This window comes from Streptomyces sp. ISL-36, assembly GCF_018614205.1.
Classification (GTDB): Bacteria; Actinomycetota; Actinomycetes; order Streptomycetales; family Streptomycetaceae; genus Streptomyces.
Map to the genome: position 1 here is coordinate 1 of NZ_JAGGOS010000042.1, position 56,029 is coordinate 56,029.

The following is a 56,029-nucleotide window of genomic DNA, read 5'->3' on the forward strand; positions in this document are numbered from 1 at the left end:
CGCGGCTTCCAGGCCACCGACAAGTGATCCGACATGAGTGAGGGGCGGGCTTGTCCGGGCCCGCCCCTCACTCATGCTCTGGGCATCGCTGTCTCTCAGTGCCGCACCCGAAGCCGCCGGCCGGCAGAGGCCCTCCGCTCGCCGCACGCCAGGCGGCTCATGCGACTGCGATATGTGTCCGCGTCGATACGTCCGCGCAGCCGCAGCCCCACGCACCACCGCTCGGTCGCCGCCAGGGCGGCCCGCCTCCCGCGCAGCCGCGCCAACGGAGGGCATCGCTTCTCCGCCGGGGTGACCAGGCGCGCGATGTCGTACCACACGGCCGCCAGAATCAGCGCGCCGAGGATCACAGCAATCAGGGCTGCCATCTCGCCCTCCTGATACCCCTATCAGGCCCATCCACTACCAGCGTAGGCCGCGCCGGATGCCTGTGCGGAGGGTTATGACACAGGCGCCGTGCCTCGCCCTCTCGTGCGCTGCTCGTACTGTCGGCGTTGTCCGTACGGGGTCATCCCTCGCGGCTTGAACACCGCCAGCACCATGGCCACGCTCAGGACGAGCAGCGCCGGACCGGCGTGCAGGGCCGGCGAGACGTTCCGGACCTCGTCCAGACCAACGCCCGGCCGGGCCGCGACCTCCGCCATGACGCGGAAGGTCTCCAGGTACGTCAGCAGGAAGAGTGTGGCGGCCACGGTGATCCCGAGCTTGATCAGGACCCAGTAGTGCTGCAGGAGCCCCCAGCTCGTTCACAGGGACTGCACCACACCGCTCAGCAATGACGCGAACGCCAGCGGCACCAGCACGTACCAGGCGGCGTCCTCCATCAGCAGCTACACGCTCGCACCGCGTAGTCGTCACGCGCGGTCAGACCGATGACGGCAAGAGCCAGAAACACGAGCACCGCCCCCAGCCAACCGACCGAGCGCGACGGCCCCCGGCAGCCCGGCCGAGCGGCTCGAAGCCGTACTCACGACGTACGCCTTCATCTCCCACCACCGCGGCCACCACGGCGATGAACTCGCGTCCCTCCTCCACCAGGGCGAACCCGTCCGCCAGGCCCAGCAACAGCTCGTCGACCTGGTCCAGGGTCTGCTGGCCGAGGTCGCCGAGACGGGCGCCCTGCGGGACGACGCCAAGCCCGCCGAACTCGCCGTCTACTGCCTCCACGCCCTGACAGCAGCCGGCGCAATGCCCTCCGCGGCCGCGGTCCACCGCCTCGTCCGAGTCATCTTGGACGGGCTGCGGCCGCGAGGCTGACAAGCGGCGCGCGCCGCATCGGAACAACCGGCGTATCGCCGAAGACCGATCGGGTGAGCCCCCTATGCCGTCAGGCGTGGCCGATGGCGGTGGCGCCCAGCGAACGTCATGCTCCCGGCGAAGGAGGTGGCGATGAAACCTGGACGGCGCAGCCGCCACAGATATCCTCTGGCGCGCACCCTCGCAGCAGCGTCTTTGTTGGCGTTGGCGTTGGCGATGGCGGGCTGCGGGGACAACAACGGGAACGGCACCACCACGGTCACGACTCCCGCGACGACCGCCCCGACACAGAGGGCCGCCCAAACGGTGGACGTCGACGAGACCGACTTCGCGCTCAAGCTCTCGGAGACCGCCTTCGCGCCCGGGACCTATACGTTCAACGCACGAAACTCCGGCCGCACTTCGCATGCCCTGGCCATCTCCGGCCCCGGCCTCACCCCCACCCAGACCGGTGGGCTGGCACCCGGCGAAACGGAGAAGATCACCGTCACCCTGCGCGAGGGCGAGTACGAGCTGTGGTGCCCCGTCGGCAATCACAGAGCAATGGGCATGACGACTCGGATCAGAGTAGGAGCCGGAACCCCACCAGCGCGAACGCCAGACGGCGGCTATCCGGCCCCGGCTCCATGAGCGAGCCCAGGCGCGAAGCCGGCCGAGGCTTACGCACACCGACACGACGAGCCGATCTGTGAGCCCGGAGGCGTGGGGCCTCCCACAACGACGGGCGCACCTGGGCGACCGCTGCCCGGCACAGCGTGATCGAAAGGCCCGCGCAAACGAGCTGACCCGCACTCGCGCACAGCCCCGAGCGCAACTGACGGCTTTTCAGTTCATGCGTCATTCACGTCAAGACATCACTGCGCCCCGGCCATGCCGGGGCGCAGATCGCCCCCCAAACCTCCGGAAACCGCAGCTCAGGCAGCGCTCTCCACGCCCACCTGTTGCACCCACCGGAAACAGGTCGAACCGACGGCCGTTTCCCCGAAACCGCACGTCAGACGCCCTATCGGACCGGCTCCAGAATGGCGACGCACTCCACGTGCGACGTCATCGAGAAGATGTGCACCCGGAGGCCGTCCGGAAACATGCAGGTCAGAGCCACCTTCGGCTCCCTCTGGTCGTGATCAGGGGCGCGTGAGCGTCAAACGAGCGTCATGCTCAGGACCATGCGTCAGCGCCCCCGCGAACGACCTGGCCGCGCGACCGGAAGCCGGAACGCACAGCCTGTTCGGGACTCGGACAATCATGTGCGGCACCTCCGCCGGCCGCTAACGCCCGAAGGGAAGACCCACATCGCGTCGGCGCAGGGCGCGCCGGTGGTGGGAGCCGCTGGTGCCGGACCAGCGGCGGCATGGACTACTTCCAGCGCACCGTCATCGCGGCCGTCGCACTCGGTAGCCAACTCTCCTGAAGACGCCGTCTACCCGATCCTGGTGGCCGACGCCGACGGAGACACGCTGTCCGGTGAGCAGGACTACATCCTGCACTTCGATACGAATCAGCTGCGGCCCGTCGACGCGTTCTGGTCGGTGACGATGTATGACGCCGAGGGCTCCAGGTCGCCAACGAGCTCGACCGGTTCGCACTCGGGGACCGCGACCCGGTGGTGTTCAACGCCGACGGCTCCCTCGACATCCTGATCCAGCACGCCGGCCCGGCCCCGAGCGCCAAGCCAACTGGCCCCTCGCTCCGCACGGCCCGCTCGGCGCGCACGACTGTGAGCGCAGGCGCCTGACCGCCTGGCTGGCCAAACCTCGCGGGGCTGCGAGGCGAGCTTTACGATGTGCGCATGATTCGCGCCGCCCAGCTGACGAGGAGCCGCCCTGCCGGGCACGGCTTCGTGGTGCTGGTGCTGGTCGTACTGGCAGGTGTGCTTGGGATGCACGCCCTGACCCCCAGCCCGGTGCCCGCCTCACATGCGGGTTCCGGCCATGCGGCAGCGGCACCTGAGGTGGTCGTCCATCATCCGGTAGTTGCCAGCAGTGTCGGCTTGGAGTGCTCGCACACGGCCAGCGGCTCGGGCCACTTGGACCACGCGGATGCGACGTGTGCGGCGGTTGGTGTCGCCTCGGCGTACGTTCCGCCCCCACTGTTGGGCTCCGCCACGGCGGCGGCGCTTGAGGCGGCGGGCGTGGCGCTCGTTGAGGGTGTCGAGGGCAGGGCTCCGCCGGATCTGTCTGAGTTGCAGCTGCTGCGGATTTAGGGAGACCCGCGCGGGCTTGCCGGTGCCGGTGTCGTCGCCGGGACGGCGGGCTCGTCGACGGGTTCTCTTCATCCGTTCTTCGCGCACGCCCTGACGGGCTGCGCTGCAAGGAGTTGTACCACCATGATCAGCAAGCGTTTCCTCGTCCGCCGTACCGCCGCTGTCGTCGCAGCTGGGGCTGCCGCCGTCGTGCTGGCCGCCTGCGCCAGCGACGACGGCTCGGCCGGCCACAACGGCCACAGCACCTCCTCGCCGGCCGCGTCCGCCTCCGCCTCGCAGGGACAGCACAACGCCGCCGACGTCGCCTTCGCCAAGGGGATGATCCCCCATCACCGCCAGGCCATCGAGATGGCCGATCTCGCGCCGTCGCGCGCCGAGTCTGCGGAGGTGAAGAAGCTCGCCGAGGGCATCAAGAAGGCGCAGGACCCGGAGATCAAGACCCTGTCCGGGTGGCTGACTTCCTGGGGTGAGCAGGTGCCCGCAGAGGGCGCCATGGATCACTCCGCGCACGGCATGGCCGGGATGATGAGCGCGCAGGAGATGGAGAAGCTGAAGAGTGCCTCGGGCAAGGCGTTCGACACCGCCTTCATGGAGCTGATGATCAAGCATCACGAGGGCGCGGTGGAGATGGCGAAGACCGAGCAGGCCCAGGGCGCCTTCCCTGAGGCCAAGACGATGGCGCAGGCGATCATCACCTCCCAGTCTGTCGAGATCGCGCAGATGAACAAGCTCCTCGGCAAGAACTGACCGGACTGCCCCCGGCCCGGGGCGGGTACGTGCGCGGTGCTCGCCCCTCGTCTCCGGTACGGCCCTGTCGATCCTTCGTCCGGCCCCAGGCGGCAGCAGGCCGCAGCTACGGAGAAACACCCTGGAAAATACCCCCTAGGGGTATAATATTTGTGGTGTGGGTCACCGAGAGCGGGGGCCTATGCGGCAGGGAATGGGATGACGGTCATGGATCACAGCGGGCACCACCACACCGACGCTCACGACCATGCCACGCACGGCGCTCAGGAGGGTCACGTCGCGCACGCGGGCGGCGCCCACCACGAGGGGGCGCCCTGGAGGATGGCGTCGAAGGCCACCCTGCACTGCCTGACCGGGTGCGCCATCGGCGAGATTCTCGGCATGGTCATCGGCACTGCCCTGCTGTGGGGCAATGCCGAGACGATGGTTCTGGCGATCGCCCTGGCGTTCCTGTTCGGCTACTCCTTCACGCTGTTCGCCGTCCGCCGCGCCGGCCTGGACCTCAAGTCCGCGATCAAGGTCGCGCTGGCCGCCGACACCGTCTCGATCGCCGTGATGGAGCTGGTCGACAACGGCATCATCGCCCTCACCCCCGGCGCGATGGACGCCCACCTCAGCGACGGGCTGTTCTGGGCCGCGCTCCTGGGCGGCTTCGCCGTCGCGTTCCTGATCACCACTCCGGTCAACAAGTGGATGATCGGCCGCGGCAAGGGCCACGCCGTCGTCCACGCCTACCACTGACCCCGGCGTCGACTCAGAACGGGCCGCCCAATGCGGGCGCCCCGTTCTGCGCGTTCGTAACCGCCGCCTGCTGGTCACACACTGAAAGTGCGGAGGTCGAACGTGTGCGGCCCGCCCGGTCCACCCGGCCTCCGGCCCCGAAATGGAGGCATCGGTCATGGCCACGGTCAAGGACATGCTCGCCACCTACCCGGCGGACCTCGGCGGCATCGACCAGGACAAGCTCACGCGCTGCATCGAGGCATGCATCGCCTGCGCCCAGGCGTGTACCGCGTGCGCGGACGCCTGCCTGTCCGAGGGCATGGTCGGTGATCTGACCAAGTGCATCCGCACCGACATGGACTGCGCCGACATCTGCAACGCCACCGCCTCGGTGCTCTCCCGACACACCGGCTACGACGCCAACATCACCGCCGCGCTGCTGAAGGCGTGCGCGGTCGCCTGCAAGGCGTGCGGCGAAGAATGCGCCTCCCATGCCGACATGCACGACCACTGCCGTCTGTGCGCCGAGGCGTGCCGCTCCTGCGAAGAGGCGTGCAACGAACTCCTGGCAGCGCTGGGCTGACCCCCGCCGGTGGTCTGCACCCGCACCGCAGCCACGGTTAGAGCGACGCATGCTCCGCCCGGCGGCGGCGCAGGCCGTAGCGGGTGATCCCGCGCGGCTTGAACACCGACAAGCCGGCCGCCGTCAGCAGAACCACGATCGCCGCACCGGCGTCGGCCACCAGCTGGAACCGCAGGCCCTGAAGCTCCCCGCCCTCGAGCGCAGCCCGGGCAGCCGCGTCGGCCAGATGGCCGACCGGCTGCATGTGCACCAGCAGCAGCACCAGGGCGAGGACGGTGATCAGCAACTTGGCGATCACCCAGTAGTGGCGGAACAGCCCCCACACCGTCCCGAGCGACTGCACCACACCGCTGACCAGCGTGGCGGCGCCCAGCGGCACGATTGCCGCCCAGCCCACGACGTTCATCGCCACGTACGCCGCTCGCGCCGTCTCCCTTTCGGCAGTGGACAGCCCGGTCACGGCCAGCGCGAGGAAGGCGGCGATCGCGCCGAGCCAGCCCAGCGAGAACGTGACGTGCGCGGTGAGCAGTGATTTGCGTACGGCCGGCGGGAACGGCTTCACGACCCGTGCCCCACCATGCCGCCACCGGCCAGATGCACGGCCAGGAACACCACCACCAGGACGATGACTATCGTGGCGGACACCTTTACCCAGCGCGGCGTGTGGTGTTCCTCCTCCGGCAGCCCGCCGGAAGACCTCGGCGAATCAGACACAGCGCCTCCCGGATCGGTTCCAAGATTTTCCGAGACAACATGTCTCGCTCACAAACGAAGTGTATCGGCCGTGTACGTCCGTATCCTGGATGGGTGCCGAAGCTGTGGAACGAGACCATCGACGCGCACCGTCACGCCGTGCGGGACGCCGTCCTGAACGCGGCCGCCGAACTCGTCGAAGGCGGTGGGCTGCGGGCAGTGACCATGTCCCAGCTCGCCGAACGCGCCGGAATCGGCCGCGCCACCCTCTACAAGTACTTCCCCGACGCCGAGGCCGTCCTCACCGCCTGGCACGAGCGGCAGATCACCGCCCACCTCACGCAGCTCCGTGAAGGGGCGAACCGGCCCGGCCCCGCCATCGAACGGCTCACCGGCGTCCTGACCGCCTACGCGAGCCTGGCCGGGCAGAGCCACGGCGGGGAACTGGCCGCCCACCTCCACCAGAGCGCGCACGTCGGCCACGCCGAGCAGCACCTCACCCACCTGATCGCGGCCCTGATCACCGAAGGCGGCGACGCCGGCGACCTCCGCCGGGACGTGCCGCCCGTCGAACTCGCCGCCTACTGCCTGCACGCCCTGACCGCAGCCACCACTCTCACCACGCCCGACGCACGCGACCGGCTCGTGAACGTCACCCTCCACGGCCTGCGCGCGGCGCCCTGAGCCCCGACCCTCCCAGTCGGGCTCTCCAGAGGCCCAGGTATGTTTCACGCCATGGTCACGGCCCGGCGCGCATCCGGCTCACCGCGGGCCCGCATTAATGCGGGCCCGCTGCGCCTGCTGTGGCTGGCAGCCTTGCTGCTCGGCTTCCTCTACACCCACGCGGCGGGCGCCGAGAGCGCCTCCGCCCACATCACCAGCGTGCCCGCCGCCCAGACGGCCGTCGCCAGTCCAGAGCCGGACGAACACCGCCACGATGGCGTCGTCGGCCGCGAGGGCGGGCATGGTCACGGCGGCCACTCGCACCCCGCCGAGGTCTGCGACACCACCCCCACCCAGGACAGCGGCCTTCCCACCCCCCGGCTCACCCCGCTCGCCGGGCAGACTCCCGCTGCCGGCCCGCGCAAGAGTGCCTGGGCGGCCCGCGACACAGCAGCACTTCCCCCCTTGCGAAGTTCCGTCGGTTCCGTGGTGCAACAGGTATAGATCCGGGCGGCTCATCCCGGTCTATCCGTTTTCTTTGCACCACGTCACCGGCCGCCAATGGGCGGCGCTTGGCGTGGTCCACCACACGCCTTCGCAAGGAACCTGCATGTCCCAGGCCCAGCTCCTCAACCCACGCGCCGCCCACACCGGCGACCTCGCGCCCGGCGGCCGCGCCACCCGCCGCAAGCAGCACACCCGCCAAGCCCGCCGACGCTCCCTGACGGCCCGCTACCTCGGCTACGTCGGCTACTTCGTCGGCGCCGGCCTGATCAGCGGTGCCGTCGTCCACCACCCCTTGGACCCCGACCGCTACACCCGCATAGCCCTCTACGGAGCCGCGGTCTTCCTCGCCGCCACCCTCCTCAACGAGTTCCTCCTCGCCCACGAACGCCCCGGTCTTCGCCGCATGATCGTGGTGATCGGCGCGTCCCTGGCGCTCTCCTTCGGTATCGGCATGCTCTCCGGCGGCCTGCAGCACTTCGAGGACTTCCCGGCCCGCGGCGCCGTCCTCGTCCCGGCCGGCCTTGTCGTCTCGTTCATCGCCTACGTCATCAAGGACCCCGACATCGCGGCACGACGGATCTTCGGCCTCGTCGGCCTCGCCGTCCTGATCACCGCCGCCCTGGCCTTCCTCGGCCTGCGCGAGGTGGCCGCTTCCATGGAGACCTCACCGGGCGGAGGCCACAGCCACGGCACCGCTGACGAATCCGCACATGGCGACGACCACGCCCCAGCGACCACCCAGCCAGCTCCTGCGCCCGCTACGCCGACGAGTCCCGAGGCGGGCCCGACCTCGGCGGAACCGACACAGTCCGCGACCTCCGACGGCCACGGCCACTTTCACTGACGCCCGGCGCCCACAGCCGCCCCTCGCCGCAGTTCCGGAGACCCGAGTGAACGCTTCCCGGGCTGGGCGGCGGCGAGGACGCGGGGTTGGTGGCACGATCGCCGCCCGGCCGTCGCCCAGGGGAACTGCGACGGGATGACACGGCGTACGACCTCCCCCCGTTCGCCCCATCGGCGTTGCCGGGCACCTGCTGGCACCCCACAGCGGGCTTCGACAGCCGTCGGCGCCGCCCCGGGGCCCGACCACGGGCGAGGAGGAGCGGGCGGACGGCAACAGGGGGCAGCAACCGCACGAGGAGCAGGTATGGCACTCGGAGACGGCATTCGCCGCAACCTCGCCACCGTCGACCCCGCAGAGCGCACCCTGCTGCGCGATGCGATCTTGAAGTTGAACAAGACCCGCTGGGACGGAAAGCGTGAGGACCCGGCGCCCGGTGGGGTGACGTGGTGGTTCAAGCAGGACGAGATCCACAAGGCCACCCATGTGCACGGCGGCCCGGAGTTCCTGCCGCGGCACCGGGAGGTCGTCAACCGGTTCGAGGACCAGCTGCGCGTGATCGACCCGCGCGTCTCCCTGCACTACTGGGACTGGACTCAGGACCCGCGCAGCATCCCGAACGCCAACCTCGGCAACGGCCAGTCAGGCTCCTTGAACCTGTTCACCCCGGAGTTCATGGGGTACGGAGGGCAGGCACTCAAGCCCATCGGACAGCCCTTCGAAGGCGCGGGCTTCTACGTACCGAACGCCAACCCGTTCCGCTCGGACAACGCCTTCGACCCGAACAACAACCCCGCCGACCCGCCGAGAGCCGTGAACCGTCAGGTCAACGGCCTGCCCATCGACCCGTCCCGGGACCAGGGCGTGCTTGCCGCCGCGGACTACGCGGAGATGACCGCGGCGCTCGAAGACAGCCACAACGAGATGCACGGCTTCGTCTTCATGGGCAACTCGCACATCTCCTTCCGCGACCCGTTCGTGTTCCTGTTGCACGCGAACGTCGACCGGCTCTTCGCGCTGTGGCAGCTGCAGCAAGGTCATCCCGAACGCCTCGACCCCGACCAGGTGTACGGCACGGTGAGCGGGAATGGGGAGCTCGACGGCAACATCGAACCGTGGTCGACCGGACAAGCCGGCACCGTTCGCCCTTGGGGCGGCACCGAGAACATCGGCATCCCCATGACCTACAAGGACTTGTCCATCGTCATCCCCCGCCGCTACGACACGAACCCGGGCGTGGTCTAACCCCCGGCTACCAGGCGCCGCGGCCGAACCCGCCCACTGGGCCGGCATGCCTCGCACGAGGGCGCCCAGCCCGGTCCAGGCATGCAGACGCTGATCAGGACGGCAGGACCGGGCGCGCGCCGCGGGATGCAACGGGCGGGCGGGGGAAGGGGTATCGCCCGTCGCTCCTCGCGTCTCCAGGCCGACGCCCGGTCCTTGCCGTTCGAACGCTGACTCCCGTGCCGCCGGGACCAACGCCGCGAGCGGCATCCTTCCCCGTGCTGATCGGTCGCGCCAAGACACCAGGGCTGCGTGAACACGCGATGGCGCAACCACGCCGCATGCTCCAGGAAGAGCTGATCTCCGTGGATGACGAGGGGAAGGCCCCTGTCCGGTCGGCGGCCTGTTCGCATTGACGCCGCCAGGCCGGACTCCCGTTACAGTCCACCACGCGCCAAAATGTCAACTATCGGTCGAGTCGCATTCGCCACCATGGGCGCCGTCACGCTACTCGTACGTCATCGCGACGAACTACCGAGGTTTTCGTCTTGTTGTCGGGTGTGACGACCGCACAGGATCCAGGTCGCAGGCTTCTTCGCAGAGCATGCCTCGCGGAAGGAGCAACCGGACTGGTGTGAGGTGGTCGGGGTCGGTGAAGGCGGTGTTCGCCATCGGGCCGCGTCGCAGGAGCGATCGGATGCCTTCGACCGGGTTGAGGGCCGTTGCGAACGAGGGCAGTTGGAAGACGGTGAGCCAGTCGTGCTCGGCCGCGTACGACGGGCTTATGCCCACGCCGACTCCAGGTGCGGGCCTGCAGCGGTGTCATCGCATCCGGCCTCGTCCCCGAAGACGATCCAGGCCCCGAGCGCCGTTTTTTCCGCGGTGCTTTTCCCGCGGCCACACCTTCCGCTTCCACAGCTCCACCGCACGCTCGTCCCGCTCGAGCGCCCCGCCGGCCGGGGCCTGCCAGGACCAGCCGTACCGCTTGAGCAGCCGCCACGCGGTTACGACCGACAACCGCATCCGGAACCGGCGGCCGATCACCGCTTGGACCCGGACCAATGTCCACCCCTGATCCTCGAACCCGCAGGCGACCGGACCTGCCTAACTCCTTCTCCAACGCGGCGAATCGGACCGCCGACAGTTTCGGCGGCGCCGGAGGGCGTAGACGACCGCACCCGCGCTGTGGAGGAGACCGCCGGCCACGATCAGGGTGAGTACGGCCGCTCCGCCGGTGTGCATGAAGGCGGGCAGGTAGCGCACCGGCGCCCACCCCAGGGCCAGGTAGCAGGGCGTGTAGAGCAAGCGGGGTGCCTACACCGTCACCTTGTGGTCCGCGGGGCAGCCCGACTTCGCGGTGTTCTCCACACTCTGAGGCGACGTGGACAGGTTCGACCTCAGCGGCGTCACGGGACGTGGCTTCCCATCCTTCCCCGGACGCCTGGGCGTCACTGGCAATCATGCGCTCATGCGCTCATGCCAGGAGACCTCACAGGACAGCGTTTCGAGAGAACGGTCCGAAAGCCAGGCACACGTCACCGGGCGTGGGCTCTCTCGCCGCCGTGTGGACTCCGGCCCCTTGGTCCCACGCCAATTGGGCCGCCAGAACCCGAGTAGATCGGCTGGTCGTGGGAACGATCAGGGCTTCCGAACGGGCATCTCCGCTCGCCTACCCGCAAGGATCGCCGATGCTTCCCGAGGTCCGCCCCCACGTATCCGCCCCCCTCACAGACCAGTTGAAACACCAACTGGGCCTGGCTTCAGACCTCGAAGCCAGGCATCTCGATGTGGAGCGCGTCGCAGGCATCGCAGTCGTCGCAGCTGCCCACTCCGGTGGCTACGCGGCCATCGGCCATCTCCTGGGACTGCTGGCCGCGCTCCCTGCCCCCACGGAGACAGGCGAGCACTTCTGGTCGGACCTGTGGAGGTCCTCGGGCACCGCCTACCTGCTACCCGCCAACATCCAGGCTGAGGTGCTGCAATCCCTGGCAGGCGAAGGAACCGCCCTGGCCCGACAGATCCTCTCGGCTGTCGATGAGATGACCCCGCCCCAACGCGTCGCAGCCGGGGAGGTAATCGGCCAAGCCCTCGCCGAGTCCGACCATCTTCCCGACCTCAAGACACAGGTCATCGGAGAACTGTGGCTCCGAGATCTCGAACTCACCGCCTGGCGCGTCCTGCACGCCGACCGCAGGTCGGACGATCTCGCCGGGCGAAAAGCCTTCCTCGACGCCTGGACGAGGGTCTAAAGGTCCGCTCGTCCAACTGCACGGCAACCACACAGGGCGGGCGGCGCCCGAGCCCGCCGCGCGGCGCGCAGCCCCGTATCCATAGTCATCCGGCCCGGTGCTCTGTCACTTCCGAGTAACACCATGGTCGCCGGCGACCAGGACCGTAACGTCGTGGCCGCGGCCTGCACATGACAGGCTCATCCGCCGCCGGTAGGAGAGTGGGTCCCGGTCCCCTGTCCGGTGAAATCACGGCCCGGACGGGCGACGGCAGCTGCCGGACGCGGTGTGCACGATCCCTCGGGCAGGGCTGCGAGGTCAGGCGGAGTTGATGTTCTCGGCCTGCGGGCCCTTCTGGCCCTGGGTGACATCGAACGTCACGGCCTGACCCTCCTGAAGCTCACGGAAGCCCGAGGAGTTGATCGCGGAGTAGTGGGCGAACACGTCCGGGCCGCCGCCGTCCTGGGCGATGAAGCCGAAGCCCTTCTCCGCGTTGAACCACTTCACAGTTCCCGTAGCCATGTCTCATGCCTTCCAGTCGATGAACGCCTCCCACACCACGCGGAAGGCGGAGGTGATCGCCCTGGTTCCTGCGGCACAGCACAGCAAAACGCCCACGCCGAGGCGTGGGCAAAGGGAACTTCCGAACCACGACAGCTGACACAGACGCTACACGCCAACACGCCACGTCACCACATGAACGATCACGCCGCACACCGGGACTCTGCGTGCGGTGCCCGCCAATGCCGACGGGCACGCGCATCTCACGCTGCGGCCGGTGGACTGGCTGATTCGGCGGTGCGGCGGTATTCGGCGTTGATGCGCTGGGCTTCCTCGAGCTGGTCTTCGAGGATGACGATGCGGCAGGCGGCCTCGATGGGTGTGCCCTGGTCGACGAGTTCCCGGGCGCGGGCGGCGATGCGCAGCTGGTAGCGGGAGTAGCGTCGGTGACCGCCCGCGGATCGGAGCGGGGTGATGAGGCGGGCTTCTCCGATGGCGCGGAGGAAGCCCTGGGTGGTGCCGAGCATGTCGGCGGCCCGGCCCATGGTGTAGGCGGGGTAGTCGTCGTCATCGAGACGGCCGTACGTGTCGTCTGCGGTCATTGCACCTCTCTTGTGGAACGCGTGGAGGGGCCCTGGTGCCGTATGGCACCAGGGCCCCGAAGGAACTGCTACACCATCTGCCGGCCCTGATGCTGCACCGGCCTTCTGTGTCCGCAGACCCGACCTGGTTGCTGTCGGGGGTGCGGGGATCGCGGTTGCTTGACCGGAGACCACCTCACTATCGATGTCCTGCGGTACCCGGGCTCGAGACGTCTGCCCGGGCGATCCTGATGGTGCTCGGCTCCTCCGTTCTTCCCTCTGGATCAATCACTTACCAAACGGGAACTGCGAACTGCTTGAACTGCTGGTGTTGCGTACTGCTCGTGGCCTCTCACAGCGCCACTTCGGCAGCCAGCCCCGTCGCCCGTCCTGCGTCTGCTCTGGCTTAGAACCCCACTGCCGAACCTCCCGGTGCGCGCGCCCGCAGCCGACGCCTTCACCGAGGTACTGCTCACCAACTTCACTGCTGGGTACCGCGAACTGCACTTATGGGTACTGCCACTGCGTTAACTGCGGTACTGCTCACGGCGGCCCCTGATCACTGCGGGCCACCCGGTCCGGCCGTCAGTCCCGTCGCCGTCCTGCAACAACCCTGGCTTCGAAACTCCACCGCCGCACCGTCCTGCGAACTGCAACTGCGGGTACTGCTGCCCGGCAGTTCATCTCTGCCGGGCCCTGCGGTCTCTCTGGCTACGAGAGAAACCATAACCACGACACCACCCGATGTCTACTCCGGCCAATATAGATTTTCGCGTGTTCGACAGTGAGGTAATCGGCCTCGAACAGTGACGGGCAGGGCGCGGATGATCATCGTCGGGGGCAACCGCCATAGGCCGGGGCACAAGCCCCGTGCATGCAAGGCAGGGCATGGGGCGATCCAGGGACCGGGGGGACCTGAGGGACACGATGAGCGTCAACGTCGCGACCGCCCGCCCCTCGGGGTCCGTCGCCATCGCACGCGAGAGCGCCCGGGAATTCCTCGAAGGTCTCGTCCCGGCGCTAGCAGCCGAGGCCGTCGATGCCGTGGTCCTGGTCGTCTCGGAACTCGTCACCAACGCCCTGCGCCACGGCGGTGGCACCTGCACCCTGGACCTGACCGCACACCCGGACAGCATCGAGGTTGCCGTTCATGACCCCAGCCCGCAGGCGCGGCGCATGCGCACCCGTGACCTGAACGGCGGTACCGGGGGTTTCGGCTGACCCATGGTCAACCGTCTCGCCAGAGGGACCGCGGTCACCCGTCGGGAAGACGGCGACTGCCCTTCTCGCTCGGTAGCGCGACCGGTTGAAGGGGCGGGGCGACAGGTGAAGAGGATCGGCTCATGTCGAAGCCTGCCGGGCTGCTCGTTGATGTCGCTGCCCTGGTGGCGGCCGGGCAGAGCAATCAGTGTTCCTGACCGTGGTCACCGGTGGCGCTGTCATCACCTGCCGGCTGGCTCCCGAAGCCGTGTGGAGGCAACGTGTCGGAGGTCCTGGCTGACTCGTCCAGCCTGGGCGAGTTCTCCGCCGTCTTCACCGCTACGACACGGGGGAAGGGCCGCCCGCTCGCCGGTGCCCCGTTCGGGCTTGATGCCCTTCATCGATTCCAGCACGCCGCTCTTGGTGAGCTCGAAGGGGAAGCGGGCGATGACGCAGCGCATGTGGCTTCACAGGGAGAAGGAGAGAACGGTCCGACCAGGGTGAAGCGGTTCAGCGGGAGAGGGCGAGTACGCCCAGGGCGCTGCCGTGCTCGTCTACCACCGGCAGGGCACCGACCCGGAGGAAGCGCATCTCGTGCTCGGCTTCGGCCGCGGTGGTCACGGGTGAGGTGTAGGACCGGTGGTCGCCGAGGATGTCGCGCAGGCGGACGCGGTCGGTGTAAGCGGAGCTGTCGTGGACGGCGGTGAGTTCGGTCTGGGTCAGGCCGGTGCACTGGCCGTCCTGGCTGCGCAGCTCTGGACAGAGCCGCCGCCACGTCCGACGACAGCCTCGGCGCTGAAAGGCTGCGGGAGTGGTCGCGGCAGCTCCATATCGATCACGGTCGGGCACTCGACGAAGTGGACCTGGCGGCGGTTCCCAGGAAGCGGCAGTGATCCTTTGTCTGCCAAACTTCCCCGCCCGGTTCCTTACTGCCTTGAAGCCTGCAAGGGGCGGGCCAGTGCCTTTTGCGGAACCTTTGCCTGGAGGTAGCCGTTGGTCCGGTGAACGCGCGAGCGGAATCGCGACTGGATGACTCAGCGGAATACCGAGGTGACGTCAATGGCTATGTGGGACCGGCTCAAGGACCAGGCCAAGAATCTGCAGCAGGCCCAGCGCGGGCGCGGTGCAACCCACGGACCGAGCCGTGGCGCAGGGTCCGGCGGTGGTTCGCGCGCCCAGCTGGTGAGCGCGCTGAAGACGCAGCTCGGCTCCCTCAAGACCGAGCTGAAGAGCGGTGCGTACCGCGACGCGAGCATGGCGATGTGCGCACTGGTCGCGGCCGCAGACGGGCACGTGGACCCGGCCGAGCGGCAGCACGTCGAGTCGATGATCCTCAGCAATGAGGTGCTGCAGAATTTCCCGGCGGAGCAGTTGCGCCAGCGCTTCAACAAGCATGTGGACCAGCTGACTCACAACTTCCAGCAGGGCAAGACCGAGGCAATGCAGGACATCGCCAAGACCGCCAAAAAGCCGACCGAGGCGAGGGCGGTGATCCAGACCGGCATCGTCATCGCCGGGGCCGACGGCGACTTCTCCCAGTCCGAGCAGATGATCATCCGGGATGCCTGCACAGTGCTGGGAGTGTCTCCCACCGAGTTCCAGCTCTGACCTGCCCGCGGCCCAGATCCTAGGCGGCTGACGCAGGGCCACATCGGGAGAGCCGGAGACCGTCGGCACGCCGTCCGGTGACCAAAAGCGGCGCTCGAGAGCCGATGGGGATGCCGCGGTCTGGTTATCACCGGACGCCAACAACAACCTCCACGTAGGGACTGCGGCGCCCGTGGGCGGCCAGCCGGGCCCGGCCAGAAGGGCGGTCACCGCCTCAATCACTGTCGACCGTCAAGACTGCCCTGCTGCTCGCAGCGACCGCGATCCCGGCCCAACCTCGCATCACCGGTTCGGGGCCCGTCCTGCGCACAGACCGGGCTGCGGCGAAACACCTGCACACGGCCGCGCACGCTGATATGCGTCACGTGGCGCATCGATGACGCACGCCATGCACACTGCTCAGATCCGCAGGTGAGCGGCCCTTGCGGCGGCCTCAAGGGGTGCCGTGTCCTCCCCCTGATGGGCCATCGCAAGCATGCTCGGCGCCCCGGCAGCGGCGTCTCCGTCTCCCTGCCGCCGGCACCCTGCAAGCGATTCGTGAGCGGGTCGGCAAGCGGGATGTGTCCGCGTACCTGGAGAAGGCCGCGCAGCGGCAGATCGAGCGCGACACATTGGACGAGTTGATCGCCGACTTCGACAAGACCAACGGCCCCGCCGATCCGGAAGCCGTGGCCTCCAAGCGCGCCAAGCTCACCGGCAGCCCCGCGCCCGATGCCGGTGCGGCCGCGTGAGCGGCGCTCTGATCCTCGACAGCGAGGGCCTGGCCAAGGCCGTGCAGCGCGATCGTGAGGTCCACGAGTGGCTCACCGCCGCCCGCGACGCCGACCTTCCCGTGATCACCTCCGCCGCGGTACTCGTCGAGGTGATCCACCCCCGGATCAACGACGCCGCGCTCAAATGGACGCTCTCCCGGCTGCGGGTCGAGCCGGTCACCCAGGCCCTTGCCCAGTCCGCCGCCGCTCTGCTGCGCGCGGCCGGGCTGCACGGTTACAAGTACGCCATCGACGCCACGCTCTGCGCCACCGCCCTCGCCCAGCCGGGCTGAGTCACCATCCTGACGTCCGACGTCGAGGACATCACCATGCTCACCACCGACCACCCACGCGTGATCGCCGAGAAGATGATTCGCAACGCCACGCCGGGCCCGCGCAACGCCTGTCCCCAAGTGCCCGTCCACCTCACGCGAGGTCGGACAACAACAGCTCCAGCTCCCTCTCCTCCTCGACGCGTACGCCGAGTTCCGCGACGGCCGCCGCGAGCGCGGGTTCCCAGGGGGTCTCCGTCGGGGTGCCGACGAGCGGTGACAGCGGGGGTGAGGCGTTGCGGGACACGGCGGCGCGGTAGTCCGCAGCCGTAAAGCGCCAGGGCCGCCACGGGACGACGCGGTGAAGGACGCCGGCTATCCGGAGCCCGCCCCAGTCGAAGTCACCGTGAAGGTGCAGGGCCGCTCCGTGTTCGTGCAGCCCTCGGAGCAGCGTGAGGGCGGCGGCGGAGGGCTGCCCCTGGAGACAGACCAGGGGCGGGCACGCGGGGCCGAGGGCGTCGGCCGCCGCCGCAAGGACGGTCGGGTTCTCGCACATCCACACCATCGGAGGGGCGACGGCCGGCGGTCGGCGGGTGAGCTGGCGAAGGGTGAGCACGAACGGTTCGCCCTCTTCGGCCATCCGGTCCAGCGACGGAGTGCCGCGCAGATTCAGGGTCAGGACGGTCGAGGACAGCTCGTCCCGCAACAGTCCCGCCGAGGCCCACGCCTCGCGTCGCCATTCGGCGCCCTGGCCATCGGGGAAGCCGGTCAGCGCGCGGGCCCCGGACAGCGTGAGCGTGGCCAGCGGTGTGCCGTCGTCCAGGGCGTGGGCCGAGCCGAGGACCCGGGCGGCGAAGGCAGGCAGCGAGACGGCCGGATCGGCGGGAAGTGCCCGCAGAGCGGCGCATGCCCCGGCAAGCAGGCTGCGCGTGGTGTCGGGGGCACGGCCCAGGCGTCGCGCGAGGCCATCGGCCCGTACCCGGGCGGTCCAGTCCGCCAGCGGGGGAACCGCCGCGCTGAGCTCGTCAAGGGGGGCGTGCGCCCGCTCCCATGCGGCCTCCTCCTCGTACCGGGCCTGGGCGAGTGGGGTGACGGGGCCGATGAGCGCTTCGACGGCGACGGCGAGGCCGTCAGGGCTGGCGCCCGAGCGGCGCAGTACGGCGTCGACCGCATCCAGACGTACCGTCAGCGACCTGCCGCCACCGGGGGCTCGTGCGAGAAGTCGTTCGACCGCCGCCCGCTGGGCCGGGGTGGGATCACCCAGAGACACGGAACCGGTCAGGGGTTGTCCGGTCACCAGACGTCGGCGCGCTCGTTCGACGAGCCAGGCGAGGTCCGGTGTGCCGAGCAGTCGGGCGAGTCGCGGGCGGTCGATCGCCCCGGTTTCGGGCTCAGGACCGTGGGTCAGTTCCACAGCGGCTCGGGCTCCTCTACGCCGGGCATGTCCTGGGGCGCGTGCCGTACGGGGTCCTCGCGGCGCTGCCGTCGCGTACCGTCCCACTCCCAGCGGGTGACGAGGACCGCCGCCACCTCGTCGATGCGGGACAGCTGGGCGATGGCGATGCCGGGCACCTGCGCATAACAGGCCCACTCCCGTTCGCTCGTCATGACCACATCGAGGTCGAAGGCGCTCAGCAGACCGAGGCACTTGGCACGGGAGTCGTCGTCCACGCCGGCGAACGCCTCGTCGAGGGTGACCAGACGGGGCGCGTATGGGCTGCCCGCGCTCGCGTAATGCGAGGAGGCGGCGGCGAACAGCGGTACGGACACGGCGAGGACGCGTTCGCCGCCGGAGGCGGGGCCGGTGGCCGTGACCCAGCGCCCGTGCTGGTGGCGTTCGACACCGAACTCGTGCCAGGAGCGGTAGTCGAGCGCTGCGGTGAGGTGTTCGAGCCAGCTGCCCGAGCCGTCGTCGGACTGCTGGCGAGCGATCTGTGCCTGGAGGAACTCGCCGACCGCCGTGCGGTCCTCGGCCGTCCAGGCGTCGGCGGACTGGCGCAGCCGGTCACGGGCCTGGGCGAGTCCAGGCGGAGCCTTGCGCGAGGCCCGCCACACTAGGCGAAGCTTCATGCCGGTGGAGGTGGGGCGGTCCTCCAGTTCGGTGTTCATGTCCCGCACCTGCCGTTCGGCGGCGCCGATGAGTTCCTGGAGGGTGCCGGCGACCTCGGTGATCAGGTGGGTCTCGAGGATCTCGCGTTCGTGCGCGGACAGGATGCGGGTGAGCTCTCCGACCTCCGTGGCGAGCGCGTCGACGAGTTCGGGTACGGCCCGCTCGCGACCCTGGTAGACGATGTCGACGACCATGCCGTCCTCGACCATGCGGGCGGAGGCGCTGTGCCCGTGCCGGGACAGGGTGTCCTGCAGGGTCTTGAGTTCCTCGCTGAGCCGGCGCTGTACGCGTTCCCAGGCGGCATCCGTGTCGTCGGTGGCCGACAAGCCGGAGTCGATGGCGCGGGCGAGCGCGATGGCCGGGGTGGCGGCCCAGGGGCCGTCGTCCGAGGCGGGGGCCGCGAGCTCGGGCAGCGCGACCGCGACAAGGCCGGTGGCCGTGAAGCGCTGGAGCGCGGCGATGGCCTCCGCACGTGCGTCGACGGCTTCGGCAAGGTCCTTCTCCAGCTGCTCGATCCGCCCCTCGGCCCGGCCGGCCTCCCGGTCCGCCTCGGCGTGACGCCGCCGGGCGTTCTTCTGGTCGGTCTCGCAGATCCGCTGGGCCTGGGCGGTCTCGACGAGTCGCCGTTCGAGTTCGGCGACGGCGGCGCCGACGGTGGAACGCAGGGTCCGGTGGCGCTCGTCGGCTGCCGCCGCCTCGCGCGCCGCGCCTTCGGCCCGCTGGGCGAGGTCGATGACCCGCTGCTCCGCCTCGGCCGCCTCGGCACGCTCGTCGTCCACCTGTCGTACGGCCTCGCCTTGTTCGCGTAGCGCGGGCCACAGAGCGGCCAGCGCGGTGGCGAGGAAGCCGAGGGCGTGACGCACCGAGGTGAGTCCGGCCCGGTCGGCGGGCAGCCCCAGATCAGCGGCGACCTCGGCGAGTTCGGCGGCAGCCCTCTCGGCGCGCCCGACTGCCTCGGTGACCTCGGCAGCACGCCCCTCGTACCGGACGCGGGCCTTGCGTACGGTCTCGGCGGCGGCGCTCACGAGCGCGTGACCCCTGGTGAGCGGCGACTCGTCGGGGACGTCGGCGAGCTCGGCGTCGAGCGTGCGACGACGCACCGCGATCATGTCGGACCGAGCCGCGAGCGTCTCCGACTCCTCGCGCAGGGAAGCGAGTTCGATGCCGAGCACAGCGACGCGGGCCCGGCGCGCCGCCTCGCGCGCGCCCTCGCCGATGTACGTGGCGGCGGGCTTGGCCCACGTGCCGGTGAGTACACCGACCCGAAAGCGTCCGTCGGGTGCCACCCAGGTCTCGGCTTCTCCCCCGCCGTCGAGGCCGATGGCGGCGAGCAGTCGGGCCACCGTCGTCTCGTCCAGGGCAGCGACCTGTCCGTCGCCGTGGTCCACGGCCGGGCACAACACGTCTGCCAGTGAGGGACCGCTCACTGGTCCGTTCGACGGGGAGAGCAGGACGTCGTGCCCGTCCACGGCGAGGGCAGAGCCGTCGGGCAGCACCCAGGCATCGAGGAGGCCGGAGGCTTCGAGTGCCGCTTCGAGCCCAGCGCGCTCTGGTTCGGGCAGTTCGTCATGGAAATCGACCACGCGCCAGAGCGGCACGCCCGTCAGCTGTTGGCGAAGGCCGGGGGTACGCGTCGCCGGGGGCTGGGGCTCGCGCCCGCCCCCGGCTTCCAGCGCGGCGAGCTCCCGCCGTGCCTCGTCGATGCGCGCCGCCAGCTCCGAGGTTCTGCGGGCGGCTTCGGCCGTCTGGTCGGCGAGGTCCGCCGAACGGGCGGTGTGCGCCCGGGTGGCATGGACCCGCGCCGGGTAGGGGCCGTCGAGGTGATGGGTCCATTCCTGGAGTTCGTCCAGGAGGCCGGTCTCATCGGAGAAGGCCAGCTCCTTCCAGGCGTGGGCGCGTTCGCGCACGTCGTCCAGGAGGGCCCGGCCTGCCCGCGCCGCACTCTCCTCCGCCTCGCCGTACGTCTCGGCGGCCAGCGCGAGGTCGGTCTCCGCCTCGTCGAGACGGCCCGACGCCCGGCGGTGCGCGTCGGCGGCCCGCTCGGAGGCTTCCAGAAGGCCCTCGGTGTGGGCGAGGGATCGCTGGGCGCGGGCTGCGGCGTCCTCGACGGCGCGCCGCAATTCGGGCTCGGGCAGCAGATCGTCCGCCGGCAGGGCGACACGCGCGGCGGCCGCCTGCTCCCGCGCGTGGGCGAAGGTCTCTTCGACCCGGAGCCGCGTGGCACGCAGCCGGTTCTCGGCGGCGCCGAGTCGCCCGAGCGCCTTGGTGTGGAGGGCGGCCGCCTGCTCCCGGTCAGCCCGCGCCCGGTCCGCCGCCTGCGTCGTTCGCGTCACGGCCAGCGCGGCGTGCTCCAGTTCCCGCGCGTCGCGCATCTCGGGCGCCTCGCGCAGCGCTTTCTCCTGGGCCCGCAGTCGTTCCCCGGTCTCAGCAAGGGAGCCGATCTCCTCTTCAGCTGCCGCTCGCTTCTCCTCGGCGCTGGTTCGCCGCTCCTGAGCCTCGGCCAGGTCCCGTTGGACGCGCTCGTAGCGGGAGTGTTCGGCACGCGGAAGCCGGGCGCGGCGCCGGGTGGCGATCCGGGCATAGCGCCGGTAGTGCTCAAGGAAGGCGGAGGCGGCCCGCTCGGCGGCGGACGCGGCAGCCAGTTCGTCCTTCTCCTCGTCCAAGGAACGGAACGCCTCGGCCACGTCGGCGATGACGGCCTGGTCCATGGGCGGCAACGCCTCGGTGAGGGCGCGGGAGAGGGCCGCCTCGTTGGGCCGCTTGGACAACTGGGGCTGGCGCAGCTGGATGAGCAGGTCCACCAGAGCCGCGTACCGCTGCTCGCCGAAGCCGAAGAGTGCTTCGTCGACCGCTCTGCGGTACGTCTTGGCCTGGTCGTACACCATGCCGTACCCGACGACGGCCTCGGCGAGGCGGTCCCGGGACAGGGCCGTGCCGGCGGCGTCGAGCAGCCGGAAGGTCTCCTCCGTGCGTTCGGTGGACCCGTGGTCGACGCGCTGGCGGGTGACGGCATACCAGTGGCGGGCGATGCCACGCCCGGTGACGGCCTTGAGCCCGCACAGCAGCGTACGGAAGTGCTGCTCGCCGGTCGTGTCGTCGAGCCTGCCGAACTCGATCCAGGTGTAGCCGAGCCGTTCGGAGTGCGGGTGCTCGCCGCCGAGGAGCAGGTTCCACTCCATCCGCTTGCCCGGGTCGCTGTCGGGTTCGACACGGCGCGGGCTGAGGTCGCCGTCGAGCAGGAACGGCAGGGTCAGGGCGAGCACCTTGGACTTGCCAGTGCCGTTGTTGCCACGCAGCAGCAGCCGCCCGTCCCGGAAGTGGAACTCCTCCACGTCGTAGTGGAACAGGTCGACGAGCCCGACGCGCAGGGGCTGCCAGCGGGAACGCCGCGGCGTGGGGAGGCGGGTCACGAGGTGGCCTTTCGCTGCGGAGGCACGGGTGCGGAGCCGGGTTCGCGGATGACGGTCTCGCCGACCGCGTACCGGGCGAGGGCGGGCCGGGCCGCGACCGCGTGCGGGGCACGGGAGACCAGGCCGAGCGCGGTGAGCCGGGCGACGGCCTGTTCGACGAGCTCGGTCTCCATGCCCGGCTCCCGAGCGGACTTCGACCAGAAGCCGCCGTGCTGGGCGGCGAGTTCACGGACTCGGAGGGCAAGCATGTCGAGGGTGACGGGTCCGTCGGCGCCGGCCAGGTGCTCGGCGAGCAGCAGGGTGACGTGGCCGTGGGTGCCCTGTTCGGGCATGCGGAGGTCGGTGAGGTCGTCGTCAGGGTCGACCATGGCGATCCCCTCGGCCCGCACCTCGGCGACCAGTCCGGTCAGCTCGGTGATCCGGGCGGTGAGGAAGCCGCGCTGCCGGGTGAGGTAGCCGAGTTCGGCGTCGGTCAGGTCGTCGTAGTAGAGCACCGGGTCGTCGAGCAGCCTGCGGGTGAGCGAGCGGCGCATCGCGCGGAAGCGCAGTTCGTCGCTGTCCAGAGCGGTTTCGGCGACGAGCTCGGCGAGGCGGTCGTCGAGGGTTTCGGCATGGACGGTGGAGGGGCCGCGGCGGGAGGCCAGGAGTCCGGCGAGGACCCGGCGTTCAACGTCGTACAGGACGTCGCCCGCCCCGCTGACGTACGACTCTTCCTCGCCCGCCACCCGACGCAGTACGCCGAGGTCGAGCAGAAGCCGTACGACGGCGGCGAGGTCGAGGCGCTCGTCGCGGCGTTCCAGGGCGAACTCGATCCCCGTCGCGGTGAGTCGGGGGTCGGCGGCATCGAGGACGATCTGGTCGGCGAGGCGCCCGAGGGCGATCTGGGCCTCGCCGCGTTCGAGGGCGGCGAGCGCGAGGCAGAGCAGAACGTAGCGGCGGCGGGTGAAAGGGGCGGTACCGCGGCTCGCCTCGCGGGCCGGGTGCGTGGGGTCGGTGAGGACGCCGGGGATCTTGCGCAGCCGTGCCGTCTCGGCGTCCACCTGGAGGGACCAGCCGGTGTTGCGGTCGAACCACTCTCGGAGTTCGGGCGCGTGCCGGCGGACGAGGCGGAATTCGTCGGCGTACCGGCCGCGCGCGAGGAGAAGGGGCTGTTTCAGCAGGGCGCGCGCTGCCTTGCGCAGGTCGGCAGCGTGCTGGCCGTCCAGCACTTCGGCGAGGGGGGTGGTCATCGGTCGGCGGCTCCGTCCGTCAGGTCGTCTCCGTCCGTCAGGTCGACGATCTCGATGAGGTGGTCCGGGCCGCTGAAGACTCCGTCGAGCGTACGGACCTCCGCGGTGGTGCCGTCGGCGAGCGCGGTGAGCCGGATCTCCATGGAGCCGTCATTGCTGGTGGCCACGGTGTGTCTTACACCTGGACGCCATGTGGCCAGCGCGTCGCCGAGAAGTTGGAGGAACAGGCCGAAGGAGGCGGGGTCGAGCTCGCCGAGATCGGACAGGCGGGTGACGCCGTCGGTGACGAGCCGGACGCGGGCGGCGGCGGTCTCCGCAGCCTGCTTGGCGGCCGCCTCAGCGAGCGCGCGCCGCCTCGCTTCCCGGTCCTCGACCTTGCGGGGCTTGCCGCGCCGCTCGTAACTCCCGGTGCGGCGCAGTTGGGGGCTGATCCGCAGCGGCTCCGCCCCGGCCCAAGGGGTGGCGGCCGGGACGGGCTTCGCCGCCCGGGCGGCGAGAGTGTCGGCGTCGACGGTGAGGTGCCGGGCCGGATAGAGACCGAAAGCTGTTCGCCACAGCCGGTGCCGGGCGTCATCGTCGTGTGCCTCGGCGAACCAGCGGGCCAGGGTCCGGAAGTCGGCGGACCGGTCCGAGCGCCCGGCACGGCGCTCGTTCAGCGCCCGTACGACCGCCAGGAGCTGCGGAATCGCCCCCAGGGCCCGGCCGCGCAGGAGCCGGGCCTGGGACTCGCGCCCGTCCCTGCTGATGAACCACGCGCCGAGCCCCTCCCAGCGCGCGGCCCACCGCTCGTACACCTCCCGCTCGGCGTCGGCGGCCTCCTCCGGCGAGGCGTCGGCGGCCTCGCGTCGGGCGGCGGCCCTCAGCAGCAGATCCACCCTGCCGCCCTCCTCCAGTTCAAGGATCAGCCGGGCGATCCGCCCGCCCAGCGTGATCAGGTCCTGGATGAACCGCTCCAGATACTGGATGAGCCGGTCCTTGTACGCGAGGAAGACCTCGTCCTCGACGCCGTGCAGGTCCATGGTCCTCTGGAGCGATCCCATGAAGGCCCGGGCGTTGTCGGCGAGCGCGGCGAAGCGGCTGGCCAGGGCGTCGAGCGTCAGGTGTGTCTTGGCCGGGTCGGGCTCGTCCTCGGCGGCCAGGACGAGGAGTGCGCGCAGCTGGGTGACGATGTCGTGCAGCGCGACGGCCTGAAGAGCGCCACGACGGCCGAGCGCCTCGTCGTAGGCGGACAGCGCCGCCTCGGCGGCCTCCCCCTCGCGCGTGAGCTGGTAGATGAACCGCTTCCGGTAGAAGTCCTCGACGGCTGTGACCCGCGCGGTGTCCGGATCGGCCCGCAGATTGCCCCAGACGACGAGCCTGTCGAGCGCGGCGACGACCGCCTCCGGCTCGGCGGGGCGGGTGTCCGCCGGAAGCGCGGCATGCACCTCCTCGGGGCGCAGATGGACCGCGAACCGCTCCTTGGCCACGAGAAACACCCGCATCACCTGGCGGTAGAGCGGGGTGTTCGGCACGGTGAGATGGGCGAAGGGGCCGAATCCGTCCGGCTCGAAAGCTGGATCGGCCGAGGTGGTGACGGTCATCGCCCCCATTCTCCCGCAACCGGGGCAGCTACCGGCAAGGACGAACGCACCTGTCCGATTCCCGCGGGAGTGACCGGATCAATACGGTTCTCATCGTCCGCATCCGCCGGGCCGACCACAAGGCGCGCCCGGCCTCCCGTCGACGACGCCACCCAGCGGGTGGAGGTGGCACAGAAGCCCCTCCGTCACGCGCGACCCGCCTGGCCCAGTACGTGAGCGCCATGCGCACGCGCGTGGCGGTCATGCCACCAAGCGAGGCCAGAGCCGAGGCCGAAGCATGGATCAGTTGGGCGGCAGCCACGGCGAAGGGCCTCGATCCGCTGAACACACCGCCCCGGCTGTCCGACGTTCCCGAACCACGCGCCGAGGAACTGAGCCCTTCCTCGGCGGCTGGAGCCCTACGGGCCCTGACGCGACGCTCGGCCGCAGGGGCCCCGGTCCTACTGAACCGCAGCGCTGTCGACGACCCTTGCACTCGCACCAAGAGACGGCAAAGCGGATCCGTGTGCAGGCGCCGCTCCACCCACCACCACCTGCGCGAAGCCCGACCTGACAATTCATCAGAACGAGCGTCAAAAGAGCGTCACGAGCGTCATTTCAGCGTCAAGATATCGCCCGTAACGCCCACACCGCACATAATGCGCACTGGCGAAACCGCAGGTCAGGCGTCCTTCTTCACCGGCTCCAGGATCGCCACGCACTCCACGTGGTGCGTCATCGGGAAGATGCGCAGCCGCGCCTCTGGTGCCAAATCAACACGTCAGAGGCGGTTTTCGCACAGACCTGACCTGCGGCGGGGAGCGTAGAGCGTCATGTGCGTCTGCACCGACATGGGCCGCGCGACATCCGCACCACAACTGTGGTGGTCCTCTTCCGTGCCACCTTTCAGAACCCAGGTGATCTTCGCGCGGAGCGGGGCAGTGGGAGACGTCCCTCACTGTCCCGCCCGGGCGCCCTCCGGCGACGGCGCGGTGGATGCGGTCAGACGCCCGGACGCGGGCCGCCGACGCCCACCGGTACGCCCTGGCCGATCGTGACCTTCACTGATGTCGTCCTCGGAGCCGTCCGGTTGGACTCGTGCAGGATGCCGAGCGGGTTCGTCGTCATCTCGAGCGTGTACTCCTGCGGCGGGAGGTTCATCAGCGCGCTGACGTCGAAGGACTGCCCGTCCAGCGCCTTGTCGTAGACGTCCGCCCAGCCGATGGAGATTCCCATGGTCAGGCTCGTCGCGTTGGCGTTGTGCGAACAGGAGTTGTAGACAGGGTTGACGGGGCTGCCGGGGAGCGTGGAGTCCGCGACCTCCAGGTCGACCAGGCAGAACGCGACCTTCGGCGACTCACGCACCACCTGACCGCCGGCGTCGAGGAGCCGGTAGCGGGAGATGCCCTCCATGTGGAAGTGCTTGTGCTCGTCGTGGTACTTCATCAGGCCGACGGGCACCTCGTACGAGGAGCCGTCGGAGCGGGAGATCCGCTGGTAGGCGGGCAGCACGTTGTTCCCGGGCGTGGCGGCGGCCGCCTCCTCCTTGGTGCGGCGGCCGGTGACGTGCAGGGCGCCGGAGCCGAGGTTCGCTGGCGCGCCGGTGAAGCGCAGCCAGGTGACGCCGGTTTCGGGATGACGGACCAGATCGTTGTCCGCGAGTTCGCTCCGGAGCGGTTCGAGGGAGGGCAACCGGTCCGTGGGGGCGTCGACGGCCGAGGCCGGGACGGGGCCGGTGGCCAGCAGCGCGCCGATCGCCATCATCGCTGCGGTGATCCAGGTCCGTGTGGTGCGTCCGCGCCGTTGTGTGCGTCTCATGACTGTTCTTCACTGTCCTTCCTGGGGTGGATGATGCGGTGTGCGGGAGCGTCTTCGGCGATGTCCACGCCGAGGACGTCCGCAGGGAGCGGGGCCGCGCGGCCCTCGCCCGGTGCGGCCCCGGGCGTGCTGCCCGTGGCCAGTCCTCCCGTCCGACTCGGGGGGCCGGGGTCACGGCTCGGGCGAGAGGTGTTCATGGACGACGAGCCAGCGCCCGTCCGGGGACCGCCGGAAGACGACGGTCTCCCGCTCACGCAGTTCCTCGCCGTCGGCGCCGTCCTTCGTGGCGAGGCGGGTGTGCACCCGGTGGGTCAGCACCGCCAGGCCGTCGGCGACGACGCGTACCGCGGTGTCGTCCGTACGGCAGCCGAGCACGCGGAACCCGTCCAGCTCCCAGGCGCGCCAGGCGGCCTCGTACGCGGCTCGGGTGGCGAGGAGGCCGGGGTCCGTGGGGAAGAGGAACGTGGCGTCGTCGTCGAAGGCGGCGAAGTAGCGGTCGGTGGCGTGGGCGGCGAAGGCGGCCACCAGTTCGGCTGCGGCGGCCCGCACCTCGGCTTCGGCGTCGTCGGCACTCATCCGTCCACCGCCGGGAGGCCGTCCACGGTCGGGAGCCCGTCCGGCCCGCCCGCCGAAGCGATCGTCCGGCCGCCGGGCGCCGTCGGCTCGCCGGCCCCGTCGGCGGCCTGCGCCGGGACCGGCGCGGCGTCGGCGGATGCCGGTTCCCCTTGAGCGAGTTCACGCTCGCTTGCGGCCACCGCGGGTTCCTCCGCCGACAGGTCCATCCCGCGCGTCAGGGCGTAGTACAGGATCCCGGAGACGGCGAGCCCGATCACGAACGCCACGTCGACCCCGCCGAGCGCCTGGGCAACGGGCCCGGTGAAGGGGCCCACCACCATGAACGGCGCCATCAGAAGCAGGCCCACACCGTAGGCCAGCAGGCCGCGCCACGCCCAAGTGCCGTAGACGCCGTCGGGCCGGAAGAGGTGGGTGATGGCGTAGCGGCCGCGCCGGACGAAGAAGTAGTCGACCAGATTCACCGCGGTCCATGGGATCAGCAGGAACAGCATGAGCAGCAGGGCGTTGCCCAAGGCGGTGGAGAAGTCGGCCGAGACGCTCAGGCCCACGGCGCACCAGACGACGGCGAGGCCGCCGATGGTCAGCACCCGGGCCCTGCGGCCGGGGCGAAGCGGGCGGATCGAGTCGATCCCGGTGAGGACCGTGAGCATGCCGCTGTAGGCGTTGAGTCCCATGGTGGCCACCAGCGCGAGCACCGACAGCACGGTCAGGACGGCGCCCAGGCCGCCCACCATCTGGTCCCCGGCGTCGCGCGTGCCGGCCAGCGGGTCGTTCACACCGAGGGTGGCGGCCATCCAGGCGCCGATGGGAATGAGCCACATCGGCGAACCGGCGGCACCGCCGAAGACGGAGGCCACGATGCGGGACGTCGGGGTGTCGCGCGGCAGATAGCGCGAGTAGTCGGAGACGTAGGGGGCGTACGAGATGTTGTATCCGGCGGCGGCGGTGAACTGCACCATGAAGGCGACCAGGGTGAAGCCACCGGCAATCGGGGCGGCATCGGCCGGGCCGGTCACCCAGCCGCTGAGGATGCCGATCGACAGCAACAGCCAGCACGGGGCCGAGCACCAGAAGAGCACCTGGAACGCCCGGTGGAGCCAGTCGTGTCCGTACACGGCCAGGACCACCGCGAGGATGGTGATGCCGATTCCGACGGTGGTCACGTCCCAGCCGAACACCGCGTTCAGACCGTGGCCGATGATGATCGTGTCTACGACGTTGAAGCCGACGAAGGTGAACAGCGTCGCCGCCAGGGGCACGATCACCCCCCGGTAGCCGAACTGGCCCCGGGACTGGATCATCTGCGGCAGCCCCAACTGCGGGCCCTGGCTTGCGTGGAATGCCATGAAGAAGGTGCCCACCAGAAGCCCGAGTGCGCTGGCCAGTACCGTCCATCCGACGGACAGGCCGAGCCCGGGACCGATGAACCCGAGGGACAGGGTGAAGGGCTGGAAGTTTCCCTGGAACCAGAAGGGGCCCTGCTTCCACAGCTTGCCGTGCCGTTCGGCGAAGGGGACGTGCTGGATGGAGAGGCTTTCGATGACATCCGCGCCGCCGGGTTCGGCTTTCGAGTGCTGGTCAATCCGGACCGCCATGGACCCTCCCGTTTTCGTTCACTCCGGGACACCACAGCCCGGAAACGGAGGCCCTGAGTGTGCGGCCATCGTGAGCCGGGCGGCAATTGTGCATCGCTCAAACTCGACCCCTTTCTTTGTGGGGCGCCACGATGCAGCATGTGCGCGATGACAGAACCGACAGCCGCCCTCCGGGTCCACGACCTCGTGCATTCCCCCGCCCTCCAGCTGTGTGTGCTGGCCGGTCGGGAAGGCCTGCACCGGGCCGTGTCATGGGCGCACGTGAGCGAGCTGGAGGACCCCACCCCGTGGCTCCTCGGCGCGGAGCTGATCATGACGACGGGCATCGCGATTCCCCGGACCGCCGTCCGGCAGCGTGCCTACGTCGAGCGGCTGGCCGAGGCCGGCGTGGCCGCGCTCGTCCTCTCCGCCCACCTGCACGTCCCCCCACTGCGGCAGGAGTTTTTGGCGACGGCGGACGAACGGTCCCTGCCGGTCATGGAGTTGCCGTTGCAGGTTCCCTTCATCGCCGTGGCGCAGGAGGTGGCCGCCGCCCTGCAGGCCGGCGACCGGCGGCGGTGCGGCACGGAGCTGCAGGTCTTCAGCGCCCTGCGCTGGCTCGCCGCCGAGGACCTCACCGCCGAGGAGCTCTTCCGCAGGCTGGAGCGGCTGTCCGGCTATTCGCTCTACCTGTGCACGCCCGCCGGAGGTCCCCTGCTGCCCGGCGTGCCCATACCCCCTGCCCGGCACGCGACGCAGCTGCCGGACTCGGCCGACCCGGCCCCGACCGTCGCCGGCGGCTACGTCCTGCCGGTCCCCGCGCCCGGCAGGACGGCCGGATACCTGCTGGCGCTGGAACGGCAGGGCGAGCGGCGTGGGGAGGGCATGGAACCGGCCGGGCTCGGCGTCGTCCAGCACATTGCGACCGTCGCGGCCCTGCAGGTTTCCATGGTGCGTCACGAGCGCGAGACGCTCCGCCGCCAGGGCGCGGAGACGCTCGCGGAACTCCTCCAGGACGTCCTGGACCCGGACACCGCCCGTAGGCACCTCACCCGGCTGGGGTTCGCCGCCGACACGGCCGTCCTCCTCGCCGTCCTCGACGGCGGCGACGACGGACCGCTCGACGACGCCGCGGTGGTGCAGGTCCTGGACGACTCGGCCGTTCCCCACCTGGTGTTGCGCCGGCACGAAGCGCTGTACGTACTCCTCGCCGATTCCCCGGATGCCCGCGCAGCCCTCACGACCGTGCCGCACGCCCGAGTCGGCGTCTCACGCCCCTTCGTTCCAGGACGCACCCTGGGCCTTGCCCGGCGCGAAGCCGTTCTGGCGCTCCGGCGAGCGGGAGCCTCGGGCGAGTCCATGGCGGTGTTCAGCGACGACATGACGGAACGTTGGCTGCACGACGACCCGTCCGTCCTGCACGGACTGGTGGACCACGTACTCGGCGCGGCACTGCGGTACGACACCCAACACGGCAGCGCCCTGGTCCTCTCTGCTCTGACCTGGCTGGAGCGAGACCGGTCCACGGAGGAGGCGGCGCAGGCGCTCCACATCCACCCCAACACCCTGCTCTACCGCCTGCGCCGGTTCGCCGGCCTCAGCGGCAGAAACCTGTCGTCGACGGCCGACCTCACCGAAGTGTGGCTCGCGCTGCGGGCGGCCCACCGCTGCGGCCGGCTGCCCTGAGAGACCAGCCGCCTCCCAGTTACAGACCACATCCACAGGAAAAGGACTCGCCCACGAGTCGGCTCGAGCAGCCTTCAGCCACCCAGCCCAAGCCAACGGCGAGGCCGTCTCGGCGAGCGAGTCAGGCCCCTGAGTGGTTTCTGGGGCCCGCTTTGGGAGCCGAGTGCGAGATCCTGCTCCGACTCGGGCTCCACATGCCTCCTGATCGGGCGAGTGGGTGCGCTCGCCCAGCCTCAACTCAGCAGCCCACCGATAGCAGTGGCGAGAGCTTCTCCGCTCTGCTGGACAGCGGTCCCGAGGACAAGTGCGGGCAGTGCCTGTGCGATCCCCCTCAGCGTGTTCGCCTGCTCAACCGGAGCCGCGAGTGAGTCGTCCGCGGTGCCCGCCATGGCCCTCAGGGCTTCCATGTGCTGCAGACCCGCCGCGTTGCGCTCCAGATCCACTCGGAACGCGACGAGGAGGGCCCGTACGGAGTCGACGTCGGTGCCCCCGTGAGCCGATGCAGCCTGGTGTACGTGAGAAATGTTCTGTCCGACGACGTTTTGGAGTGGGGCGTTGTTGTTGCCGCCGATGCTGATGCCCGTGCCGTGTCCCGACTCGGGTGTGGGTTCCGGTCGACGTCGTCCGATGGCCATCACTTTCCTCCTTGGCTGGTGGAGCCCTGACCGACGTTGCTGTTGCCGTTACCGACGATGTTCTGGATCGGCGCGTTGTTGTCGCCGTAGACCTGAATGTTGTTGGTCACAGCGGCCACCTGCTGGTCGTAGGCGGCTGTATCGATGCCCAGGTCCCGCAAGTAGGCAGCGACGGTACGGAACACGCAGGTCTCCATGAGGACGACATGGCGCTTGGCGTCATCACTCTGGTGCATGTCCGTGACTTCCTCGGTCGAGTACCGGTCCCGCAGGCTCACGGGGTCCTCCTCCTCGGTTCGGCCTTCGATGCTCTCTCCGAGCGCGATCCGGGCGACCAGGCGCCACAACACCAAGGGGCCGGCAGCGGCGTCCAGAAGGGCTTGGACCGTCACCCACCTGAGCAGCCGCACACCGCGCTTGCCGACGGGGGCCGCCGTCACCTTCAGCTCGTTGTAGAGCGGAGTCATGACGTGCGGCCGCACAGTCAGCCGCAACTCGCCCGCCTCCAAGGCAGCGTGAACGAACACACTGACCACAACCTGGCCATCCCAGGTGATGCACTGCGCGCGCAGATAGAGTCGCGTCGGCTCGCTGGAGGGCGACTTACGGCCCCGGCCAGTCAGGTCCGGCGCTTCCCCGTTCGCCTCCCGGGTCTGTTGTAGCCAGAGGTGGGCCGGCAACCCGAGAACCCGCTCCATGGAGAACCCTGGCAGCGGGTCCGTGATCTCCCGTGCCCCCCGGCCCAGTTCGTCGAGTGCGGCACCCACGCGCCGCAGAAGTTCCGCCTCGCCGAAGGGCTTGACCGACTCCTCGGGGTCCTTCGGTTTCAGAGGGATGTTGATGTGAGCGGCTCCCCAGAGGTCGCGCCCGGCACCGATGAAGTGCTGCGAGGCGTCATAGGGCAGTCGGCGCCCCTCCTGCCCCTCCCCGATCTTCGCGAGCCTCCGGGTGGTCTTCGGCGCCGTCCACGGCAGCGCGTCGTGGGAGACCCGCTTGCGACTCAGCACAGACAGAGCGGCCCTCGCCACCAACCGGTCCCCTACGTACACCACTGCCATCCCTGCAAGTAGGCCGACCGGCACCGCGGCCAGCCCGAGTCTCACCTCCGGTACCGATTCGTGCGGCACCAGGGCCAGCATCCACGGAACGATGAGAGGCAGGTACGCCAACCATGGGCGGCGGGCCAGCCGACTGTTGAGCTTCTTCTTACGCTGCGCTCGAAACGCCGCCCACCTCATGGTGAGGGCGACCACGACGGCGGTCACCCAGATCGCCGTCGCCCACGGAGAGACGTACCCGGCCGCTGCCAGGAGCAACAGGAAGCACAGACGCCGTAGCCGCCGCCTGCGACGTGCACGCAGGCTGTGTGCCACCATCGGGACGAGATCGAACCCATACGATGACACAGGCACTGGCGGCCCGTTCAGCACATGGTCGACAACCCACTGTGCCGTCGGCTCGCCCAGCGGAGGGCAATCGTCATTGCCCTCCAGGTAAATGGGCCTGCGTGTACTACGCCGCTGCTTCTTCGGGGCCGCACTCTTGCCCCGAAACTTGCGCCACCACGCCTTGAGCTCCTTCACTCGATCCGGCCGCGCATAGACCGCCTGGCACAGGTACCTCGTCACCTCGGTGGCAGTCGGATCCACCTCCGCGGGACGAGGCGTGTCGGCCGTCCGAGCAGCCCGTTGCACAGGCACACCCGGCCACCCGTCCGGGCACGCCTCCCCCTGCTTCCTTTCCCGGGCTTTGGTGCCCCAGGCGATCCCCATGCCGCTCCCCCGTTCGCTCGTACGGCGGGCATCTTCACGACGAACAGCAGAAGCCGCCAGATCACAAAGGCGACATTGCGCGCAACAGGCCGTGAGGGAGGTGAATTGGCCGAAACCTGATCAGGGAAGCGGGACGAAGTCGTTCCAGCGAGGCACGTGGCAGCGCCCCAGGCCATCACAACGTCGACGGCCCGCCGTAGGAATCGCCACCAACTTCTCGATCTCCGCGGCAGCAATCACCCGCAGCCCGTCCTCGCCACACCCCTGGACCGATAGCCACCGCGCCGGCCACCCATCCGCCTTGCTGAGCAGTGCGTCCCACGTGGGCCACCTGGGATCCGACCTGCTCCCCGAGCCCCCACGAGACCACGCCCCGCCAACCGCAGAGACGCCCTGACCTGAGCAAACGCCATCCGCGCAGGTGAGATCGACAACCGAACCTCATTCGGGACGAAGAGGTCGTGGGTTCACATCCCACCCCGACAGCGAAGCGCCAGGTCAGGGAGCCGCGCTGCCCTCAGGCCCAAGCGGTCGCGTCGTACACGCCATCGCAGTGAGAGTCGATGGCGCCAGGGACGCGCAGGGCTTCCAGGCTCTCGGGCGCGTCGGGGTTGAGGAGCGCGATGAGCCTGGTGGAGGCCCACCAGCCCACAGGGCGGCTTTCCCCGGACTCCGGGTCGGTCGTACCGACGTCGATGCCGATCGTGCCCCGCTCGGGCAATGCGAGATAGAGGCGGACCACCCCTCGGTCACGCGTGTCGAAGCGGACGAGGTGGTAGAGGTCCGGGGCGACGGTGGCTGCGTAGTCGTGCCAGTACGGGTCGCCGACGAGGTCGGCCACCACGTAGTCCAGGGCGTCGTCCGAGGTGACCTCCACTTCGGCGGGAAGGACACCGGCCGCCGTCAGCGCATCGAGGTCCAGTACGCCCGCCTCGGTGCTGTCGGCCGCCCAGCGGGCCGCGTCGCGCAGCGCGCCCACGTACCACCAGGAGCCGAGCGAGACTGGTGCGGCTCCTGGGTGGTGGGGTAGTTCGATCAGTACGGTCCTGGACATGTCGTCTTTCAGCCGGACACGGATGACTCCGGCGGTCGGCAGGAAGGCTCGAAGCCGCCGGGGAGAGGCGCGGCGATGAACCGACGCAGCGCCAGCAGGATCTCCGTCGCCTCTCGGCCCATGGCCTCGCGTCCTTTCCAGGATCAGAGCTGGTTGACCCAGTCAGGGCAGAGGGTCTGCCCGCGGCAGAACGCGGTGACCGTACCGACGGGACGGCCATCCGGCGTGTTCTGACCGTTGGGACCTCGCTCGCCGCGCTCGGCGACGCTGGTGATGGTCATCCGCACGGTTCCTCCGCTCGCGATGACGCCGTCGTACTCGGCGCGGCTTCCCCGGACACGGTCGGCCTTGCCGTTGTACGGCGCGGTGATCGCCTTCTGCGTGCACATGTTGTGCTTCGAGCAGGTGTGCTCGAGGCCGAAGTCGTCGGTCCCCCGGCGCGTGCGGATGTCGTAGTGGTCCCAGTCCAAGCTCGACCATTAGATGTGGTGCCACGGGATGCTGGGGTCCGCGGCGCCTGGCAGGGCAGCAGTCGGGGTGGTGTCCCGCGGAAGCGGGACCTGCTCTGCGAGTGCCTGGTCGGTGCCGTAACGCGCCACGTAGGCGTCGTTGGACATGACCTCGACGTCGGCCGGAATGGCGCCTGCTCCGCCGCCGGCTTGGGCCGCCTGCACGCTGGTCCTAGCGCCGAGAACGGCAATCACAGCGACGGCAGGAAGCACTGCAAGCGACACCGTCGTTAAACGCATGGGCGGACAGCCTCTCGTGGATGATGGGCCGGAGCCACACAAGAGAAAACCAGGCAGGAGCCCTTCCGCCGGGCAACCTTCACGGGAGTCGACCCAGATGGGGTAGCTCGATGCCGCGGCAGCCCTGCTGTCCCGAGAACGCCGGAAGTTTGGGCCACCCAGTCGTCACCCGACACAAACACGCCGGTCAGAGCCATCCCACTCCCCCATCCACCAGGTGCCTTCTAAGCACTTGACCGCGGGTTTGAGTCCCGACGGGAGCTCACGCTCGATGGCCCTTCCCCAGTGGGTGGTCGTCTTCAGCCGCACCCCGAGGCCGAAAATCGGTGCGATGCCTCCCTCGTCGGATTTCGTTGTCATCGCTGTGCGATAGAACTGTCGTCATACGCCGCCTGCAACGAGATCGCCAAGGCGTGCGACCGCTACGCCGAGCACGTCGAGGCGGCCGAGAAGGCGATCCAACAGCACAAGCTGGACCTCTTCGCGGTGGACATGCCCTGGGACAGCCCTCTGTTCGGGGGCAACGGCTTCGACGGAGGTCTCCTCGATGCCGTCCTGGATGACCCATGGATCCGCCGGCTGGGTGAGGTGGGCCATGCCCTGGACCCGGCGGAGAAGCGCGTCAGGCTCCCCGAGGGCGGAGGCGGGCCGAGCGCGCCGGGTCTGCCTTTCCTGCCTCCACTGATCCCGGTACCGGTACCGGTGCCGCTCGTCCTCGCTTCGTACACCGGCGGGATGCCAGGCATCGTCCCCGCGGTGTACCGGGACCCCGATCCCACTATCCCGTGGCGCGACCCGATCCCCCCGGCCGCCGTCCCACCGCCCCGGCTGCTGGCCCCTGAGGAGCGCAAGGAGTTCGTCACCTGGGTCAACGGCCTGAAGCCGGCCCACTTCGGCGGCAAGTCGGACCCCACGACTCCCGAGAACGTCTACCAACTGCGGATCGCCGGCTACCCCGAGCGCATCATCCCCCTGCCCAAGGACTACGAGAAGCCCGCCATCGGTGCGGACGGCATGCGTCCGGCGGACGGAATGATGGTGGACGCCAAGTACGTACAGGACGCCGACGACGACTGCAGGAAGAACACGTGGCGCCGCCCGTCCACCTTCGAGATCGAGGACGAGTTCAAGCCTGACGGCACGAAGAAGTGGAACCGGAAGGACATCCTGATCGGCAGGGACGAGAGCGAGCTGGAGAAGTACCGGCAGGCGATGAACGAGCACCAACAGATCCGGGGTTTGGAGATCGTCACCAACGACAAGGAAGCCGCCGCGTACTGGCAGACGCTCATGGCCCTCCAGCAGCTTCCCGGTACCGCCCGGTACGTGAAGTGACCCGCCCCAGGAAGGATGCATCCCATGACGCACGATGACGATGACCGGACCACGTTCTTGTTCTACGCCCCGGAGCGGGAGCCGCACGCCTGGGGCCTCGACCTGGCCGGCCTGGGCGAAGCCCTACGGGAATCGTTCCCCGAGGTCCGCTACAAGGTCCGCCAGGACCGCACGCACCAGGGCGAGCCGTACCTCTCCTTCTGGGCGAGCACCGACGACGGCACCGAGTACGACGGCACCGCCACCGTCCACGGGCGGGACTGCGTGATGCTGGCCGACACCACGGCCGGTGAGGCGGCCCCCTTCCTTCTCTGGCTGCGCGACACCTACCTGCCCGCCCCTGACCTCGTCCGCTTCAGCAGCGAGCCGGCCGTGGAACGGGGCATCGAGACCGACTGGCGCCTCCCCGTCAACGGCGACAGGGCACGAGTGGCCGACGAACTCCGCCACCACCTCTCAGTCGTGGAAGGGGCCTGACTCACTCCACCGGAGGGTAAGGCAGTGCACGGTGTTCGTCGGGCCTGGCCGACCTCGAGCTTGACGCCCCATCAGAACGAGCGTCACGAGCTCACTTCAGCGTCAAGACATCGCCCGTAACGCCCACAGTGCACACAACACACACTCAGAAACCCGCAGGTCAGGCGTCCTTCTTCACCGGCTCCAGGATCGCCACGCACTCCACGTGATGCGTCATCGGGAACACGTCACCAGTAGCGGAAGCGGGATGAACGCCAGGTCAGAGCACCTTTCGCGGTTCTTCGGGCGGGCTGTCACAGCCTCGGAGCGTCAAACGAGCGTCACGGCGGAACCCGGGGTGGCGTGCGGACCGGATCGCTGCAAGTCGGCAGGACACCTGAGACCGGCATGGGCGTGCACGGGAATCGCGTACGGGAACCTGTACGTGGCATGGCCGTCACGGCACACGATCTCGGCTCCGGGAGGGTCGCGCCGCCGTGCTTCGCGCGTCCCGGCCTTGCGGTCCGCGAGGACATCGACACGCGGGCCGCCGGCCAGGACCCGGCCGACGAGCCCTCGAGCTCGTCGGGGGACGGGAACCGGCGAAGGCGTCTTCCGCCGGCACATCGCCCGGAGCCCGCGGCCCCCCTCGACGAAGCATCCGATCCGTCCCTGCGGCATGTCGGTCTTGCGTGTGTTCCTGCCGGAGCCAGGACGACCGGGCCGCGGATCTGCAGCCGCTGGGCCCGCGTCTACCGGACCAGGCAGGGCCGCTTGGCGTCGAACTCCCAACCGGGGACCAGGTACTGCATGCCGACGGCGTCGTCGCGGGCTCCCAGAGCCTTCGTCCGGTAGAGCTCGTGAGCCACGAGGAGACGGTCCATGTCGAGCTGGACGCCGAGGCCGGGAGCGTCGGGGACGGCGATCTCACCGTCGACGATGCGGGGCGGGGCGACAGTGAGCCGCTCCAGGCCCTCCTGCCATATCCAGTGGGTGTCCAGGGCGTTGTACGCGCCGGGGGCCGCGGCTCCGCAGTGGGTGACCATCGCGAGCGAGATGTCGAAGTGGTTGTTGGAGTGGCAACCCCAGGTCAGGCCCATCGCGTTGCACAGCTGCGCCACGCGTACGGAGCCCTGCATGGTCCAGAAGTGCGGGTCGGCGAGCGGGATGGAGACCGACTGCAGGGCGAGGGCGTGGGTGAGCTGCCGCCAGTCGGTGGCGATCATGTTGGTCGCGGTGGGCAGGCCGGTCGCGCGGCGGAACTCGGCGAGGACCTCCCGCCCCGAGTAGCCGCCTTCCGCTCCGCAGGGGTCCTCGGCGTAGGCCAGCGTCCCCAGCAGTGGCCCGCAGAGCTCGACGGCCTCCTTGAGCGACCAGGCGCCATTGGGGTCGAGGGTGATCCGGGCCTCGGGGAAGCGGTCTTTCAAGGCGCGTACGGCCTTGACCTCCTCGGCGCCGTCCAGGACGCCGCCCTTCAGCTTGAAGTCGCGGAAACCGTACAGGTCGTACGTGGCCTCGGCCTGGCGGACGATCGCCTCGGGCGTGAGGGCCTCCTCGTGCCGGACGCGGTACCAGTCGGTGTCCGCGTCGTGTTCGCGGACGTACTCCAGGTCGGTGCGGTCGGGGTCGCCGACGTAGAAGAGGTAGCCCAGCACCCGTACGGAGTCCCGCTGTTGGCCGTCCCCGAGAAGCGCCGCGACCGGAACGTCGAGGTGCTGGCCCAGCAAGTCGAGGAGCGCCGACTCGACGGCGGTGACGGCGTGGACGGTGGTCCGCAGGTCGAAGGTCTGGGCGCCGCGTCCGCCGGCGTCGCGGTCGGCAAAGCGGTCGCCGATCTGCCGCAGGACACGCTTGTAGTCACCGACCTTCGCGCCGATCACCAGGGGTTCGGCGTCCCGCAGGGTCTGCGTGATCTTCTCTCCGCCGGGCACCTCGCCGAGGCCCGTGCGGCCCTCGGAGTCCGTCAGGACGACAATGTTGCGGGTGAAGTAGGGGCCGTGCGCGCCGGAGAGGTTCAACTCCATGCAGTCGCGACCCGCTACGGGGTAGACGGAGAACGCGGTGACGGTCGGCTGGGTCGTGCTCATGCTCGCTTCAGGTCCTTCGTGTCGGGGACGGGGCCGGTGGTCACAGGCTGAGGAGGTCGAGGGCCCACTCGGCGGCCAGGACGCCGCCCAGGCCGAGGACCGACAGCACGGTCGTGTACGTGGTACGTACCTTGATCGCTTGGATGACCGAGAGGTTGAAGTACTCCTTGAACAGCCAGAAGCCGGGGTCGTTGACGTGGGAGAAGGCGATGGAGCCGCAGGAGACGGCGAGCACCATCATCTCGGGGTGCGCTCCGCTGCCGGCGAGGAGGGGCAGGACCACACCGGAGGCCGTGACGACGGCCACCGTCGCCGAGCCGAGGGCCACCCGGAGAATGACCGCGATGAGCCAGGCGAGGACGAGGGCGGAGATGGACCAGGAATCGGTGACGTCCCGGATGTAGTCGGAGATGCCTCCTTCGACGAGGACGTTCTTGAAGGCGCCGCCGGCACCGATCACCAGCAGGATCATCGCCATCGCCTGCACCGCCGAGGTACAGGAGGCGCTGACGTCCGCCAGACTGCGGCCGATCCTCGGTCCGAACGCCCAGATCGCCAGCACCAGGGTCAGCAGGAGCGCGGTCGGTGCCGAGCCGATGAACGCGACGGTGTGCAGGAACGGGCTCTCGCCGGAGGTGGCCATGTCGGTCACTGCGGCGCCGGCGATGAGGACGACGGGGAAGAGGGCCACGGACAGCGACCAGCCGAGGCCGGGCATCTCCTCGTCGGTGAACTCGCGCTCGCTGACCAGGCCCTTGGGGATCGCGGGGTTCATGGCCTTGATGAACGGCAGGCGCGGCCAGAGCAGCGCGATGAGCGCGCCGGCCGGGACCGCGATGAACAGGCCGTAGAACAGGGTCAGTCCGACGGAGGCGTGGAAGGTGGCCGCCACGGCGGTGGGGCCGGGGTGCGGCGGCAGGAAGCTGTGCATGGTGGACAGGGAGATCGACATCGGCAGCCCGACCCACAACAGGTTCACGCCGGTGACCCGGACCAGGGTGAACGCGATGGGCACGACGATGATGAAGGCGACCTCGTAGAACATCGTCACGCCGATGAGCATCGAGGTGACGACCATGGCGACCTGCACCCAACGCGGGCCGAAGGCGTCGAGAAGCGTGCGGGCTATGCGCTGGGCGGCGCCGGAGTCGCCCAGGACGCGGCCGACCATGGCACCGAGCCCGATGGTGAGCATCGTGTCACCGATCTGGCCTCCGATGCCTTCGGAGAGGATGTCCGGGATGTCGACCACCGGGATCCCCTGGACCAGGGCGACACCGACGGCCACCAGCAGGAGGGCCGCGAAGCCGTTCAGCTTCAGTCTGGTCATGAGGAGCAGCAGAACCAGAACACTGATTCCGACTACGACGAGTGGCATGTCAGTTCCCCTTTGAACTGTGGGTCGGCAGCCGGGTCTCCGGGGCGGGCGGGTACGGTCGGCTGCGGTGCGGGGCGAAGCGGAATCAACCGGACGCGGTACGACGCGGCGGCCGACGGTGGAGCGGGTAAGGGGCGGGCGGGGCGAGCGACGACCCGGTGAGTTCCGGACGAGAGGCGGTGGCCGGACTCCCGCGCCACTGCGAAATCGGCGCGGACGACGGCGACGACCTGCGGCTCAGCGGCTGGTCAACGGCCGTCCGGTCGAGGGCCGACGCGACCGGAGCGGTTCACGGAATCCGGTGCCTGGTGCTTCGTTCGAACAGGTACGGCGTCGATCGGCCGGCGTGCCGCGTCGCGGCTTCGAGGGCCTCGGCCGGAACCGGGCACCGGAGGCGGGCCGCGCGGACGGTGGCTCCGGGGGGTGCGGTCGCCGGCTCGTCCAGCCGGGCGAGAGCGGGCATGGTCAATCTCTCCTAGACCTGGGGGGATGCGGCAGCGGCGCCGCTGCGGTCCGAGCCACGGAACCGCGGCTGAGTTGACCGTAGAGATGGTTCAGATTCACGTCTATGTCGAATTTTGTTGGTTGCGATACCTTCCGGGTATCGTCGGTGCGCGACGTCCTGCGCCAAGCGCGTGTCACAGGTGTCGCAGCAGTGCCTCCAGAGCCGGATTGTCGTTGCTCCTGCGCCACACAAGGTTCAGTTCGACCGGCTGCGGGCCCGGCAGGGCGACTTGCCGGAAGACGATCCCGCTGTAGCGCATCTGCGCCGCGGACTCGGGCACGAGAGCTACCCCCCAGCCACCGTTGACCAGGGCCAGGATGCTGTGCACCTGCGTGAGGTACTGGGTGAAGACGGGCCAGACGTCCGCGGCCCTGAACACGCTGATCAGCAACTCGTGGAAGTAGCGGGCCTCGACGGACGAGTACATCAGGAAGTCCTCGCCGGCGAAGTCCTCGATCGGCATCGGCCCGTCCACGGCCGCCAACGGGTGCCGGACGGGAAGGGCGGCCAGCAGGCCCTCCCGCACGGCGGTGCGGGAGGTCAGATCGGCCCTCGTGGCCGAGGGCCGGATCAGCCCGAGGTCGAGCGCGCCTTCGCTCAGGGCTTCCAGCTGGTCACGGGTGACCAGCTCCTGCTACTTCAGCATGAGCCTGTCGCCGTACTACGCCGACGCCGTCAGCCTGATGGCCGCGGCGGCGCGGGCGCAGGGCGACATCGAGGTCTTCGTCAACATGTCCGAGTTCGAGCAGTCGTTCATGACGTTCGAGAAGATGACCGCACCCGAGGAGGAGCGGCGTGCATGGCTCGGCGGACTCGTCGCGGACTGGTCGCCGCAACAGCGCGCCCACTGGATCGCCGAACAGGTGCTGGAGTGGTCCGGCCTCCCGACCGTCAACGTACGGGCGGCCATGTTCGTCGAGAACCCCCTGATGACCTGGCTCGCGCTGGAACCGCTGGGCAACGGCGAACTGCGCCTGCCCTTCGGCCACCACCGACTCGCACCCATCGCGGGTTACGACGTGGCAGAGGCGTGCGCGAAGATCCTGGCCGACCCGGCACCGCACATCTCGAAGTCCTACGAACTCAACGGTCCGGAACTGAAGGACATGCACGGGTTCGCGGAGGACTTCGGGGCCGTGCTGGGACGCCAGGTCACCTACGTCCCCGAAGAGGTCGAAACCTGGAACGAGACCTACGTGGACCCTGCCCTGGCCGAGTTTCCGCACACCGCGGAGCACATGAAGACCCTCACCCGGCTGATCGGCGGCGGCGGGTACCGCGGCGTCACCGACCAGCTGCACACCCTGCTCGGGCGCCGGCCGAAGACCGTGCGCTGGGCGCTGGAGAACCATCCGCGCATCCAGAAGCTGGCGGCCGCCGCCTGAGCCGCCGAGCGCTCCGGAGAGAAAGCCGGTCTTCCACTCCACCGGTCCACGCCGGACGCGAGGGCGAGTGCGCGGTGCAGAGCAAGCCGTGCGCAAGGTCTGCACCGCCATGCCCTGCCCAGCGTCCGGACGACCCGCTGACCGAAGTGGCCACCGCACGCGGTCTGCAGACCCCACCCACACCGAGGTGCGCGCCGCGGTCGCACGAGCGGCCACCGCACACCTGTACACGACATGAGAGAACAGGAAAGGAGGCACGATGGCCGGCAAGAACAAGCTCGACGACCATCCCACCGTCCTCAAAGTCCGCCAGCAGCACGACCGTGGCGTCGCCCGGCCCGCCGAGCCGCTGGATGCGTCCTGGCTGCGGGAGCTATGTCTCGACGCGGGTGCGGACGACGTCGGCTTCGTCGAGATCGACCGGCCGGAAATCGCCGACCAGCGAGCGGACCTGGAAGCCGCCCTGCCGGGTGTCCGCGTGCTGATCAGCTTCGTGACCCGAATGAACCGGGAGAACATCCGCACCCCTGCACGCTCGGTGGCCAACCTGGAATTCCATCACACCGGCGACCACACCAACGAGGTCGGCCGTCACGTGGTGGCCAAGCTGGAAGCGATGGGCGTGCGCGCCATCAACCCCGCGATGGGTTTCCCGATGGAGATGGACAACTTCCCCAGGAAGACCTGGGTCGTCGGGCACAAACCGGTCGCCGTGGCGGCCGGACTCGGCAAGATGGGCATCCATCGCAACGTCATCCACCCCAAGTTCGGCAACTTCATCCTGCTGGGCACCATCCTCATCGACGCCGAAGTCAGCGACCTCTCCCAGCCCATCGCGTACAACCCCTGCCTGGAATGCAAGCTGTGCGTGACAGCCTGCCCGACCGGGGCGATCGCGTCCGACGGCCACTTCAACTTCTCCGCCTGCTACACACACAACTACCGTGAGTTCATGGGTGGCTTCGGCGACTGGGCCGAACAGGTCGCCGAAAGCCGTGACGCCCACGACTACCGGTCGCGCGTGAGCGACAGCGAGAGCGCGTCCATGTGGCAGAGCCTGTCCTTCGGCGCCAACTACAAAGCGGCCTACTGCATGTCGGTGTGCCCGGCCGGCGAGGACGTCATCGGGCCCTGGCTGGAAAATCGCAAATCACACCTCACCCAGGTCGTGCGCCCACTGGTGGACAAGGAAGAGACCGTCTACGTCGTCCCCGGTTCGCGACGCCGAGCAACACGTGGCCAAGCAGTTCCCGAACAAGCGGACGAAGCATGTCGCGATGAGTTTGCGCGCGAACAGCATCGACGGTCTGGTGGAAGGCATGCCGCTGATCTTTCAGCGTGAACAGGCCAAGGACATGTCCGCCACCTACCACTTCACCTTCACCGGCGACGAGTCCCGGCAGATCACCGTGACCATCCGCGACCGCCAACTCGGTATCGCCGACGGACATCACGGTGAGCCGGACCTCAAGGTCACCGCCGACACGGCCACCTGGCTGCGTTTCCTCACCCGACCGACGCTACTGGCGTGGGCACTGGTGCGGCGCCAGATCAGGTTGCAGGGCCCCCCTCGGCTGCTGCGCGACTTCGGCCGTTGCTTCCCGTCCTGATCAGTCAGGAAAGAACGCGGACCACCACATCATCACCCGTAAAATGAAAGGCCGAGCATGAGCACTCTTGGCACCGAGGTCGAACTCGACCTCGTGTTGGAACGCAAGGAGACGATAGCCGAAGGTGTGGTGCTGCTGACGCTGCGCGACCCAGAAGGCCGTCCGCTGCCGGAATGGCAGCCGGGAGCACACATCGATCTGATACTGCGAGCCGACCTCGTCAGGCAGTACTCACTGTGCGGAGACCCGGCGGACCGGTCCCGGCTTCAGGTCGCAGTGCTGCGCGAACCGGAAAGCCGGGGCGGGTCGAGCCACGTGCACGACGTACTCACGGAAGGCGATTCGGTGCGCATACGCGGGCCCCGCAACCACTTTCCGCTCGTCAAGGCGAAGAACTACTTGTTCATCGCAGGAGGAATCGGGATCACCCCGATCCTGCCCATGATCGCGGCCGTCAACGCGAGCCGCGCCGACTGGCGCCTCGTCTACGGGGGCCGTACCCGGGCTTCGATGGCTTTCGGCGAGACGTTGCAGCGGGCGTACGGAGAGCGGGTGAGCCTGCGGCCCCAGGACGAGTACGGGCTGCTGGACCTGCCTTCGCTGCTCGGCAAGCCGCAACGGAGGACAGCCGTCTACAGCTGCGGCCCGGAACCGCTGCTCGCGGCGGTCGAGGCCGGCTGCGAGAAGTGGCCGAGCGGATCTCTGCACCTGGAGCGCTTCGCCCCGAAGAAGGACGTCACCGCCGGGCCGCTGACGACCTTCGAGGTCGAACTCGCCCAGTCCGGCAAGACGCTGAAGGTCTCCGAGGACATGTCCATTCTTGAGGCAGTCGGCGATGCCGGTGTATCGGTGATGACGTCGTGCGAGGAAGGAATCTGCGGAACCTGCGAGACCACCGTGCTGTCCGGGGAGATCGACCACCGCGACTCGGTCCTGACCGACCAGGAACGCACCGCAGGCAACACCATGATGATCTGCGTCTCCCGAGCCAGAGGCGACCGCCTGGTCCTCGACCTCTGATCCACCGCAGAAGCCTCCGGATGCCGCGTCAGCCTCCCCCGCCCCTACCGCCCATGAGACGACACGCACCGGACACTCCACCGAGTGTCACGGAACGTTACTGCCGAGAGGCGGATGGGCGGGGGCAGCCAACATCTCGGCAGCCGGTCTCCCCGCCCCTTCAAGGTGCCCACCGCCATTCAGCTGGGGGCTCCACTCGGCGGTCGCCAATCACGCATGACGATCCGTCAGAAACCATGCCGCTCGTGCGTCAAACGTGCGTCACGTGCGTCAGATTTGCGTCAAGATATCGCCCGTAACACACGTAACGCACGTAATGCACACTCGACAAAGCCGCAGTTCAGCGGCCCTTCTCGGCGGGCTCAAGGATCGCCACGCACTCCACGTGGTGGGTCATCGGGAACAGGTCGAACGCCCGCAGTGTGCGCACCCGGTAGCCGCCCTCCTTGAAGTACGCGATGTCGCGTGCCAGGGCCGCCGGGTCGCAGGCCACGTAGGCGATCCTTCGCGCGCCCAGGCCCGCGAGGTGCTTGACCGTCTGCTTGCCGGCGCCCGCGCGGGGCGGGTCCAGGACGATCAGGTCGACCTCGGAGATGCGGGTGCGCGGGAGGACCGTCTCGACCTTGCCCTGTTCGATGCGGACGCGGTCGTAGTCCTGGAGGTTGTGGCGGGCGTCCTCGACCGCGCGCTTGCCGGACTCGATGCCGAGGACCGCGCCCTGGTCGCCGACCCGGTCGGCGATCGCGCCGGCGAAGAGGCCGACGCCGCAGTAGAGGTCGAGGGCGGTGTCGCCCTTGCGGGGCATCAGGCCCTGCATGACGGCGAGGACGAGCGTCTGGGCGGCCTTCGGGTGGACCTGCCAGAAGCCGCCGTTGCCGACGCGGTACGTGCGGTCGTCGGCGCGCTCGCGGACGAAGGGGCGGCCGTGGACGCGGTGCACCCCGCCGTCGTTCTCGTCGACGCGGAGGACGGAGACGGGCTTGTCGAGCTCCACGATCGGGAGGCGGGCGCCCGGGCGCGGGGCCAGGATGACCTGGCGGTCGCCGGAGCCGGAGGCGGCGATGGCCTCGATCGAGGCCATGCCCTCCCAGGTGCGCTTCTCGATGCCGAGTTCGGAGACGCCCTCCGCCGCGATCATGCAGTGGTCGATGACCTCGACGTCGTGCGAGCGGTGCTTGCGCAGGCCCGCGTGCCCCTCGGCGTCGACGGCGTACTGGACGCGGGTGCGCCACTGCGGGACCTCGCCCGCCGGGAGCTTGTCGCCCTCGGCCGGCATGACGGTGCCGTCCCAGCCGGCCTCCTCGGGGGTGAGCCCGGCCAGGCGCTTCAGCTGCTCGGCGATGACCTCGCCCTTGAGGCGGCGCTGGGCGCCCGGCTTGGCGTGCTGCCAGTCGCAGCCGCCGCACTTGCCGGGACCGGCGAAGGGGCAGGGTGCCTCGACCCGGTCCTTGGACGCCTCCAGGATCGTGATCGCGTCGGCGCGCAGGAAGCGGGAGGTCTCCTCGCCCTCCGTGACCCGGGCGACGATCTTCTCGCCGGGCAGGGCGTGGCGGACGAAGAGGACACGGCCCTCCTCGGTGCGGGCGATGCAGTGGCCGCCGTGTGCGACGGGCCCGACCTCGACCTCGTACTCCTCCCCGACCAACGAAGAAACAGGTGCGTTCTGCATGACGGGGGGACTCCAGAGAATGAGAGAGGTGGGCTGCCGCAGCGCGGCAGCCCACCAGTCTACGTGTCCGTGGCGGCGGTGAGCGCCTCAGCTCTTGGCCGCGGGCTCCTTGGTGCGCTTCTCGACCGGGCCGCGGCGCACCGAACCCGGCGCGTTCCAGTCCTGGCGCTTTCCGGCCCGCTTCTTGGCGGCCTCGGAGGAGCGCAGCTGGTACGGCACGGAGGTGACCATCACGCCCGGCGTGAACAGCAGTCGGCCCTTGAGCCGCAGCGCGCTCTGGTTGTGGAGCAGATGCTCGTACCAGTGGCCGACGACGTACTCGGGGATGTAGACGGAGACGGCGTCGCGCGGGCTCTCGCGGCGGATGCTCTTCACGTACTCGATGACCGGCCGGGTGATCTCGCGGTACGGCGAGTCGAGGATCTTGAGCGGCACGTTGATGCCGCGCCGCTCCCACTCCGCCTTCAGCGCCTTGGTCTCGGCCGGGTCGACGTTGACGCTCAGCGCCTCCAGCTCGCTGGCGTGCAGCAGCTTGGCGTAGGCGAGTGCGCGCAGCGTCGGCTTGTGGAGCTTGGAGACGAGGACGACGGAACGGACCCGGGACGGGCGTACGTACTCGTCGGGACGCTCCTCGGCGGCAGCGATCTCCGCCGCCACGGAGTCGTAGTGCCGGCGGATCGCGGTCATCGTCCCGTAGAAGATCACCATGCCGAGCAGGGCGACCCAGGCGCCGTGCGTGAACTTGGTGGCGAGGACGACGACGAGGACCAGGCCGGTGAAGAACGCGCCGAAGGTGTTGATCGCGCGGGAGCGGATCATGCGGCGGCGCTCGGCCGGGTTCCGCTCGGTCTTCAGGTGCCGGTTCCAGTGCCGGACCATGCCGGTCTGGCTGAGGGTGAAGGAGACGAAGACGCCGACGATGTACAGCTGGATCAGCTTCGTCGAGTCGGCCCCGTAGACCCACACGAGGAGGGCGGCGGCGCCGGCGAGGAGCACGATGCCGTTGGAGAAGGCGAGCCGGTCGCCGCGGGTGTGCAGCTGGCGCGGCAGGTAGCGGTCCTGGGCGAGGATCGAGCCGAGGAGCGGGAAGCCGTTGTACGCCGTGTTGGCGGCGAGGAAGAGGACGAGCGCCGTGGCCGCGGCGAGGACCACGAAGAGGAAGGTGCCGTCACCGAAGACGGCGGCCGCGACCTGGGAGATCACCGGGTCCTGGACGTAGCCCTCGCCGACCGGGACGCCGCCCCTCAGCAGGTCGGTGGCGGGCTTCTCGGCCATCCGTACGTCGGTGGCCATGGCGAGGAAGATGATGCCGCAGAACATGGTGACGGCCAGGCCGCCCATCAGGGCGAGCGTGGTGGCCGCGTTCTTCGACTTCGGCTTGCGGAAGGCGGGGACGCCGTTGGAGATCGCCTCGACGCCGGTGAGGGCGGCGCAGCCGGAGGAGAAGGCGCGCAGCAGCAGGAAGACGAGCGCGAAGCCGGCGAGTCCCTGGTGCTCGGGCTTGATCTCGAAGTCGGCGGTGGGGGCCTTCATGGTCTCGTCGAGGACGATTCCCTTGTACGCGCCCCAGGCGATCATGACGAAGACGCCGGCGACGAAGACGTACGTCGGGACGGCGAAGAGGCTGCCCGACTCCTTCACCCCGCGCAGGTTCATCACGGTCAGCAGCACGATGACGCCGACCGCGCAGAGGACCTTGTGTTCGACGACGAACGGGATGGCCGAGCCGAGGTTCTCGATCCCGGAGGAGATGGAGACGGCGACGGTCAGGACGTAGTCGACGAGCAGGGCGCTGGCCACGGTGAGTCCGGCCTTGGGCCCGAGGTTGGTGTTGGCGACCTCGTAGTCGCCGCCGCCGCTCGGATAGGCGTGGACGTTCTGCCGGTAGGAGGCGACGACCGTGAACATCAGGACGACGACGGCCAGCGCGATCCACGGGCTGAAGTGGTAGGCCGACAGACCCGCGATGGACAGGACGAGCAGCACCTCACCGGGTGCGTACGCCACCGAGGACAGCGGGTCGGAGGCGAAGACGGGCAGAGCGATGCGCTTCGGGAGAAGGGTTTCCCCGAGCCTGTCGCTCCGCAGAGCCCGTCCGATCAGGATCCGTTTGGGCAGGTCGGTCAGTTTGGACACGGAGAGGATCGTAAGCGTTCGAAAAGAGCCACGCTCACCACGACCCCCAATCGGCACGGAATCTCCCTGAGGCTCACCTCGGATGAGGTCCCGGTCGACGTTGCCGCATAAGCTCGGATCGGGCAGCACGGCAGGGCGTTGCCCGCCGCGGCCCGGGCCAGTCGGGTGAGGAAAGTTGTGAGCAGGGTGTTTTCGCAGGTCAGCAAGGCGATCAGGAGTGCGGGGTAAGGGGACGTGCACATCGTCATCATGGGCTGCGGGCGAGTGGGAGCCGCTCTCGCGCAGACCCTGGAGCAGCAGGGGCACACCGTCGCCGTCGTGGACCAGGACCCGACGGCTTTCCGCCGTCTGGGCTCCGGCTTCGGTGGACGCCGCGTGACGGGCGTCGGCTTCGATCAGGACACACTGCGTGAGGCGGGGATCGAGGAAGCCGGTGCCTTCGCCGCGGTGAGCAGCGGCGACAACTCCAACATCATCGCGGCGCGGGTCGCGCGCGAGATGTTCGGCATCGAGAACGTGGCGGCGCGGATCTACGACCCCCGGCGCGCCGAGGTCTACCAGCGCCTCGGCATCCCGACGGTCGCGACCGTCCGCTGGACCGCCGACCAGATGCTGCGACGCCTGCTGCCGTCCGGCGCGGAACCGCTGTGGAGCGACCCGAGCGGTGGCGTGCAGCTCGCCGAGGTGCACACCTCCGCGGCGTGGATCGGCCACAAGGTGAGCAGGCTGCAGGACGAGACCGGGGTGCGCGTGGCGTTCCTCACCCGACTGGGCGAAGCGATTCTTCCCTCGTCGCAGACGGTCCTGCAGGAGGGCGACCTCGTACACGTGATGATGCGTACGGACGAGATCGCGAAGGTCGAGGCGGCCTTCGCCGAGGGGCCTGAGGAGGGCGGTCACTGATGCGTGTCGCTATTGCGGGCGCGGGTGCGGTAGGCCGTTCCATCGCGGGCGAGCTCCTGGAGAACGGTCACGAGGTGCTGCTGATCGACAAGGCGCCGACCGCCATCTCGGTGGAGCGGGTGCCGCAGGCGGAGTGGCTGCTGGCCGACGCCTGTGAGATCACGTCGCTGGACGAGGCGGCGCTGCAGCGCTGCAACGTGGTGATCGCGGCCACCGGCGACGACAAGGTGAACCTGGTCGTCTCGCTGCTCGCGAAGACCGAGTACGGCGTGCCGCGCGTGGTCGCCCGGGTGAACAACCCGAAGAACGAGTGGCTCTTCAACGAGTCGTGGGGCGTGGACGTGGCCGTGTCGACGCCGCGCCTGATGTCCGCGCTGGTGGAGGAGGCGGTGAGCGTCGGCGACCTGGTCCGGCTGCTGCGCTTCAGCCACGGCGACGCGAACCTGGTGGAGCTGACGCTCCCGCCGGAGTCGGCGATCGCGGGGACGCAGGTGGGCGACGTGGCCTGGCCGCAGGACACCTCCCTGGTGACGATCATCCGCGGCTCGCGGGTACTGACCCCGACGCCGGAGGAGACCCTGGAGGCGGGCGACGAGCTCCTGTTCGTGGCCGCCCAGGCCCGCGAGGAGCAGCTGGAGGACCTGCTGTCGGTCCGCCGCGAGGAGCCTGCCACCGACTGACGCCGTAGGTACGCACGTGCAGCACGGGGGAAGCCCGTACGTGTACGGGGAAGGGCCCGGGACCTGTCGAGGTCCCGGGCCCTTCCGTCTGCACGTACGAGCTTCGACACGTCTCCGTGTACGCAGGAGCTCGGACACGTCCCCGCGCACGTACGAGCTCCGGTACGGATACGTCCCCGGGCACGTACGAGGCGGCCGTCTCCGGGCGCCTACGAGACGTGCGGCTACGAGACGTGCGGCTACGCCTCCGGCTGCTGCGCCGCGGCCGCCTTGCGGGCCTTCTCGGCCTCTTCTTCGGCCTCCATCTCGGCGAAGACGTCGATCGGCGGCGGAGCCTTGGCGAGGAACACCCAGGTGAGGTACACCGCGAGCAGGAAGGGCGGGATCTTCAGCGCGACCAGGACCCAGCCGAACTTGGTCGTGTCGGCCCACCAGTACATGGGGAAGAGGATCGCGCACTTGCCGAGCAGGATCAGACCCCAGGCCCAGCTGGCCTTCGCGTACGCCTTCTTGCGGCCGGGGTTACGGGTCCGCCAGGAGAGGTTCTCCTTGAAGACCGGGCCCAGGATCAGGCCGATCAGCGGCACGCCCGCGAGCGTGGTGATGATGTACGCGAGGGCGAGCCCCAGGGTGTAGAGCATGCCGGGCAGGTAGAAGTCCTTGGCGTTGCCCGTCATCATCGCGAAGACCACGCCGAACGCCACGCCGAAGACACCGCTGAACGCGTGCTTGACCGTGTCCCGGCGGATCAGCCGGACGGCGACCAGCACCAGGGAGACCCCCAGCGCGGCGATCGCCGAGATGTGCAGGTCCTTGTTGACCGTGTAGATCGTGACGAAGAGCAGGCCGGGCAGGACCGTCTCGACCATGCCCCGTACGCCGCCGAAGGCCTCGAAGAGTGCGGCCTCGGTGACCTCCTTCGAGGCCTGGGCGTCCTGATCCGTCGTCGGCTTGTCGAGGGACGTCACCGGCTACTCCTGTCCGAGCGGTCGGAGCTCGTATTTGGGGTTGAAGAGGACCCGCCGGCCGTGGCTCATGGAGATCCGGCCGGAGGCGATCAGCTTGCGGCCGGGCTCGATGCCCACGATGGAACGCCGGCCCAGCCACACCACGTCCAGCGGGGCCGTGCCGTCGAACAGCTCGGCCTCGAGGGCCGGAACACCGGCCCGCGGACGCAGAGTGACCGTGCGCAAGGTACCAGTCACCTTGACTATCTGGCGGTCGGAGCAGTCGGAGATACGTGTGCACCCCGACGCCTGGGTGTCCTCCTGGAGCTCTACGGACTCCAGCTCCTCCTGAGAGGTGGACAGCCGGTCGAGCATCCGGCGGAAACGTCCGGCCGGCTTCTCTGTACGCGGTGCAGCACTCATACAGAAAGCGTACCGGCCACCGCGGACACCGGAACGGGCCCTCCGGAGCTCTCCGATCAGTGCTCGAAGCGGTAACCCATGCCCGGTTCGGTGACGAAGTGCCGCGGGTGCGAGGGATCGGCCTCCAGCTTGCGCCGCAGCTGCGCCATGTACACCCGCAGGTAGTTCGTCTCGGTGCCGTACGAGGGGCCCCAGACCTCCTGGAGGAGCTGTTTCTGGCTGACCAGGCGCCCGCTGTTGCGGACGAGCACTTCGAGCAGGTGCCACTCGGTGGGGGTGAGGCGGACGTCCCGCCCGTCGCGGTGGACCTTCTTCGCCGCCAGGTCGACCGTGAAGCCCGCGGTCTCGACCATCACGGCGCCGTCCTCGGTGCCGCCGACCGGTTCGGCCCTGCGGACCGCGGCGCGCAGCCGGGCCAGGAGCTCGTCCATCCCGAAGGGCTTGGTGACGTAGTCGTCCGCGCCCGCGTCGAGCGCCTCGACCTTCTCGTCGGAGGTCTGCCGTGCCGAGAGCACCAGGATCGGCACGCGGGTCCAGCCGCGCAGCCGCCTGATGACGTCGACGCCGTCGATGTCGGGCAGTCCGAGGTCGAGGACGATCACGTCGGGATGGCACTCGGCGGCCAGCCGGAGTGCGGTGGCGCCGTCGGACGCCGCTTCCACCTCGTACTTCCGCGCCTTGAGGTTGATCACCAGAGCGCGGACGATCTGCGGCTCGTCGTCGACGACGAGGACCCGGGTCATCGAAGGGATCCTTCTCTCTGCCTGTCTTCCAGCGGTCGGGGTTCCAGCGGTCGGGGTTCCAGCGATCGGGGTTCCAGCGGTCGGGCGGTGCTCCGGCGGTCCGGCCGCCTTCCGGTGGTCCGCGTCGGGGTCAGGAGGTGACATGGGCGGCCACGTCCGCGGCGGACGGCGGCGGCTGCCCCGTCACGGCCTTGAGGGTCAGGGTCATGGTCAGCCCGCCGCCGGGGGTGTCCTCGGCGGTGATGGTGCCGCCCATGGCCTCGACGAAGCCTCGGGCGACCGCGAGGCCGAGCCCGACACCGGAGCCGCGGGGAGCGTCTCCGAAGCGCTGGAACGGTTCGAAGATGCCGTCCTTGCTCTCCTCGGGCACGCCCGGCCCGCGGTCGACGACCCGCAGCTCGACCCGGTCGCCGAGGGCGCTGGCGGCGACGGCCACCGGCAGGCCTGGCGGGCTGTACTTCACCGCGTTCTCGACGATGTTGGCGACGGCCCGTTCCAGGAGGCCCTTGTCGACCTCGACCATCGGCAGGCTCTCGGGGATGTCCAGCTCCGCGCTGCCGGCGGGGACGCCGCCGAGAGCCATGGGCACGACCTCGTCCAGGTCGATCGCGCGGATCAGCGGGGTGACGGTGCCGGTCTGGAGCCGGGACATGTCCAGCAGGTTCCCGACGAGCTGGTCGAGCCGGTCGGAGCCCTCCTCGATCCCGGCGAGGAGTTCGGCCCGGTCCTCCTCCGACCACTCGACGTCGTCCGAGCGCAGGGAGGAGACGGCCGCCTTGATCCCGGCGAGCGGGGTACGCAGGTCATGGCTGACCGCGGCCAGCAGTGACGTACGGATCTTGTTGGCCTCGGCCAGCTCGCGGGCCTCCTCCGCCTCCCCGACGAGCCGCTGCCGGTCCAGTACCACCGCGGCCTGGGCGGCGAAGGCGCCCAGCACGCGCCGGTCCTCGGCCGGCAGCACCCGGCCGGTCAGAGCGAGCGCCAGGTGTTCGCCGACCGGCATGTCCACGTCCGCGTCCTCGGGCCGCGCGACGGGATGCAGGCCGACACTCGCCGCACGGGTCCACGGCTCGACGTCGCTCGGGCGTTCCAGCAGGGCCACCGACTCCATGGAGAAGGTCTCCCGGACGCGTTCCAGGAGGGAGTCCAGGCTCGACTCCCCGCGCAGCACACCGCCGGCGAGATAGGACAGCACCTCGGACTCGGCGCGCAGCCGGGCCGCCTGGTGGGTGCGCCGGGCGGCGAGGTCCACCACGGAGGCCACCGACGCGGCGACGCCGAAGAAGACGGCGATGGCGACGATGTTCTTCGGGTCGGCGATGGTCACCCGGTGCAGGGGCGGGGTGAAGAACCAGTTCAGGAGGAACGAGCCGAACGCGGCCGAGGCCAGCGCGGGGAGGAGTCCGCCGAGCAGCGCGGAGGCGACGGTGAGCGCCAGGAAGAGCAGCATGTCGTTGGCGAGACCGAGGTCGGCGTCGACATGGGTGAGGAGCAGGGCGAGGAGCCCGGGTCCGGCGACGCCGGCGAGCCGGCCCCAGATGATCCGGGAGCGTCCGAGACGGGCGCCACGGGAGACGGGCAGTCCGCGCCCCTTGGCCACTTCCTCGTGGGTGACGATGTGGACGTCAAGGTCCGGGCCCGACTCGCGGGCGACGGTCTGGCCGACGCCGGGCCCGAACATGTACTGCCAGGTCTTGCGCCGGCTGGAGCCGAGGACGATCTGGGTGGCGTTGACGCCCCGGGCGAACTCCAGCAGGCCGGAGGGTATGTCCTCGCCTATGACGTGGTGGAACGTTCCGCCGAGGTCCTCCACCAGCGTCCGCTGGAGGGCGAGTTCTTTGGGGGAGGCCGCGGTGAGACCGTCGCTGCGGGCGATGTAGACGGCGAGCACCTCGCCCCCCGCGCCCTTCTCGGCGAGCCGGGTGGCGCGCCGGATGAGGGTACGGCCCTCGGGGCCGCCGGTCAGCCCGACGACGATCCGTTCCCGGGCCTGCCAGGTGGAGCGGATGTTGTGCTCGCCCCGGTACTGCCGGAGGTACTCGTCGACCCGGTCGGCCGTCCACAGCAGGGCGAGTTCGCGCAGCGCGGTCAGGTTCCCGGGCCGGAAGTAGCGCGAGAGCGACGCGTCGATCCGGTCGGGCTTGTAGATGTTGCCGTGCGCCAACCGGCGGCGCAGCGCCTCCGGCGACATGTCGACCAGCTCGATCTGGTCGGCGCGGCGTACGACCTCGTCCGGGACGGTCTCCCGCTGCCGTACGCCCGTGATCGACTCGACGACGTCGCCGAGCGACTCCAGATGCTGGATGTTGACGGTGGAGATGACGTCGATGCCGGCGGCGAGCAGCTCCTCGACGTCCTGCCAGCGCTTGCCGTGGCGGGAGCCCGGCACGTTGGTGTGGGCGAGCTCGTCGACGAGCGCGACGGCGGGACGACGTGCCAGGACCGCGTCCACGTCCATCTCGGTGAAGGTGGTGCCCCGATGGGAGAGGGAGCGGCGGGGGGTCTGCTCCAGGCCGTGCAGCAAGGCCTCCGTACGGGGACGGTCGTGGTGCTCGACGAAGGCGACGACGCAGTCCGTACCGCGCTCGACCCGCCGGTGTCCCTCGGAGAGCATCGCGTACGTCTTGCCGACGCCCGGCGCCGCGCCGAGGTAGATCCGTAGCTTGCCGCGTCCCATGGCATGACCTTACGTCCCGCGAATAGGACATTCCGCACGCGGGGTGAGCGCCGGAGAGCGTACGGGCAGGGTTCTCATGCCGCCGCGCCCGGAGTCTCCGGGGAGAGGCGACGGCTCGCGGTGGCCCTGCCTGGGCTCAGTGTTCGATGATCTCGCCGTCGCTCAGCTCCAGCACGCGGTCCGCGAGGCCCAGGAGCTGGGCGTCGTGGGTGGCGACCAAGGCCGTGACCCCCTCGCTGCGGACCACCGCGCGCAGGAGTTCCATCACCGCGAGCCCGGTCTCCGCGTCGAGCTGACCCGTCGGCTCGTCGGCAATCAGCAGGGCCGGCTTGTTGGCGAGGGCGCGGGCGATGGCGACGCGCTGCTGCTGGCCGCCCGAGAGCTCGCCGGGACGCTGGGCCGCGTGGTCGGCGAGGCCGACCAGCGCGAGGAGGAGGGCCACGCGCTCCTCCCGCTCCTTGGGGTCCGCCTTGCGCAGCCGCATGGGCACGCCGACGTTCTCCGCGGCGGTCAGGATCGGGATGAGTCCGAAGGACTGGAAGATAAAGCCGATGCGGTCCCGTCGCAGCTCCAGCAGCCCGTTCTCGCCGAGCTGCGCGAGGTCCGTACCGCCGATGGTGATCCGGCCGTCGTCGGGGCTGTCGAGGCCGCCGACGAGGTTGAGCAGGGTGGTCTTGCCCGAGCCCGAGCGGCCCTTGAGCGCGACGAGTTCGCCGCGCGGGATGTCGAAGGAGACGCCGCGCAGGGCGTGGACGGCCGCCGCGCCCGTACCGTACGAGCGGTGCAGGTTCTCGACGCGGACCATGGGTTCGCCGGACGGGTCCTCGGCCACCGCCGTGCCGGATCGTGCGCTGCTCTCACTCACCCTGGACTCCCCCGTCGTCGAACGCGTGCGCCCGTCAGTATGTGCTGTCCGGGGACTGAGGGGCCAGAGCCGAGAAAGGGCCAGAGCCGAGAAAGGCCGGTGGGCCGCCTCCCGTGCGTGACGCACAGGGAGGCGGCCCACCGGCTCTGGCCGGAAACCGGGGTCAGCGGACCTCGGTGATCTCCGGTCCGCGCTGGAGCTGGCCCATGCCTCCGGAGAAGCGCGAGCCCTCCTGCTCCTCCTGCTGGACACCCTCGGGGACCATCTGCGCGTCGTTCGGGAGCTTGAGGACGATGGGGTCGCGCGGGGCCATCGGGCCCTCGCCGCGGACCACCACGGTGTCCCGGAAGATCTGCTCCAGGAGACCGGCCGCCTCCGGCTGCACCGCGCCCTGCCCGGAGATCACTCCGCGCAGGAACCAACGCGGTCCGTCGACGCCCACGAAACGCACCAGC

The 56,029-nt window shown here is 69.7% G+C and carries 53 protein-coding genes and 6 pseudogenes (1 of these 59 cut by a window edge); 26 read left to right on the top strand and 33 right to left on the bottom strand.

Translation table 11 applies throughout. The annotated features are described in order from the left end of the window. Positions 1 to 95: 95 nt before the first annotated feature. Positions 96 to 368: a hypothetical protein gene (locus J7E93_RS10445; RefSeq protein WP_215067708.1), complete on the bottom strand. Its 273-nt coding sequence runs from the start codon at positions 366 to 368 to the stop codon at positions 96 to 98. A gap of 72 nt (positions 369 to 440) precedes the next feature. Further along, positions 441 to 692: a hypothetical protein gene (locus J7E93_RS36915; protein WP_251066349.1), complete on the bottom strand. Its 252-nt coding sequence runs from the start codon at positions 690 to 692 to the stop codon at positions 441 to 443. 292 nt (positions 693 to 984) lie between these two features. On the opposite strand from J7E93_RS36915, the gene J7E93_RS38315 reads away from it, so the two are divergent. From J7E93_RS38315 to J7E93_RS10480, 7 genes and pseudogenes are all read left to right on the top strand, one after another. Next, positions 985 to 1,257: a hypothetical protein gene (locus J7E93_RS38315; RefSeq protein WP_374105373.1), complete on the top strand. Its 273-nt coding sequence runs from the start codon at positions 985 to 987 to the stop codon at positions 1,255 to 1,257. A 132-nt stretch (positions 1,258 to 1,389) separates the two neighbouring features. Further along, positions 1,390 to 1,887, top strand: coding sequence for a copper-binding protein (locus J7E93_RS10460; protein ID WP_215067711.1), 498 nt, complete (start codon positions 1,390 to 1,392; stop codon positions 1,885 to 1,887). A gap of 536 nt (positions 1,888 to 2,423) precedes the next feature. Then, positions 2,424 to 2,992, top strand: a pseudogene (locus tag J7E93_RS38320) (DUF1214 domain-containing protein). 54 nt (positions 2,993 to 3,046) lie between these two features. After that, a complete protein-coding gene (locus J7E93_RS36920; RefSeq protein WP_251066350.1) occupies positions 3,047 to 3,460 on the top strand; it encodes a DUF6153 family protein in 414 nt (137 codons plus the stop codon). Positions 3,461 to 3,583: 123 nt separating this feature from the next. Continuing rightward, positions 3,584 to 4,207 (top strand): DUF305 domain-containing protein, encoded by a 624-nt coding sequence (locus J7E93_RS10470; RefSeq protein WP_215067715.1) that lies wholly within the window; start codon positions 3,584 to 3,586, stop codon positions 4,205 to 4,207. 207 nt (positions 4,208 to 4,414) lie between these two features. Further along, positions 4,415 to 4,948 (top strand): DUF4396 domain-containing protein, encoded by a 534-nt coding sequence (locus J7E93_RS10475; RefSeq protein ID WP_251066351.1) that lies wholly within the window; start codon positions 4,415 to 4,417, stop codon positions 4,946 to 4,948. Positions 4,949 to 5,105: 157 nt separating this feature from the next. Further along, on the top strand, positions 5,106 to 5,513 hold the full coding sequence (locus J7E93_RS10480; protein ID WP_215067719.1) for a four-helix bundle copper-binding protein: 408 nt from the start codon (positions 5,106 to 5,108) through the stop codon (positions 5,511 to 5,513). A gap of 37 nt (positions 5,514 to 5,550) precedes the next feature. On the opposite strand, the gene J7E93_RS10485 is transcribed toward J7E93_RS10480, so the two are convergent. Both J7E93_RS10485 and J7E93_RS10490 read right to left on the bottom strand, forming a co-directional pair. Continuing rightward, positions 5,551 to 6,075: a hypothetical protein gene (locus tag J7E93_RS10485; protein ID WP_215067721.1), complete on the bottom strand. Its 525-nt coding sequence runs from the start codon at positions 6,073 to 6,075 to the stop codon at positions 5,551 to 5,553. Further along, entirely contained in the window at positions 6,072 to 6,227 is a 156-nt protein-coding gene (locus tag J7E93_RS10490) for a hypothetical protein (protein ID WP_215067723.1), read from the bottom strand. The genes J7E93_RS10485 and J7E93_RS10490 overlap by 4 nt, the downstream gene beginning before the upstream one ends. Before the next feature lie 93 nt (positions 6,228 to 6,320). Here J7E93_RS10490 and J7E93_RS10495 point away from each other — a divergent pair, with 93 nt between their 5' ends. The 4 genes from J7E93_RS10495 to J7E93_RS10510 all read left to right on the top strand — a co-directional run bounded on the left by J7E93_RS10495 (position 6,321) and on the right by J7E93_RS10510 (position 9,462). Next, the gene (locus J7E93_RS10495; RefSeq protein ID WP_215067725.1) at positions 6,321 to 6,890 is read left to right on the top strand and encodes a TetR/AcrR family transcriptional regulator; all 570 of its coding nucleotides are present in this window, start codon (positions 6,321 to 6,323) and stop codon (positions 6,888 to 6,890) included. Positions 6,891 to 6,941: 51 nt separating this feature from the next. Continuing rightward, positions 6,942 to 7,373, top strand: coding sequence for a hypothetical protein (locus J7E93_RS10500; RefSeq protein WP_215067727.1), 432 nt, complete (start codon positions 6,942 to 6,944; stop codon positions 7,371 to 7,373). 106 nt (positions 7,374 to 7,479) lie between these two features. Further along, on the top strand, positions 7,480 to 8,220 hold the full coding sequence (locus J7E93_RS10505; RefSeq protein ID WP_215067729.1) for a hypothetical protein: 741 nt from the start codon (positions 7,480 to 7,482) through the stop codon (positions 8,218 to 8,220). Between the two features lie 303 nt (positions 8,221 to 8,523). After that, positions 8,524 to 9,462 carry a tyrosinase family protein gene (locus J7E93_RS10510; protein ID WP_215067731.1) on the top strand — a complete coding sequence of 313 codons (939 nt, stop codon included), beginning with the start codon at positions 8,524 to 8,526 and terminating at the stop codon, positions 9,460 to 9,462. A 615-nt stretch (positions 9,463 to 10,077) separates the two neighbouring features. Here the strand turns inward: J7E93_RS10510 and J7E93_RS36925 are convergent. From J7E93_RS36925 to J7E93_RS36930, 3 pseudogenes are all read right to left on the bottom strand, one after another. Next, positions 10,078 to 10,215: pseudogene (locus J7E93_RS36925) on the bottom strand (IS630 family transposase); the annotation flags it as partial. Positions 10,216 to 10,263: 48 nt separating this feature from the next. After that, positions 10,264 to 10,509: pseudogene (locus J7E93_RS38325) on the bottom strand (winged helix-turn-helix domain-containing protein); the annotation flags it as partial. A gap of 48 nt (positions 10,510 to 10,557) precedes the next feature. Continuing rightward, a pseudogene (locus tag J7E93_RS36930) lies at positions 10,558 to 10,755 on the bottom strand (hemolysin III family protein); the annotation flags it as partial. Between the two features lie 374 nt (positions 10,756 to 11,129). Here J7E93_RS36930 and J7E93_RS10520 point away from each other — a divergent pair. Next, positions 11,130 to 11,690 (top strand): hypothetical protein, encoded by a 561-nt coding sequence (locus J7E93_RS10520; RefSeq protein WP_215067735.1) that lies wholly within the window; start codon positions 11,130 to 11,132, stop codon positions 11,688 to 11,690. A gap of 297 nt (positions 11,691 to 11,987) precedes the next feature. On the opposite strand, the gene J7E93_RS10525 is transcribed toward J7E93_RS10520, so the two are convergent. Both J7E93_RS10525 and J7E93_RS10530 read right to left on the bottom strand, forming a co-directional pair. Then, complete coding sequence (locus J7E93_RS10525) at positions 11,988 to 12,191, bottom strand: cold-shock protein (RefSeq protein ID WP_215067737.1); 204 nt, start codon at positions 12,189 to 12,191, stop codon at positions 11,988 to 11,990. A gap of 242 nt (positions 12,192 to 12,433) precedes the next feature. Beyond that, positions 12,434 to 12,772: a MerR family transcriptional regulator gene (locus J7E93_RS10530; protein WP_215067739.1), complete on the bottom strand. Its 339-nt coding sequence runs from the start codon at positions 12,770 to 12,772 to the stop codon at positions 12,434 to 12,436. A gap of 906 nt (positions 12,773 to 13,678) precedes the next feature. Here J7E93_RS10530 and J7E93_RS10535 point away from each other — a divergent pair. Together J7E93_RS10535 and J7E93_RS36935 are read left to right on the top strand one after the other, a co-directional pair. Beyond that, positions 13,679 to 13,972 carry an ATP-binding protein gene (locus J7E93_RS10535; protein ID WP_374105370.1) on the top strand — a complete coding sequence of 98 codons (294 nt, stop codon included), beginning with the start codon at positions 13,679 to 13,681 and terminating at the stop codon, positions 13,970 to 13,972. 122 nt (positions 13,973 to 14,094) lie between these two features. Beyond that, positions 14,095 to 14,316, top strand: a pseudogene (locus J7E93_RS36935) (hypothetical protein); the annotation flags it as partial. Between the two features lie 145 nt (positions 14,317 to 14,461). Here the strand turns inward: J7E93_RS36935 and J7E93_RS10540 are convergent. After that, entirely contained in the window at positions 14,462 to 14,800 is a 339-nt protein-coding gene (locus tag J7E93_RS10540; protein WP_308368267.1) for a hypothetical protein, read from the bottom strand. Positions 14,801 to 15,010: 210 nt separating this feature from the next. On the opposite strand from J7E93_RS10540, the gene J7E93_RS10545 reads away from it, so the two are divergent. The 3 genes and pseudogenes from J7E93_RS10545 to J7E93_RS10555 form a co-directional block, all read left to right on the top strand. Further along, the gene (locus tag J7E93_RS10545) at positions 15,011 to 15,559 is read left to right on the top strand and encodes a tellurite resistance TerB family protein (protein ID WP_215067742.1); all 549 of its coding nucleotides are present in this window, start codon (positions 15,011 to 15,013) and stop codon (positions 15,557 to 15,559) included. Positions 15,560 to 16,119: 560 nt separating this feature from the next. Further along, the gene (locus tag J7E93_RS10550) at positions 16,120 to 16,290 is read left to right on the top strand and encodes a hypothetical protein (RefSeq protein WP_374105371.1); all 171 of its coding nucleotides are present in this window, start codon (positions 16,120 to 16,122) and stop codon (positions 16,288 to 16,290) included. Further along, positions 16,287 to 16,682 (top strand): annotated as a pseudogene (locus J7E93_RS10555) (DNA-binding protein); the annotation flags it as partial. The gene J7E93_RS10550 and the pseudogene J7E93_RS10555, both read left to right, overlap by 4 nt. Before the next feature lie 55 nt (positions 16,683 to 16,737). Here J7E93_RS10555 and J7E93_RS10560 read toward each other — a convergent pair. From J7E93_RS10560 to J7E93_RS10590, 7 genes are all read right to left on the bottom strand, one after another. Beyond that, positions 16,738 to 17,997, bottom strand: coding sequence for a TIGR02679 family protein (locus J7E93_RS10560; protein WP_215067744.1), 1,260 nt, complete (start codon positions 17,995 to 17,997; stop codon positions 16,738 to 16,740). Then, positions 17,988 to 22,103, bottom strand: coding sequence for a TIGR02680 family protein (locus tag J7E93_RS10565; protein ID WP_215067746.1), 4,116 nt, complete (start codon positions 22,101 to 22,103; stop codon positions 17,988 to 17,990). Before J7E93_RS10565 ends, J7E93_RS10560 begins: the two co-directional genes overlap by 10 nt. Next, the gene (locus tag J7E93_RS10570) at positions 22,100 to 23,332 is read right to left on the bottom strand and encodes a TIGR02678 family protein (RefSeq protein WP_215067748.1); all 1,233 of its coding nucleotides are present in this window, start codon (positions 23,330 to 23,332) and stop codon (positions 22,100 to 22,102) included. The genes J7E93_RS10565 and J7E93_RS10570 overlap by 4 nt, the downstream gene beginning before the upstream one ends. Further along, complete coding sequence (locus J7E93_RS10575; RefSeq protein WP_215067750.1) at positions 23,329 to 24,912, bottom strand: TIGR02677 family protein; 1,584 nt, start codon at positions 24,910 to 24,912, stop codon at positions 23,329 to 23,331. The genes J7E93_RS10570 and J7E93_RS10575 overlap by 4 nt, the downstream gene beginning before the upstream one ends. A 981-nt stretch (positions 24,913 to 25,893) precedes the next feature. Further along, positions 25,894 to 26,709 carry a lysyl oxidase family protein gene (locus tag J7E93_RS10580; RefSeq protein ID WP_215067752.1) on the bottom strand — a complete coding sequence of 272 codons (816 nt, stop codon included), beginning with the start codon at positions 26,707 to 26,709 and terminating at the stop codon, positions 25,894 to 25,896. Positions 26,710 to 26,880: 171 nt separating this feature from the next. Continuing rightward, the gene (locus J7E93_RS10585) at positions 26,881 to 27,285 is read right to left on the bottom strand and encodes a nuclear transport factor 2 family protein (RefSeq protein ID WP_215067754.1); all 405 of its coding nucleotides are present in this window, start codon (positions 27,283 to 27,285) and stop codon (positions 26,881 to 26,883) included. Beyond that, the gene (locus J7E93_RS10590) at positions 27,282 to 28,880 is read right to left on the bottom strand and encodes a cytosine permease (RefSeq protein ID WP_215067756.1); all 1,599 of its coding nucleotides are present in this window, start codon (positions 28,878 to 28,880) and stop codon (positions 27,282 to 27,284) included. Before J7E93_RS10590 ends, J7E93_RS10585 begins: the two co-directional genes overlap by 4 nt. A gap of 147 nt (positions 28,881 to 29,027) precedes the next feature. Between J7E93_RS10590 and J7E93_RS10595 the strand changes: the two genes are divergently transcribed. Further along, positions 29,028 to 30,545, top strand: a complete 1,518-nt coding sequence (locus tag J7E93_RS10595; protein WP_215067758.1) for a PucR family transcriptional regulator — start codon at positions 29,028 to 29,030, stop codon at positions 30,543 to 30,545. 233 nt (positions 30,546 to 30,778) lie between these two features. Here J7E93_RS10595 and J7E93_RS10600 read toward each other — a convergent pair whose 3' ends face one another. From J7E93_RS10600 to J7E93_RS10620, 5 genes are all read right to left on the bottom strand, one after another. Next, positions 30,779 to 31,180, bottom strand: a complete 402-nt coding sequence (locus J7E93_RS10600; RefSeq protein ID WP_215067760.1) for a hypothetical protein — start codon at positions 31,178 to 31,180, stop codon at positions 30,779 to 30,781. After that, positions 31,180 to 32,829, bottom strand: a complete 1,650-nt coding sequence (locus tag J7E93_RS36940; RefSeq protein ID WP_308368271.1) for a hypothetical protein — start codon at positions 32,827 to 32,829, stop codon at positions 31,180 to 31,182. Before J7E93_RS36940 ends, J7E93_RS10600 begins: the two co-directional genes overlap by 1 nt. A 640-nt stretch (positions 32,830 to 33,469) precedes the next feature. Beyond that, complete coding sequence (locus J7E93_RS10610) at positions 33,470 to 34,006, bottom strand: hypothetical protein (RefSeq protein WP_215067762.1); 537 nt, start codon at positions 34,004 to 34,006, stop codon at positions 33,470 to 33,472. A 143-nt stretch (positions 34,007 to 34,149) separates the two neighbouring features. Then, complete coding sequence (locus J7E93_RS10615; RefSeq protein ID WP_215067764.1) at positions 34,150 to 34,476, bottom strand: hypothetical protein; 327 nt, start codon at positions 34,474 to 34,476, stop codon at positions 34,150 to 34,152. A gap of 9 nt (positions 34,477 to 34,485) precedes the next feature. Further along, the gene (locus J7E93_RS10620) at positions 34,486 to 34,680 is read right to left on the bottom strand and encodes a hypothetical protein (protein ID WP_215067766.1); all 195 of its coding nucleotides are present in this window, start codon (positions 34,678 to 34,680) and stop codon (positions 34,486 to 34,488) included. A 360-nt stretch (positions 34,681 to 35,040) separates the two neighbouring features. On the opposite strand from J7E93_RS10620, the gene J7E93_RS38020 reads away from it, so the two are divergent. Further along, positions 35,041 to 36,090, top strand: a complete 1,050-nt coding sequence (locus J7E93_RS38020) for a restriction endonuclease fold toxin-2 domain-containing protein (RefSeq protein ID WP_308368274.1) — start codon at positions 35,041 to 35,043, stop codon at positions 36,088 to 36,090. Between the two features lie 24 nt (positions 36,091 to 36,114). After that, entirely contained in the window at positions 36,115 to 36,567 is a 453-nt protein-coding gene (locus J7E93_RS10630; RefSeq protein ID WP_215067768.1) for a hypothetical protein, read from the top strand. Positions 36,568 to 37,298: 731 nt separating this feature from the next. Here J7E93_RS10630 and J7E93_RS10635 read toward each other — a convergent pair. From J7E93_RS10635 to J7E93_RS10645, 3 genes are all read right to left on the bottom strand, one after another. Further along, entirely contained in the window at positions 37,299 to 38,633 is a 1,335-nt protein-coding gene (locus J7E93_RS10635) for an enolase C-terminal domain-like protein (protein ID WP_215067770.1), read from the bottom strand. Between the two features lie 40 nt (positions 38,634 to 38,673). After that, the gene (locus tag J7E93_RS10640) at positions 38,674 to 40,011 is read right to left on the bottom strand and encodes a gluconate:H+ symporter (RefSeq protein WP_215067772.1); all 1,338 of its coding nucleotides are present in this window, start codon (positions 40,009 to 40,011) and stop codon (positions 38,674 to 38,676) included. Between the two features lie 638 nt (positions 40,012 to 40,649). Then, positions 40,650 to 41,144, bottom strand: a complete 495-nt coding sequence (locus J7E93_RS10645; protein ID WP_215067998.1) for a LysR substrate-binding domain-containing protein — start codon at positions 41,142 to 41,144, stop codon at positions 40,650 to 40,652. Positions 41,145 to 41,160: 16 nt separating this feature from the next. On the opposite strand from J7E93_RS10645, the gene J7E93_RS10650 reads away from it, so the two are divergent. The 4 genes from J7E93_RS10650 (at position 41,161) to J7E93_RS10660 (ending at position 44,531) form a co-directional block, all read left to right on the top strand. Then, on the top strand, positions 41,161 to 41,901 hold the full coding sequence (locus J7E93_RS10650) for a hydroxylase (RefSeq protein WP_251066353.1): 741 nt from the start codon (positions 41,161 to 41,163) through the stop codon (positions 41,899 to 41,901). 259 nt (positions 41,902 to 42,160) lie between these two features. After that, entirely contained in the window at positions 42,161 to 43,243 is a 1,083-nt protein-coding gene (locus J7E93_RS10655) for a 4Fe-4S ferredoxin (protein ID WP_251066354.1), read from the top strand. Beyond that, a complete protein-coding gene (locus J7E93_RS36950) occupies positions 43,221 to 43,511 on the top strand; it encodes an SCP2 sterol-binding domain-containing protein (protein ID WP_251066355.1) in 291 nt (96 codons plus the stop codon). The genes J7E93_RS10655 and J7E93_RS36950 overlap by 23 nt, the downstream gene beginning before the upstream one ends. Positions 43,512 to 43,568: 57 nt before the next feature. Beyond that, positions 43,569 to 44,531, top strand: a complete 963-nt coding sequence (locus tag J7E93_RS10660) for a PDR/VanB family oxidoreductase (RefSeq protein ID WP_215067774.1) — start codon at positions 43,569 to 43,571, stop codon at positions 44,529 to 44,531. Positions 44,532 to 44,871: 340 nt separating this feature from the next. Here the strand turns inward: J7E93_RS10660 and J7E93_RS10665 are convergent, their stop codons facing one another. Then, positions 44,872 to 46,200 (bottom strand): class I SAM-dependent RNA methyltransferase, encoded by a 1,329-nt coding sequence (locus J7E93_RS10665; protein WP_215067776.1) that lies wholly within the window; start codon positions 46,198 to 46,200, stop codon positions 44,872 to 44,874. Between the two features lie 87 nt (positions 46,201 to 46,287). After that, positions 46,288 to 48,336 carry an APC family permease gene (locus J7E93_RS10670; protein WP_215067778.1) on the bottom strand — a complete coding sequence of 683 codons (2,049 nt, stop codon included), beginning with the start codon at positions 48,334 to 48,336 and terminating at the stop codon, positions 46,288 to 46,290. Between the two features lie 234 nt (positions 48,337 to 48,570). On the opposite strand from J7E93_RS10670, the gene J7E93_RS10675 reads away from it, so the two are divergent. Together J7E93_RS10675 and J7E93_RS10680 are read left to right on the top strand one after the other, a co-directional pair. After that, a complete protein-coding gene (locus J7E93_RS10675; protein ID WP_215067780.1) occupies positions 48,571 to 49,239 on the top strand; it encodes a TrkA family potassium uptake protein in 669 nt (222 codons plus the stop codon). Further along, entirely contained in the window at positions 49,239 to 49,919 is a 681-nt protein-coding gene (locus tag J7E93_RS10680) for a TrkA family potassium uptake protein (RefSeq protein ID WP_215067782.1), read from the top strand. Before J7E93_RS10675 ends, J7E93_RS10680 begins: the two co-directional genes overlap by 1 nt. 239 nt (positions 49,920 to 50,158) lie before the next feature. Here J7E93_RS10680 and J7E93_RS10685 read toward each other — a convergent pair whose 3' ends face one another. From J7E93_RS10685 to J7E93_RS10710, 6 genes are all read right to left on the bottom strand, one after another. Next, positions 50,159 to 50,887 (bottom strand): DUF3159 domain-containing protein, encoded by a 729-nt coding sequence (locus J7E93_RS10685; protein ID WP_215067784.1) that lies wholly within the window; start codon positions 50,885 to 50,887, stop codon positions 50,159 to 50,161. 3 nt (positions 50,888 to 50,890) lie between these two features. Then, the gene (locus J7E93_RS10690) at positions 50,891 to 51,289 is read right to left on the bottom strand and encodes an OB-fold nucleic acid binding domain-containing protein (RefSeq protein WP_215067785.1); all 399 of its coding nucleotides are present in this window, start codon (positions 51,287 to 51,289) and stop codon (positions 50,891 to 50,893) included. A gap of 56 nt (positions 51,290 to 51,345) precedes the next feature. Then, a complete protein-coding gene (locus tag J7E93_RS10695; protein WP_215067787.1) occupies positions 51,346 to 52,032 on the bottom strand; it encodes a response regulator in 687 nt (228 codons plus the stop codon). Positions 52,033 to 52,162: 130 nt separating this feature from the next. Then, positions 52,163 to 54,709: a sensor histidine kinase KdpD gene (locus J7E93_RS10700; RefSeq protein WP_215067789.1), complete on the bottom strand. Its 2,547-nt coding sequence runs from the start codon at positions 54,707 to 54,709 to the stop codon at positions 52,163 to 52,165. A gap of 136 nt (positions 54,710 to 54,845) precedes the next feature. Continuing rightward, complete coding sequence (locus J7E93_RS10705) at positions 54,846 to 55,514, bottom strand: ABC transporter ATP-binding protein (protein ID WP_251066370.1); 669 nt, start codon at positions 55,512 to 55,514, stop codon at positions 54,846 to 54,848. Between the two features lie 223 nt (positions 55,515 to 55,737). Then, positions 55,738 to 56,029, bottom strand: the 3' portion of a protein-coding gene (locus J7E93_RS10710; protein ID WP_215067793.1) for a DUF3710 domain-containing protein. It continues 461 nt past the right edge of the window; 292 of the gene's 753 nt are visible here — the last part of the coding sequence; the start codon falls outside the window, past its right edge — the gene reads right to left on this strand; its stop codon occupies positions 55,738 to 55,740.

Coding starts and splice junctions, on each gene's coding strand:
- J7E93_RS10545 (WP_215067742.1), top strand. CDS start 15,011: ATGGCTATGTGGGACCGGCTCAAGGACCAGGCCAAGAATCTGCAGCAG.
- J7E93_RS10470 (WP_215067715.1), top strand. CDS start 3,584: ATGATCAGCAAGCGTTTCCTCGTCCGCCGTACCGCCGCTGTCGTCGCA.
- J7E93_RS10635 (WP_215067770.1), bottom strand. CDS start 38,633: ATGAGCACGACCCAGCCGACCGTCACCGCGTTCTCCGTCTACCCCGTA.
- J7E93_RS10530 (WP_215067739.1), bottom strand. CDS start 12,772: ATGACCGCAGACGACACGTACGGCCGTCTCGATGACGACGACTACCCC.
- J7E93_RS10510 (WP_215067731.1), top strand. CDS start 8,524: ATGGCACTCGGAGACGGCATTCGCCGCAACCTCGCCACCGTCGACCCC.
- J7E93_RS10525 (WP_215067737.1), bottom strand. CDS start 12,191: ATGGCTACGGGAACTGTGAAGTGGTTCAACGCGGAGAAGGGCTTCGGC.
- J7E93_RS10595 (WP_215067758.1), top strand. CDS start 29,028: ATGACAGAACCGACAGCCGCCCTCCGGGTCCACGACCTCGTGCATTCC.
- J7E93_RS10660 (WP_215067774.1), top strand. CDS start 43,569: ATGAGCACTCTTGGCACCGAGGTCGAACTCGACCTCGTGTTGGAACGC.
- J7E93_RS10570 (WP_215067748.1), bottom strand. CDS start 23,332: ATGACCACCCCCCTCGCCGAAGTGCTGGACGGCCAGCACGCTGCCGAC.
- J7E93_RS10575 (WP_215067750.1), bottom strand. CDS start 24,912: ATGACCGTCACCACCTCGGCCGATCCAGCTTTCGAGCCGGACGGATTC.
- J7E93_RS10650 (WP_251066353.1), top strand. CDS start 41,161: ATGAGCCTGTCGCCGTACTACGCCGACGCCGTCAGCCTGATGGCCGCG.
- J7E93_RS10600 (WP_215067760.1), bottom strand. CDS start 31,180: ATGGCCATCGGACGACGTCGACCGGAACCCACACCCGAGTCGGGACAC.
- J7E93_RS10680 (WP_215067782.1), top strand. CDS start 49,239: ATGCGTGTCGCTATTGCGGGCGCGGGTGCGGTAGGCCGTTCCATCGCG.
- J7E93_RS10580 (WP_215067752.1), bottom strand. CDS start 26,709: ATGAGACGCACACAACGGCGCGGACGCACCACACGGACCTGGATCACC.
- J7E93_RS10695 (WP_215067787.1), bottom strand. CDS start 52,032: ATGACCCGGGTCCTCGTCGTCGACGACGAGCCGCAGATCGTCCGCGCT.
- J7E93_RS10500 (WP_215067727.1), top strand. CDS start 6,942: ATGGTCACGGCCCGGCGCGCATCCGGCTCACCGCGGGCCCGCATTAAT.
- J7E93_RS10505 (WP_215067729.1), top strand. CDS start 7,480: ATGTCCCAGGCCCAGCTCCTCAACCCACGCGCCGCCCACACCGGCGAC.
- J7E93_RS10480 (WP_215067719.1), top strand. CDS start 5,106: ATGGCCACGGTCAAGGACATGCTCGCCACCTACCCGGCGGACCTCGGC.
- J7E93_RS10630 (WP_215067768.1), top strand. CDS start 36,115: ATGACGCACGATGACGATGACCGGACCACGTTCTTGTTCTACGCCCCG.
- J7E93_RS10520 (WP_215067735.1), top strand. CDS start 11,130: ATGCTTCCCGAGGTCCGCCCCCACGTATCCGCCCCCCTCACAGACCAG.
- J7E93_RS10590 (WP_215067756.1), bottom strand. CDS start 28,880: ATGGCGGTCCGGATTGACCAGCACTCGAAAGCCGAACCCGGCGGCGCG.
- J7E93_RS10585 (WP_215067754.1), bottom strand. CDS start 27,285: ATGAGTGCCGACGACGCCGAAGCCGAGGTGCGGGCCGCCGCAGCCGAA.
- J7E93_RS10655 (WP_251066354.1), top strand. CDS start 42,161: ATGGCCGGCAAGAACAAGCTCGACGACCATCCCACCGTCCTCAAAGTC.
- J7E93_RS10705 (WP_251066370.1), bottom strand. CDS start 55,514: ATGGTCCGCGTCGAGAACCTGCACCGCTCGTACGGTACGGGCGCGGCG.
- J7E93_RS10700 (WP_215067789.1), bottom strand. CDS start 54,709: ATGGGACGCGGCAAGCTACGGATCTACCTCGGCGCGGCGCCGGGCGTC.
- J7E93_RS10445 (WP_215067708.1), bottom strand. CDS start 368: ATGGCAGCCCTGATTGCTGTGATCCTCGGCGCGCTGATTCTGGCGGCC.
- J7E93_RS10460 (WP_215067711.1), top strand. CDS start 1,390: ATGAAACCTGGACGGCGCAGCCGCCACAGATATCCTCTGGCGCGCACC.
- J7E93_RS10665 (WP_215067776.1), bottom strand. CDS start 46,200: ATGCAGAACGCACCTGTTTCTTCGTTGGTCGGGGAGGAGTACGAGGTC.
- J7E93_RS10610 (WP_215067762.1), bottom strand. CDS start 34,006: ATGTCCAGGACCGTACTGATCGAACTACCCCACCACCCAGGAGCCGCA.
- J7E93_RS10690 (WP_215067785.1), bottom strand. CDS start 51,289: ATGAGTGCTGCACCGCGTACAGAGAAGCCGGCCGGACGTTTCCGCCGG.
- J7E93_RS36920 (WP_251066350.1), top strand. CDS start 3,047: ATGATTCGCGCCGCCCAGCTGACGAGGAGCCGCCCTGCCGGGCACGGC.
- J7E93_RS10535 (WP_374105370.1), top strand. CDS start 13,679: ATGAGCGTCAACGTCGCGACCGCCCGCCCCTCGGGGTCCGTCGCCATC.
- J7E93_RS10475 (WP_251066351.1), top strand. CDS start 4,415: ATGGATCACAGCGGGCACCACCACACCGACGCTCACGACCATGCCACG.
- J7E93_RS36950 (WP_251066355.1), top strand. CDS start 43,221: ATGCCGCTGATCTTTCAGCGTGAACAGGCCAAGGACATGTCCGCCACC.
- J7E93_RS10640 (WP_215067772.1), bottom strand. CDS start 40,011: ATGCCACTCGTCGTAGTCGGAATCAGTGTTCTGGTTCTGCTGCTCCTC.